Genomic DNA, 49,349 nt, shown 5'->3' with positions numbered 1-49,349 from the left:
CTTTTTTTGAAGAAAATCACGAAAATTTCAAATTATTCAATTAGAAACAGCTTATTCAGTGTATATATACAATGTTATCCACAATCCTGTTATTTCACTCCCATTTTAGCGTCATTTATGTCGCCTTTAGTGACCTTGGGAATGCCATACTGGAGCCGATAACCTCTCCCGAGTGGTCCATGGTAGCGCCAATCAGGAAAGCTGGTTACCATGGAGGTGAATATAGTGTTGCACCTTTTTTGCTTTCATTTACAAAAGGTCTTTTAAGATGAATTTATCCAAGTTTCCCGTATATATGCAGGCCGCAATCCTTGCTCTGGTATTGGCAGTGGTTGGCTACCTGGTTGCCCAGGCCCTGCAGTTCTCTTTGAAAGCGGAAGTGATTTTTGCAGCAGGTCTGGCCATCGGCGGTTTCGTGGTACCGCTGTTCCTGAAGCGAACCCCGGCTAATGTCGCCGAGTCGATCGCCAATCAGGAGACTTGCACCTTATATGTAGGCAACCTGCCATATCGCGCCAATGAGATCGCAGTGCGCGAATTGTTTGCCGAACAGGGCCAGGTCATTTCCGTACGGTTGATGAAAGACAAGGCAACCGGCAAGCGCAGAGGTTTCGGTTTCGTGGAGATGCCCGCCGCCGATGCCGCCAAAGCGATTGCCGCTTTGAATGATAAAGAGTACCAGCAGCGCACCCTCAAGGTGCGTGAAGCGAATGACAAACGTGATAAAGAGGAAAGAGAAGGTAGCGAAACTGACGCCTAACCGCTCGTCAGTACTTCACCTCTTCCAGTGATGACAGCCCCCATGCTTGCAAGGGGGCTGTCAGTTTTTGAGCCTCCCCATCCAGCCGGGTACAGTAAGCCCTGGCAATTACCTCTTCTATATGTACAGGCTGCACGATGGCATGCCTGCCATTGTTCAGCAACCAGGCCACCCGTTTGGCAACGGCACTGCCCGAGTCAATAAGCTGACATTGCGGCATCAGTTGCCCAATCTCTTCATTGAGTAGCGGGAAGTGGGTGCAACCAAGCACCAGCGTATCCGGCTTCTCTTCCCCTTCCAGCCAGTCGGCCAATACCTCGTGCAGCAGCGCCATATTGACCGGCAGGCCCGCCAGCTTGTGTTCGGCTTCTATGACCAGCTCGGTGGTGCCCTTGAGCAGCACACGCTTGCCGGGAGCAAACTGGGCGATCAGTTCGTGGGTATAGTCGCGGCTGACGGTGCCTGGAGTGGCCAGCAGACCGATACAACCGTTGCGAGTCTGTGCAGCGGCGGGCTTGATGGCTGGCACCACCCCCACCACGGGAATATCCAGTGCCTCGCGCAGGGCCGGCAGCGCTATGGTGCTGGCCGTGTTGCAGGCAATCACCACCAGATCGATATGATGACGGGCCACCATGGTGGTCACCAAGCGGGTGCAGGCAGCAATCAGGGCGGGCTCGCTCAATTCACCATAGGGGAAGTTGGCGTTGTCGAAGCAGTAGAAATAGTTGTGTGCCGGCAGAACGCGGCGGATCTCCCGGTAGATGGTCAGGCCACCCATACCGGAATCAAACACGAGAATATTGGCCACTTGATCTCCCCTTTGGTGCAAGGCGGCGATCATACTCCCGCCTGCCGCCAATAGAAAAGGCCCTGCCAATGGCAGGGCCCGGGTTTTTCAAAGATGAACTGAATAAAGCATCAGAAACGGTAGTCGGCTGTTACTTTGAACTCGGTACCCGGTGATGCATAGCCTTTGGCGACTTCGTAATTGCGATCAAACAAATTATCGATGCGACCGCCCAATGTCAGCTGATTAGTAGCTGCGTAGGTCGTACCCAAGTTCACAAGGGTATACGGGCTCAATTCAACATTGCCAACATCAAGTCTTTCACCAACATATAGCACCTCTGTACTCCAAGTCATTTGACCTGTCGTAAAACTGGTCAGCCAGGCACCTTTGTGTTTCGCTCGACGCAAAAGTTGCTGATCATTCTCATTTTTGTCCTTGGCGCGAGTGTAGTCATAGCTGAAGTCATGATGTACAAGCCAAGTATCCAAACCAAGTGCCAACTCGATACCTTCGATATCGGCATCAGTATTATCTTTGGTGCAGGTGATATAACCTTTTTGGCACTTAATCAGATTTTGGATTTGGTTACGATAGAAGTTTGCTGACCAGTCCCAACCGGTATAACGACCGGAGAAATCCAGCTCCAGATTCTTGCTCTCTTCTGGTTTCAGCGCCGGATTCTCATAACCCGGAGAGTAAAGATCCATAAAGGTTGGCGCTTTGAAGCCAGTACCGTAACTCAGCCGGACATGATGGTTCTCATCGATATCCAGCCCGCTGGCGGCAGACCATGTGTTGTGACGACCATATTGCTGGTTGTCATCGGTACGACCTGACAGCTCCCAGAGCAGCGCCTGCCAACGGTAGCTCCCCACGGCAAACAGACCGGTATTGTCACGATCTGGAGCCTTAAAACCGGTTGGTACAGGAACACCGGTACTCCAATCTTCTCCACGAGAGTCAGACTTCATCTGTTCACGCTGCCAGTCAGCTCCACCGGTCAGGTTAAGCCCCTTAATACCACTCCAGTTGTTAATCCAGGAGATGCGGGTTAAACCAGTATGAATAGGCTTACCACTACCCTCCCCTTGAGTCTCCAGCCAAGTCTTCAGCTTGTTCTCGCCATAACTGGCCTCTAATCGGCTGGTCAACGTCTCGCTTTGGAATTTGAGACCACCATCATATTGGAAAGCCTGTACCCGGCTCTGATCCGCTGACAGATAGGGGTCGTCCGTTTCTGTCAGATTGTCATAACCCTGAGCATTGAAATCCGCGCTCCATGCATCATTAAAAGCGTGGTTCAAACCGATTTGACCATTGCGGCCGGAGAAACCATCCCGGTCAGGCTGCTGGGCATTGGCTACGACATCAAAACCATCGGTACGCTCGTAGCCGATCAGCATGTTCATATCGGTTTTTTGACCCAATGACTGAACCGTTCTGAGCTCGCCTTGGCCATAACCATTGCTGCCAGCACCGCCCTTCAGGTGTGTCTCACTGCCATTCTTGGCGGATGTTTTAGTGATGAGGTTGATAACGCCGCCAATGGCATCGGAACCATACACCGCCGCGCGTGGGCCACGGATATACTCGATGCGCTCGATATTGCCGAGCGGGATTTGGCTGAGATCAGGCGTACCCGCCACCATGGCGGCAATCGGACGACCATTCATCAAAACAAGCGAGTGGTTGGAGTTGGTTCCACGGATAAACAGGCTGCTGATGTGACCCCGGCCTCCCAGTGTCGCCATCTGCACGCCGGGCAGGGTTTTCAGCAGATCGGGCAAACTCTGAACCTGACGAGATTCGATCTCGGCACGATCGATCACCACAACGGGCGCCAGCACCGAGCTGACCGGTTGTTCCACGCGGTTGGCCGTAATGACCAGAGTTGGATTGATGGGGATGGTGGTTTGGGCAAACGCCGCCGTCGGCAACAGGGCAGCCGCCAGAAATTTCTTCGACATGAGAGATCCTTAAGTTCGCGTAAGTATCTACTTCGTGGCCGGTTTCTCTCGGCCCGAAATACGAACTCTGGCAGGTCTTCGGGCTCGGGGGCTGATAGCCTATGGCGACGGCTTCCCGCCTGACGGCAGTGCCCTGATGTCGCTTCGTTCCCCCTTACCGCTGCGCGCCAGCTCCGGATTCTCACCGGATTCCCTATTAAGCATGATGCGCCAAAGCGGGAGGATTATAGGCAGAGCCAAGCTGGATGTATAGCCATCCAGATTTCTATTTATTGCCAGCCAGCGCTGCCAGCCGCTGCTGGGCCCCCTCCATTACCGCCTGCACCCCGGGATGGGAGAGATGGCGCCCTGCCGAGACCAGATAGTAAGAGAGTGTGACGTCAGTGAGGGTTGCAATCCGTTCCACCCCGTAGAGACGGCCAATCTCGTCAGCCATCGCCAGCGGTGCCGGGAAAATGCCCATCCCCGCCTTGCCAAACGACTTCATTAGAGTGGAGTCATCAAACTGCCCCACCAGATGGGGATGAATGCCCTGCTGGCGATACCACTCCAGCAACCGATCGTGGGTGGCCGATTTCTCTCCGGGGATCAGCAACGGCAACCCCTCCAACGAGGCGGGAAAGCCATCCCGCGCCCGCGCCGCCAGCTCGGGGCTGGCAAACAACGCCAGCGGGCTGCGCCCCAGCTCGTGGTTGTAGCCGCGCACGCCGCTGTCGGGAGGGAGCGGGCGATCGATCAGCACCATATCCAGTTTGTGGCGGGCCAGCTCGCTGAACAGCTGCTCGGCCCGCTCCTCGTGACACACCAGCCGCAGCGGGGTCGCCAGCGCCATGGCGGGGGCCAGCAGATCGAACGCCAGGGTTCGGGGTACCGAATCGGCGATCCCCACCTGCATGGTCAGCTCCTGACTGGCGTGGCGCAGGGTGTGCTCCAGCTCGGCGCCGAGCGAGAAAATCGCCCCCGCCTGCTCCTGCGCCTGCCGTCCGGCTGCGGTCAGAACCAAACGCCGTCCAACCCGGTTGAACAGCGCCACCCCGAGTGACAGCTCCAGCTCGGCGACCTGACCGCTGATGGTCTGCGGCGTTAAGTGCAGCTGTTCGGCGGCCTGCGTCACGCTGCCGCAGCGCGCCACATGCCAGAAGTAGTAGAGCTGTTTGTAGTTGAGCATGCCGTTCCCTATCAGTTTTTACCGAACAACCATCAGCGAGAATCTGATTTTATCGAAACATTGCGCGCTCTAGCATGCAACCATTATCTGAACTGCCCTGCGAACCATCATGCTGGACGTTGTTGTACTCTTCTTTCTGTTTGGTCTGCTGGCCGGTCTGGTGCGCTCCGAGCTCAAACTGCCTCCTGCCCTCTACGACACCCTCTCTCTCTTTCTGCTGCTGGCCATCGGCCTCAAGGGCGGTGTGGGTCTGGCCCAACAATCCCTGCAACCTCTGCTGCCACAACTGGCGCTGGTGATCCTGCTCGGCGTGGTGCAGACCCTGCTCGGCTTTGCCGTGCTGCGACTCAAGATGAACCGGGTGGATGCCGCCGCCACCGCCGCCCACTACGGCTCGGTCAGCGTCGCTACCTTCGCGGTCGGAGTGAACTGGCTCACCGAACGGGGCATCAGCTTTGAATCCCAGCTCTCCATCTTCCTCGCGGTGATGGAGATCCCCGCCATTCTGGCGGGCATAGTGCTGGCCCGCGGCATCAGCCGCGAGACCCGCTGGCGCATGCTGGCCCACGAGACCTTCCTCGGCAAAGGGGTAACTCTGCTGCTCGGCGGCATGGCTATCGGCTATCTGGCCGGACCGGATGGGATTGCCCCGCTCAAACCGCTGTTTGTCGACCTGTTCAAGGGAGCGCTGGCGCTGTTCCTGCTGGAGATGGGCCTCATCGTCGCCCGTCAGTGTCAGGATCTGCGCCGCCACGGCCTGTTCCTGCTCGGCTTCGCCCTGTTGATGCCGCTCGCTTCAGCGGGACTGGGGCTGGCGGCTGGCCAGCTGATGGACCTCTCCCTCGGCGGCCTGACCCTGCTGGCCACCCTGGCAGCGAGCGCCTCCTATATTGCCGTGCCGGCCACCATGCGCATCGCCGTGCCTCAGGCCAACCCGGGGCTGTCCCTCAGCGCCGTTCTGGGGGTCACCTTCCCGTTCAACATCATGCTGGGGATCCCGCTCTACCACAGCTGGGCCCGCCACTTCACGGAGTAGCCACATGCAGACCGAGACCCGCACCCTGCTGACCGTCATTACGGAAGCCAATCTGGAGCCGACCCTGCTGCGCACCCTAACCCGCGAGGGGCTGCGCGGCTACACCATCACAGATGCCCGCGGCAGGGGGGATCATGGCGAGCGCAACGCCAGCTGGAGCGAGAGCGGCAATATCCGGCTGGAGGCGATCTGCAACCGGGAGCAGGCGGAGCGGCTGCTGGCCCATCTGCAGAGTCGTTACTACCCCGATTACGCCATGATCGCCTTTCTGCAACCGGTCGAAATCGTGCGACCCGAGAAATTCTGAGCCGGCTTGCCGGCTCTTTTTGTTCACCAAAAGCAAACGTTTAACAGCAAGGATTCAGAGAAAATGAACACTCCTCCCATGATCGGCCTGGTAATGGGCTCCGACTCCGACTGGCCCGTGCTGCAGGCTGCCGCCCGCATCCTCAAGGAGCACAGCGTGCCCTACGAGGCGCAGGTGGTCTCGGCCCATCGCACCCCGGATCTGCTGTTCGAGTATGCCGCCACTGCCCGCGCGCGCGGCCTGCGTGCCATCATCGCCGGAGCCGGTGGCGCCGCCCACCTGCCGGGCATGGTCGCCGCCAAGACCACATTGCCGGTGCTGGGAGTGCCCATCCCCTCGCGCCATCTCAAGGGGATGGACTCCCTGCTCTCCATCGTGCAGATGCCCAAGGGAGTACCCGTCGCCACCTTCGCCATCGGCGAGGCGGGGGCCGCCAACGCCGCCCTGTTTGCGGTCTCTCTGCTCTCCGTTGCACAAGACGGCAACGCCCCCCGCTACCGGCAGCAGCTCGACGACTTCCGCACCCGCGAGCGTGACCGGGTGCTGGCACTAACGCTGGAGGAGCCGACATGATCCTGCCACCCGCCACCCTCGGCATGCTGGGGGGCGGCCAGCTTGGCCGCTACTTCGTGATGGCCGCCCACCGCCTCGGCTACAAGGTGGTGGTGCTGGATCCCGACCCGGCCAGCATCGCCGGTGCCGCCGCCGATCACCATATTGTCGCCCCCTATGACGACCCGACCGCCCTGCACGAGCTGGCCAGCCGCTGCGAGGCCATCAGCTGCGAGTTCGAGAACGTGCCCGCCGCCACCCTCGCGCTGCTCGAAAATCAAAAGCCGGTGCGCCCAGCCGCCAGCGCGGTGCGCATATGTCAGGATCGCCGCGAGGAGAAAGCCTTTCTGTGCGGAGCTGACATCCCGGTCGCCCCCTATCTGGCGCTACTGCCGGAAGAGCCTATCCCCGCACAGGCCAGCGAACTCTTACCCGCCATTCTCAAGACGGCCCGCGAAGGGTACGACGGCAAGGGGCAGTGGCAAGTGAGCGACCTGGATGAGCTGGCGAGCGCGCTGGCAGCCAGTGGCGTGCCCTGCGTGCTGGAAAAACGGCTGGCGCTGGAGGGGGAGTTTGCCCTGACCCTGGCCCGCAGTCCGAGCGGCGCCATCAGCGCCCTGCCGCTGGTACAGAACTGGCACAGCGGCGGCATCCTCGATCAGACTCGCTCCCCGGCCAAGGTGCCGGCGCTGGAGCGCGAAGCCAAAGCAATAGCCGAGCGGCTGATCGCGACCCTCGATTACGTCGGGGTGCTGACGGTGGAGTTCTTCCTGGTGGAGGGGAGGCTATTGGTCAACGAGCTGGCGCCCCGTCCCCACAACTCGGGTCACCCCAGCCTCGACAACGCTGCATGCAGCCAGTTCGAGTTGCAGGTGCGCGCCCTATGCGATCTGCCGCTGCCGGAGCAGATTGCCGTGCGCCCAGCCCTGTTAATCAACCTGCTGGGGGATCTCTGGCAAAACGGCACGCCCGACTGGGCCGCTCTGCTGGCGCTGCCCGGCCTGCATCTGCACCTCTACGGCAAGGGCGAACCCCGCCCCGGCCGCAAGATGGGCCACATCACGGTAACCGGTGATGAGTGGTCAACGGTGGAAGAGAGCTGCCGTCAGGCCCGCCAGCTGCTGGGGCTAGCGCCGCGCTGATCGACCATCGGAAATGCAAAGACCCGGGCATGGCCCGGGTCTCTGTTTTTGCTTGCTGTGGCAGGGAGGCTTGTCAGGCCCGCTCCACCGCGACCGGTGCCGGCAGGCGGATGGTGAGGGAGAGCACCAGCGCCACCACCAGCAACACCAGGATCAGGTGGAAGGTCGCCATAAAGCCACCAAACAGGGAAGCCACGATGGAGCCGATGATGCTGCCCAGACCAAAGCCCAGATAGATGACGCCGTAGTTCTTGGTCAGGTTGTTGAGACCGAAGAAGTCGCTCACCAGCGAGGGGTAAACAGTGATGGTGCCGCCGAAGCTGAATGCCACACAGGCCACCGCCACGAAGAAGAGGTTGGCGTTGAGCGGTACAAACAGCAGCAGCGCCATGCCCGCCAGGGTAATCAGCTGGGCAATGGTGATGACCCGGATGCGGGACATCTTGTCGGAGAGGATACCCAGCACTAGCCGGCCGCCCAGGTTGGCCATGGCGATGATGGCGACGGCATTGGCGGCAACCACGGCAGGCAGACCCACCATCTTCTCGCCGATATCCTTGGCCACGCCGATGACGTAGAGGCCGCTCATGCAGGCGGTGAGGAACATCAGCGCCAGCATCCAGTACTGCGGCTTGCGCATCGCCTCGGCCAGGGTGAAGTCACGGCTCTCGCTCTGCTGAACGGAAGCGGCCTGCTTGGGCGCATCCTTCATCAGCATGCCGCCCACCAGCACCATGGACATGGCGATCAGCCCCCACAGCTGGAAGGTGGTCTCAAGGCCGGAGCTGGAGAGCAGCAGCAGGTTGATGTATTTGAAACCGAGACTGCCGAGGCCGTAGGCACCGATGGAGCAGGCGGAGATCAGACCCTTGCGCTCCGGGAACCACTTCACGCAGTTGGAGAGGGTCATCAGGTAGCCGGTACCGTCGGCAAAACCGACCAGAATGCCCGCGCAGAGGTAGAGCATCGCCAGATTGCTGGCATGGGCGGTGAGGAAGAAACCGATGCCGAGCAGCACACCAGCGCCCAGGGTCACGTTGCGCACCCCGAACCGCTCCTGCAGTTTGCCCGCCATGGAGGAGGCGACTGCCAGCGACAGGCTGAGCAGACCGAAGGCGAAAGCGACCTGACTCACCGGCTCGTCCAGCTTGTCGGAGAGCTGAGCGTTGAACAGGCTCCAGGTATAGACAGAACCCAGTGCAAACTGGGTGATGATGGTACCGATCAGTGTCAGGTACCGGGTGCGGTTCAGATCGATGGTCATGATGCGTCTCGGTCGATGGCCTTAAGGAAATTGAGGCCACTATAGGCAAGACGCAGTTCGCGCCGATCGATTAAGGCATGAAATGCAGATCGGCGGGAATGAATGACAATCAGAGCCGCATCAGCTGACGGAACGCCTTGATGTTGCTGCGACTGACCGGCACCTCGAACGGCAGGTCATGGAGCCGGATGAGATAGGTACTGTTAAACCAGGGGACGATTTCGCGGATCTTGTTGATGTTGACGCAGTAGGAGCGGTGGCAGCGAAAGAACCCCTCGGCAGGCAGGCGGCTGACAAACTCGCTGATGGTCATGGTCATCACGTAGCGATCGTCGCGGGTGTAGACATAGGTGAGCTTCTCGTCGGCTTCCGCGTAGTAGATCTGCTCGCAGGGGGTGACGATGATGCGCTCCCCCTTCACCAGATTGACGGTGCGATTGTGCGGGCTGCTCCCCTCGCCGCTCGCCTCCCCCGTGGAGGCTGGCTGCGACTTGCCCGCATGCTCGAGCTTTTGCAGCAGATTGATGATGCGGGGCTCGTTGTAAGGCTTGAGGATGTAGTCGAACGCCTCCAGCTCGAACGCCTCCACCGCAAACTCCTTGTAGGCGGTAACGAAGACAATGTGGGGCGGATGGCTCGACTTGTGCAGGTTCTTGGCCAGCAGCAGGCCATCGATGGAGGGGATCTGGATATCCAGAAACACCACATCAACCTCGTGATCCTGCAGGTATTTGAACGCCTCCAGCCCGTCCTCGAAGCTCGCCACTATCTCGATCTGGCTGTGCTGACTCACCAGATAGATCAACTCCTCGCGGGCCAGATACTCATCTTCGACAATAATGGCTTTCAGCATGACAACACCTCTCGCGGCACACACTTATCCTCAACCATGATGGCACTCAGCATGGCATCGACTCCTGATCCGGCAGATAGAAACTCACCTCGGTACCCGGTTCCAGCCGCTTGAGATGCAGGCCGTCGCCATAGAGCAACTTGACCCGCTGATGCACGTTCATCAGGCCGATGCTGCGACTCTCCACCCGACCGGCGGCCACCCCGTCGATCACCGCCTGACTGATGCCGTAACCTGTGTCCCGCACCGATACCCGGATGCCACCCGCCAGCTGTTTCACCTCGATGGTGACCCGACCCGGCGCGCTGCGGGGCTGGATGCCGTGCAGGATGGCGTTTTCCACCAGCGGCTGCAACAGCAGGCTCGGCACCTGAATGTGCACGTCGTCCACCTCGAACACCACCTCCAGCTTGTCGCCGAAGCGGGCCTGCTCGATGGCCACGTAGTCGCGCACCTGCTGCAGCTCCTCCTGAATGTCGATGAGCTCATCCCCCTTGTTGAGGTTGTAGCGCAGATAATCCGCCAGATTGGCAATGAGCTGGCGCGCCTGCTGGGGCCGGATGCGGATCAGCGACGAGATGGCGTTGAGGGCATTGAACAGGAAGTGCGGGTTGATCTTGCTCTGCAGCGCGGTGAACTCCGCCTTGCGGGTCATCTCTTTCAACTGCTCGATGCGCGACACCTCCATCTGGGTGGAGATGAGCTGGGAGAGGCCGACCGCCATCTCCCGCAGCGAACTGGTGATGCTGTGGGTGCGGCGGTAGTAGATCTTGAGGGTGCCGCTCACCGAGCCGTTCTCCCGCAGCGGAATAATGATGACCGAGTGGAAATCGGAGAGGTGATACTGGCGCAGATCGTTGTTGATGATGATCTGGTCGAGCAGCACCGCCTGCTGGGTCATGCCGCTGATGGCGTGGTGCTCGTCCAGCTCGTAATAGTCCTTGCCCACCCCGACATAAGCCAGCACGTCATGGGTATCTGTGATGGCCACCGCATCGGCGCTGATGTCGCGCCGGATCACATCGCACACCTGACTGAGGGAGTGGCGATCGATGTTCTGGAAGAAAGGCAGCGTCTTGTTGGCAATATCGAGCGCCAGCTTGGCCTGCTTGGCAGCAATCAGCTCCTTCTCGTCATCCAGATCCTGCACCAACTTGATGATAAGGCCGATGCAGAGCGCCCCGGCGATCATCGGATAGGCGATATGGTTGACGATCTCCACCCCGACTTCGTGGGGCTCAGTCAGCAGCCAGATGAGCAGCATGGTCAGCCCTTCGCACAGCATCCCCGCCAGAATACCGTAGAGCCAGAGCCGCGACTTGCGGCAGCGCAGGTGCAGCCAGGTGGCGAGCAGACCGGCGATGATGCTGGCAATCAGGCAAGGGATGGAGGTGTGGCCATCCATGTCGATGAGGTAGCGGTGCAGGCCTGAGATAACCCCGGCCGGAATGCCGACCCAGGGGCCGAACAGGATGCCGCCGGAGATGATGGCGATGATCCGCACGTTGATCAGCGCCCCCTCCACCGGAATGCCGGTGTAGGTGCTGAACACCGCAAACAGGCCGAAGATGGAGGCTACCAGCACCAGCTCGGCCGGGGTGTGATCCCGCTTCTGGAACAGCCGCTGGAACGGCCGGGTGCGGGTCAGGAAGAAGAGGGTCATCAGCATCAGCGCTGCCCGCTCGAACACCGCCAACAACATCATCTGATTCTCAAGCATCTGCGCCCCCTTGCGGCAACCCGACCGATCACCCTAACCCTGACCAATAAATCGGGGCCGGATAAACCAGCCCCTGTGACATCAACAGTACTGACCGGCCACCCAACCGGAGGACCAGGCCCACTGGAAGTTGTAACCGCCGAGCCAGCCGGTCACATCCACCACTTCGCCGATGAAGTAGAGGCCCGGTACCTTGCGCGCTTCCATGGTCTTGGAGGAGAGCTCGTTGGTATCGACGCCCCCCAGGGTCACTTCGGCGGTGCGATATCCCTCGGTGCCGTTGGGCAGGATCTGCCAGTCACCCAGCAGGTTGGCGATCGCCTCAAGTTCCCGCTCGTTGTACTGACGCATCGGCTTGCTGACCAGCTGACCCAGCTCCACCAGCTTGTCGACGAAGCGCTTTGGCAGCTCGCGCCCCAGCACGGTTTTCAGCTCCTGCGCCGGGTGCGCCTGCGCCCATTCACGCAGGGCAGCCGGAATATCCAGCTCCGGCAGCAGGTTGATGTGGATCTTCTCGCCGGCATGCCAGTAGGAGGAGATCTGCAGGATGACGGGGCCGGAGAGGCCGCGGTGGGTGAACAGCATCGCCTCCTTGAAGCGGGTGCCATCCTCGGCGGTCACCGCCACCGGCAGGCTGATGCCCGCCAGATCGGCGAACGCCTCTTTCTCCGCCTGATGGAGGGTAAAGGGCACCAGACCGGCGCGGGTCGGCAGCACGTTGAGGCCGAACTGCTCCGCCAGCTTGAAGCCATAAGGGGTCGCCCCCAGCTTGGGCATGGAGAGACCGCCGGTCGCCACCACCAGCGAATGACAGCCGATCTCACCCTTGCTGGTCGTCAACACAAACCCTTCGTCCTGTTTGCTGACGGTGAGAATTTCGGTCTGGAACTGCAGGGTCACCCCGGCCCAGTCGCACTCGGTGAGCAGCACATCGACGATATCCTTGGCACTCTCGAGACAGAACAGCTGACCCAAAGTGCGCTCGTGATAGTTGACCCCGTGGCGATCCACCAGATCGATGAAATCCTGCTGGGTGTAGCGGGCCAGCGCCGACTTGCTGAAGTGGGGATTCTCCGACAGGTAGGCGTGAGCGCCAGCCTGATGGTTGGTGAAGTTGCAGCGACCGCCGCCACTGATGAGGATCTTGCGGCCCGGTTTCTTGGCATTGTCGAGCACCAGCACGGAGCGGCCACGGTAGCCCGCCTGCGCCGCACACATCAATCCGGCCGCACCGGCCCCGATCACCACCACATCGACCTGCTTCATCATCACTCACTTATCAAAATAGAAACGGCACCTGGCCAGAACCGAGATTGCCTCTGGCGGAACAGAACCATAGTGGCTGCCCACCAGAATAAACAACGGCCCTTAAAAGGGCCGTTATTGTACTGGCTGAACACTAAGTGTCCACGACTATCAGGCGTTGCTGTCCATGATGCTGGCAGGGGCGCCTTTGGCCAGTTCGGCCAGCTCCTTGTCGATGAAGTAGAGGCCTTTGCCATCTTCACCCACCAGACCCAGACGGTCGACGATGCTCTTGAACAGCTTCTCCTCTTCATGCTGCTCGGCCACATACCACTGCAGGAAATTGAAGGTGGAGTAGTCCTGGGTGGTGAAGGCTACGTGGGCCAAACCATTGATGCACTTGGTGATGTGATACTCGTGCTCCAGAGTGGTACGGAACACATCGCCCAGCGACTTGAACTCGTGGGGAGGGGCATCAATGGCACCCAGCTTGGGCATGGCGCCGGTCTCGCTCACATAGGTGAACAGACGCTCCATGTGCTGGCGCTCCTCGACCGCGTGCTGGCGCAGGAAGGTCGCCGCCCCTTCAAAGCCCTTGTCTTCGCACCAGGCGCTCATCTGCAGATAGAGATTGGAGGAGTAGAACTCCAGGTTAATCTGCTCGTTCAACTTCTCGATCATGGCTTGGGCCAGCATCTTGTTTCTCCTCAGTGATTTGGTATCGATTGTCGCCACACTCCCGCCGCGAATCAACCCGCCAACGAGAGGGAGATCCCGTTTCTTTCAGCTCAGGGGGTCAGCTCCCCAAGGGAGGCGACATCCACTGGCGCAGCATAATCGACGCCCGGCAGCTCGAAGCCGTTGAGCTGCATGAAATCCTGCCGCAGCCCTGCAAAGTCCCCCAGCGCGTGGAAATTCTCCGGCGTCACCTTGGGCCAGAGCGCCGAAACGGCGGCCTGAATAGCCGGGTCGAGCTCGTGGTCATCCATCCGGATCAGCCGGTTGCCATCGGCCACCACCCCATTGGCCCCATACATCTTGGCGGCAAACAGTCGCTGCATCTGCTCGATGCAGCCCTCATGGACACCGCGCTCCTTCATCACCCCCATCAGCAAGCCGAGATAAACCGGCAGCACCGGAATATAGGCGCTCGCCTTGGTCACCAGCGCCTTGCAGACTGACACCCAGGCGTGGCCACCAATCTCGGCCAGTTGCAGGTTGATGGTCTCGGCGGTGGCGTGCAGATGCTCCTTGGCATAACCGATGGTGCCATCTCGATAGAGGGGATAGGTGGATTCCGGGCCGATGTAGGAGTAGGCGACGGTCTGCGCGCCGGGCGCGAGACAATCGGCCTGCTGCAACGCCTGCATCCAGAGCTGCCAATCCTCGCCCCCCATCACGGTGACGGTATCGCGGATCTCCTCCGGCGTGGCAGGCGCCAGCGACTGCTGCACCAGGGTATCGCGCTCCAGATCCAGCCCCCAACCACTGAATGGCTGGCCGGTGGTCTTGAGCACCGAGCGCACTTGCGTGCCGTCGGGCAGCACCCGGATGCCGCTCGCGAGCGAATAGATCACCAGATCCACCTGCCCAAGCTGCTGGCGGATGGTGTCGATGGCCTGCTGGCGCATGCCGTCGGAGAAGGCATCACCGATCAGGTTGATGGCGATACGCCCCTCCTGCTCCGCCTCCTTGCGAAACCAGATGTTGTTGTACCAACCGGCGCTGCCCAATCCTTTGTCGGAAGGGCCCCGCTCAAACGAGATGCCGATGGTGTCGGCACCGGCACCAAAGGCGAGCGCAATGCGCGACGCCAGTCCAAACCCGGAGGAGGCCCCCAGCACCAGCACCCGCTTGGGGCCGTTGAACGGGCCAGCAGCCTTGATCCGTTCGATCTGCTGCTGCACGGCGGCGCGACAGCCGATAGGGTGACAGTTGCGGGCAACACAACCTTGAATCTGGGGATGAATGATCATGGGAAGGCCTCCAAAGAAACTGGCTACAGCATAACCAAATCGAAGGAGATTAACTTGATGCCGGATCGCTATCAGTCAGAAAAGCAGAGGGAAATGAGGCGGATAAACAAAAGGGAGCACGTGACTCCCCAAAGCGGTATTCAGATGCTTTTTGTTGTTTTGTGTTCATTGCGAAGCACGGGCCCATCCTATGCCTCTCCCCCCAGATCGGCAAGCCGAGGGGTGTGACCGGCGTCAAACTCTTGTTTAATTTATAGGCAAATAGTGGTTAATAACTGAGTGGCTGACCCTGTGTCACACGTCATTAAACTCATTTAAATCCCAAAACTGTGCCTGAGGCACCATTTTAGTTTCAGCAGAGATTGGTATAGTGGGCTGAAGGATCGGTAAGGAGAACCCCCATGAGTGGAACAACCTATTACAAGCATATTCTGGCCGCGATCGACCTCTCTGAAGACAACCGCAAGGTGATCGACAAGGCGGTGGACAGAGCCCGCTCCAACGGCGCCAAGCTGTCGGTTATCCATGTCGATGTGGACCTCAAGGATCTCTACACCGAGATGATCGATATCGACATCGACAACGTGCAGGATCAGGTGATCGCCGAAGCGAAAGAGAAGCTGGAGGCATTTCTGGCCTCGGTGGACTATCCCATCGAGAAGAAGCTGGTGATCTGCGGCGATCTGAGCGAGCGGGTCAATCAGGCAGTCAAGGAGTACGAGATCGACCTGCTGGTGTGCGGCCATCGCCAGAGCTTCTGGAGCCTGCTCACCTCCAGCGCCCGTCAGCTGATGAATACAGTGCCCTGCGATCTGCTGGTCGTCCCCTTGCAGAAGTAATGAAACCGGCGTAGTTTGATTTGCTATGAACATGACCTCATTCAATCACAACTACTGGTGGTGCTGCTCCTAAACAGGCGGCACCGCGTTTCTATTGTAAATTTCCCAAAGAAAACACCGTGACCGCCGAGAGGCGGTCAGCTGTTTTTATCCCTTTGTCGCCTCCCGGCTCACCCAACTGGAGAGAGTGACATGCACAACCCCGTAATCCTGACTGGCGATCGTCCCACCGGCAAACTGCACATCGGCCACTATGTCGGCTCCCTGCGCCAGCGCGTCGAAGCCCAGCACCACTACCGTCAATTCGTGATGATCGCCGACCTGCAGGCGTTGACCGACAACGGCCACAATCCGGCCAAGGTGACCGACAACGTACTGGAGGTGATGGCTGACTATCTGGCGGTCGGCCTCGACCCGGCCAAGACCACCTTCTGCCTGCAGAGCGCCCTGCCCGCTCTCGCCGAGCTCACCTGCTACTACCTCAATCTGGTCAGCGTCGCCCGGCTGGAGCGCAATCCCACCGTCAAGGCGGAGATCCAGCAGAAAGGGTTCGAACGCACGCTGCCAGCCGGTTTTCTGGTCTATCCGGTGAGTCAGGCCGCCGACATCACCGCCTTTCGCGCCAGCCATGTGCCGGTCGGGGAAGATCAGCTGCCGATGCTGGAGCAGACCAACGAGATCGTCCGCCGCTTCAACTCGCTGGTAGGCAAAGAGGTGCTGACCGAATGCCAACCGATCCTGAGCGACACCGGCCGCCTGCCCGGCATCGACGGCAAGGCCAAGATGTCCAAATCCCTCGGCAACACCATAGAACTGGGCATGTCGGCGGAAGAGGTCAAACAGGCGGTGTTCGCCATGTATACCGACCCCAACCACCTCAAGGTGAGCGATCCGGGTCAGGTGGAGGGAAATACGGTGTTCGCCTATCTCGATGCCTTCCACCCCGACAAGGAGCTGGTCGCCGAGATGAAGGCCCACTACCGGCGCGGCGGACTGGGGGACATGCGCTGCAAGCAGGTGCTCAATGACTGCCTGCAGACCCTGCTCGCTCCGATGCGGGAGCGCCGGGCCGCGGCCATCGCCGACAAGAAGATGCTGCTGGAACTGCTCTATCAGGGCACCGAGCAGGCTCGCATCATCACCGATGAGGTATTGGCGGAGGTGAAAAGCGCCATGGGGCTCGACTACTTCGCCAGCATCCGCTGAGCGGGAGTCCCGAGTGCATCGTCGCCGTAGAGGTCGAACACCAGCTGGTGCAGCAGGCTCTTGAACCAGCCGATCGCCTCGTCGTGGGCGGTGAGCGGGTGCCCCGCCATCAGGTAGACGATGGGGATGGCGGGGTCGAGCTGGTGCATCCGCAGCGGGTAGTAGCGGCAGAAGTGGCGCCCGATCATCTCGGGCACCACCACCAGATAGCGACCGGTCGCCATCAACGGCGGCACCGCCATAAAGCTCGGCAACCGCACGCCCAACTCCCGCTCCACCCCGAAGCGGGCCAGCCAGAGCTCTACCATCGCCTGACTGTGACCCCAGCTGGAGGTGTGGATGTGGGGACGGCTCACCAGCTCGACCGGAGTCAGCACATCGGGCAATTCGCTGCCGAGCGGCGACAGGCAGACCAGCGGGTTGTTGAACCACTCCTCCCGCCACAAGCGGGGTGAGAGGTGATTCGCCCCGGCGAAACCGATCACCAGATCCAGCTCACCCTTTTCCAACTCCCGCTCGTAGTCGCTGTCCGCCAGCTCGCACACCTCAAGCCGACAGTGAGGGGCCTGCCGATGGAGCCTGTCCACCAGCACCGGCACCAGCCCGTGCTCTACCGAGCCCGGAGTGGCGATACGGAAAATCCGCCGCGCAGTGGCGGGATCAAACCCCTTGGCCTGCCGCAATCCCTGCTCCAGCATCGCCAGCGCCTGGCGCACCGGACCGGCCAGTGCCTTGGCTCGCTCGGTCGGCATCATCTCGCGCCGACTCATCACGAACAGCGGGTCATCCAGCGCCACCCGCAGCCGCCCCAAGGCGTGACTGACGGTGGATTGGGAGAGATGCAGCCGTTCGGCGGCACGGGTGACGTTGCGCTCCTGCATCAGCATGTCGAATACGGCGAGCAGGTTGAGGTCGAGACGGGCGAGCGAGCTATCCATCGATATTTGCCATAGTTAAATGCCAACAATTCATTTTTACCATAGTAACAGATTGCCTAGAATGCGCTGGCTTAATACATCGGAGATTCAAATGCGTAGCTATCTGTTATTGCTGGCCATTGGCCTGCTGTGGGGTTCCCAATTCATTTTCATGCACCAGGCCGTTGCCGAGTTGCCCCCCATTCTGGTGGCTGCCGGTCGTGCCCTGTGCGGCAGCCTGACCCTGGGTCTGCTCTGCCTGTTCATGCGACTCAAGAGTGAGCACACCCCGTGGCGCACCTATATGCTGATCGCCCTGCTGGATGCCACCATCCCCTTCATCATGGTCGCCTGGGGCCAACAGTATGTGGATAGCGCCATCGCCGCCGTGGTCATGGGTTGTATCCCGTTTGTGACTATTCTGGCTGCACCGCTGTTTATTTCTGGTGAAAGAATCACCAAAACCGGTCTGCTTTCCGTGATCATCGGCTTTGCCGGTGTGCTCACCCTGTTCTGGCCGAAACTCTCCCAGGGCATGAACGCCGGTCTGCTCGGTGCCATGGCCATCCTGCTGGGTGCCAGCTGCTTCGCCATCGGCCTGCTGATGATCAAGCGCTTCGCCAAGGACCATCCGGTCGTGGTCGCCCGCAATATCCTGATCTCCTCGGCAATCCAGTTGCTGCTGGTCGCCCCCTTCATGGTTGATCTCGGCAGCCTGACCCTGCCGAGCACCCAGGCCCTGAGCGCGATCACCGTGCTGGGTACCCTCTGTACCGGTCTGGTCTACTTCCTCTACATGGCGCTGATCCAGAAGGCCGGCCCGACGTTCGCCTCCTTCAGCAACTATCTGGTGCCGCTGTTCGGCGTGATGCTGGGTGCCCTGTTCCTCGGCGAGCAGATCCATCCCACCACAGGAGTTGCTCTGGCCCTGATCCTCGGCTCGGTCGCCATGAACCAGTGGGCGCAGCAGCGTCGCATGCAGCGCGAGGTCTCCCTATGTCAGGCATCCTGACCACACTGTGCGGTGGTCTGGTACTGATTGCCGGCTGGCAGTATCGCCAGCGGCTGGCCGGGATCTTGGGCCTGCTGATGGTACTGCTGCCCTGGTTCTTCGATAGCAAGCTGCAAGCCATGCTGAGCTATGCCCTGAATGCCTGAAGTCCATCTCTGAATGTGTGACGAGAGTCTATCTCTCCTGTTTTTGGGACTGTTTTAAAAAACCTCCGATTTGTCCCCCGCTACCGGCGCTCTGCGCCGGTTTTTTTATGCCTGCCAGCCGGCGTCAGATCAGATAGCGATAGCTGAGTCGCTCGTTCTTGCGCGGCCCGGTGATCTGCCAGCTCAGCAGAAAACCGCCGTCGCTCTCGGTCAACTCGGCGCTGTAGTGATCCGCCCCGCATAGATGGGGTTCGGCGGTCAGCCAGCGGCCATCCCCCTGCGGCAGCAGCTCGAACAGTTCGACCGGCGCCTCATAACGCAGATGGGAGAGACGGATCCCCCGTTCACTGCGCTGCCACCAGAAGCGGTTATGCATGGCGAGTTCCCTGCCATGAGGCGTGATGTAACAGCCCTGCTCGTTAAATAGCCAGCCCCCCTGATGATCGGTCACAGCCACAACCCCCTCGCCGCGACCATTCCAGTCGGTCGCCGACCCCTCGCCATTGCTGGCGGTGAAGCCAAATGCTCCGACCTGTGGCAATCGTGCCCATAAACGCTGGATTGCAGCTTCCATCTCGGCCATCATAGCCCCCTTAAAATTGACAACTGACGATAAATCAAACACATGAACTACTTGATAGGGGTCACCCTGCTCTGGTCATTCTCCTTCAGCCTGATCGGGGTCTACCTCGCTGGCCAGGTGGATGCCTACTTCTCGGTGCTGACCCGCATCGCCCTCGCCAGTCTGGTGTTTCTCCCCTTCCTGCGCCGCCGCTGGCTGCGCCCCGATCTGGCGGCCAAGCTGATGGCGCTGGGCGCCATCCAGCTCGGCATCATGTATCTCTTCTACTACCACTCCTTTCTGCTGCTGACGGTGCCGGAAGTGCTGGTCTTTACCATCTTCACTCCCATCTACGTCACCCTGCTGCACGACCTGCTGGAAGGGCGCTTCAAGCCCACCTATCTGTGGGGCGCCCTGCTGGCAGTGATCGGGGCTGCCGTCATCCGTTTCGATGGCCTGACCGAAAGCTATGTGCTGGGATTTCTGGTGGTGCAGGGGGCCAACCTCTGTTTCGCCCTGGGTCAGGTGGGCTACAAGGTACTGCTGGCGCGGGAGGCGGAGCAACCGCCACAACTGGCGGTCTTCGGCTGCTTCTATCTGGGAGCGCTGGTGATCGCATTGCCCGCCTGGTGGCTGCTGGGCAAGCCGCAATATCCGACGTCAGGGTTGCAGTGGGGCATTCTGCTCTGGCTGGGGGTGGGTGCCTCCGGCCTCGGCTACTTCCTCTGGAACAAGGGGGCAACGCTGGTCACCAGTGGGGTGCTGGCCATCATGAACAATGCTCTCATTCCGGCCGGCTTGCTGGTCAATCTGCTGCTCTGGGGCAAGGATACCGACCTGACCCGACTGACCATCGGCGGCCTGCTGATGCTGGCCTCGCTCTGGGTCTGCCAGCGTGATAAACGCGGCCAACCCTGACCGCACTCAGCCGACGACGGTGTTGTGCTCCCGTCTGGCCTGACTGTGACAGCTGGCCAGCCGGGCCAGCAGATGATCGAGCTGCTCGCCAGCCTGACTCTGCACCAACCCGATGCTGACGGTGACCGGCCGCTGTGACAGCAGGCTGGCATCGGCAATCTCGAGGCGCAGCCGCTCGGCGATCTCCAGCGCACTCATCCGCTCGGTCTGGGAGAGCATCAGGATAAAACCGTCCTCATCCCAGCGGGCGAAGGGATCTTCCCGCCGCAGTTCGTGGCGTACGATACGCGCCAGCTTGGCCAGCATGGCGTCGCAAGCCGCTTCGCCAAACAGTTGCTGGATTTTGGCCATGTGATCGACCGAAAACTGCAGCAGACTGAAAGTGCCACTCTCGGTCGCCAGCCGCTCCTCCAGCAGTTGCTCGAAGCGGCCACGGCTCTCCAAACCGGTCAGCGGATCGGTGCCATGTCGCTCCTCCACCAGCACGGCAGCGGGATCGAGGTGACGGACAACCCCCAGCAGATAGCCCCGCTCATCGCGACGCATCCGCTCTTCCAGCCGGATGTAGTGACCGTGATGATGCAGAATGCGGTATTCGAGGCGCAGACCGCTGCTGCGGCCGCTCTGGCAGGCGAGCAGGGCATCTTCCAGCCGGGCAACATCGTCGGGATGAACCCGATCCAGCCAGCCGAGATCATCCGGCCAACACTCTCCCAATCCCAACAGGCGCAGGCAGGAGGGATCACGCTGCAGTCCATGTTGGGCTGACCAGCTCCAGATCCCCGCCTCCAGCAGCGCCATGGCATCAGACAGCAGACCCGGATCAAGCCGGGCAGTCACATCGACCAAAGGTGTCTTGAGCATTTCCATGGGGCGCCTCGAAACAGGATCTGAATACCTGCTCAATAAGTAACATTGGCGTTCACGCCGAGCAACAGGGTCAGAGTGCTTTTCCCTGATACCCGTTCATCAAGGTCTGCCAGTTCTCCGGTACGAAGTGGAAACTGGTATGCAGTTGAGACTCTTTATTGAATGAACGGAGCAAGCGTTCCAGATTGGCCTTCTGCCATTCGCCGGGGGAGCGGATCGCACCCTTGTCAAAATCGATCACCCACACCTTGCCCTCTTTATCGAGCAGCAGGTTGTGGCTGTTGAGATCGGCGTGATAGACCCCGGCATCGTGCAGCTGGCGCACCGTCTGGCCTATCTTGTGCCACACCTCGGTCGCCACCGGCCCCTGCTTGAGCAGCGCCACCATATCCTTGGCACCGCGAATTCGCTCAATCAGGATATCGGCACGATAGAATGGGCCCTGTTTGACCATGCGGGCACCAAACGGACGCGGCACCGGCAACCCCAGCTCACACAGCTTGGCCAGCAGGGTGTATTCGGCCATGGCACGGCTCGACTCGACCCCTTCGAACCAGAAGCGATCCCGCACCACCTTGCCCACCATACCGCCGCGATAGTAGTGGCGCAGCACCAGATGGCGGGACTCATCCTTGACGAACCAGGTCACTCCCCGTCCGATGGAGGTCCCCACCACCTGACGGTTGTTCTGCCACCAGGCAGGATCGAATAACTGGGGAGAGGGGTCGCGAAAGGCCCCTTCGGCATACCAGCAGATCTGGTTGTGTTCGGTCTGTACTCGCATCGTGGAGATCCCGCTCGGTGGGTCATGGATCGCAATTTTTCAATTGGCGATGAGGCTGCCGCTCTGGCATGCCCGCAATAGTGGCCTTTAATCAACGACGTGCAGAAACAGGTCATGGCGCAGGGCCCGGCCTATCCCGGCTGACGATTGTGCGCAATTTTACAATCCAGAGGGGAGTTTGCATAATGCCATCCACCCTTTTTGCCAGCCGTGCGCCACAACATGCCGCTATTTCAAACGCCCCCCTCCTCCATCTGCATCCTGCGGCTCTCCGCCATCGGGGATTGCTGCCACGCACTGGCGCTGGTGCGCGTCATCCAGCGGGAGTGGCCACAGACCCGCATCACCTGGATCACCGGCAAAATCGAGGCAACCCTGTTTGCCGATCTTCCCGGCGTCGAGGTGATCCCCTTCGACAAGAGCAAGGGGTGGCGCGGCTATCGCGATCTCTGGCAGACCCTCAAGGGGCGCAAATTCGATGCCCTGCTCCACCTGCAGGCGGCGATGCGGGCCAGCATCGCCACCCTCGGCATCAGCGCCAAGGTCAAACTCGGGTTTGATCGGGAACGGGCCAACGACGGCCAGTGGCTGTTCACCAACCACAAGGTGCCTTCGCCTGCCTCCCCCCATGTGCTGGACGGTTTCCTCGCTTTCGCCAAAGAGCTCGGCATCAAGGATCTGACCCCGGACTGGCAACTGCCCATCAGCGCCGAACATCAGGCGTGGGCAAGGGAGAAGATTGGCGGCAAACCGACCCTGCTGATCTGCGCCGCAGCCAGCAAGGCCTTCAAAAACTGGACGGCCGCAGGCTATGCCGCGCTGGCGGATCACGCCGCCAACAAGGGCTTTCAGGTCTATCTCTGTGGCGGGCCTGCCAAACTGGAGCGGGATCTGGCTGCCGACATCCAGCGCTTAAGCCAGAGCAAGCCGGTCGATCTGGTGGGGCAGACCAACCTCAAGCAGCTGCTGGCGCTGATTAGCGAGGCGAGTCTGGTACTGGCCCCCGATACCGGCCCCACCCATATGGCCACCATAGTGGGCACGCCGGTGATCGGTCTCTATGCCCACCACAATCCGGCCCGCACCGGCCCATATCTCTGCCGCGACTACGTGGTCAGCGTCTATCAGGAGCTGGTCGAGCAGGAGACCGGCAAGCCGCTGGCCGAATTGAGCTGGCGCACCCGTCTCAAAGACCCGGAGGCCATGCGAAAAATCACCAGCGAGCAGGTGATCGCCGCCTTCGACCGCCTCTGTGCAGATCGTCAGCTGCCGTAGTGACAGAGCACCTCGGGAATTCCGAGCCATCAGGCAGGGATAACCTGATAGCCTCTGCCCTCAGCCAAAGGCACAATGCAGGCTGATGTGGGTTACGCTCCCGCAGCAAGCTACGAATACTTTGATCGGCTGGAATATGATTCCGGCCGTTTTTTTATTCGCCGCACTCTGGTAAAATTCGCCGCCTTTACATCCTCCTGACTCAAGAATTTTCCGCGTTTTGCGTTTGGCTGTCTCCCTTTCGGGCACAAGACGGCGGTCTCTGCTACAACCAAAACAGCGGTTTCGATTAAAGGTAATAATATGGCGCAACAAGGCACTCTCTATATCATCTCTTCTCCGAGCGGCGCTGGTAAATCCAGTCTGCTCAATGCCTTGCTGACCAACCATAATCAAGCTGGCAAGATGCAGCTATCGGTTTCCCACACCACTCGCGCCACCCGCCCGGGCGAAGAGCACGGCGTGCACTACCACTTCGTTCAGGTGGAAGAGTTCAAGGCGCTGATCGAACGCGGTGATTTTCTGGAGTGGGCCGAAGTGTTCGGCAACTACTACGGCACCTCACGCGCCGCCATCGAAGCCTGTCTGGCCAAGGGGATCGACGTATTCCTCGACATCGACTGGCAGGGTGCCCGCCAGATCCGCGAGCAGATGCCGACCAAATCCATTTTCATCCTGCCCCCCAGCCGCGAAGAGCTGGAACGCCGCCTGATTGGGCGCGGTCAGGACAGCGCCGAAGTGATTGCCGGCCGGATGGCGAAAGCCATTGCCGAAATGGTGCACTACGACGAGTATGACTATGTCATTATCAATGAAGACTTCGAGCAGGCGCTGTTCCAGCTCAGGTCCATTATTGAGTGCCAACGGCTGGAGATGCGTCACCAGCAACAGGCTCAAAAAAACTTGCTGCAACAGCTACTGGCAGAGTAAGCCAAAAACAAGTAAACTTTTGCGTCATTTTTAAACACTGCTTTTCTAAATACAGAAAGCCCAAACACTGGAGTCCTGCATGGCACGCGTTACTGTAGAAGATGCTGTAAAACAGGTAGGTAACCGTTTTGACCTGGTGCTGGTCGCCGCGCGCCGCGCTCGTCAAATCGCGGTACAAGGCAAAGATCCCCTGGTCGACGAAGAGAACGACAAGCCGACTGTGATCGCCCTGCGTGAGATCGAGCTGGGTCTGGTGAACAATCAAGTGATGGACACCCAGGACCGCTACGAACAGCAAGAGCAGGAAGCCGCCGAGCTGGCTGCCGTTGCTGCCATCGCCGAAGGCCGCGGTTAAGTTATTCTTCCGGTTGGCACCCGCCCGGGTGCCGACTGTTCATCCCCATTTACAACCGCTCGAAAACCTCGCAAACTCAGGGCTATACCCTCAATTCCACGAATTGCCGTTTCACCGCTGCGGGGACTGTCTTGTATTTATTTGAAAACCTTAAAGAAATAGCCAGTTCCTACCTGCCGCCAGAGCAGGTTGAGAAGCTCAAGCAAGCCTATGTGGTGGCCCGTGATGCCCACCAGGGTCAGATGCGTTCCAGTGGCGAACCCTACATAACCCACCCTGTTGCCGTTGCCCGGATCCTGGGTGACATGCGCCTCGATCATGAAACCCTGATGGCCGCCGTGCTGCACGACGTCATCGAAGATACCTCGGTCACCAAGGCCGATCTGGCCGAACAGTTTGGCAATGCGGTTGCAGAACTGGTGGCCGGGGTCTCCAAGCTCGACAAGCTGAAGTTTCGCGATCGCAAAGAGGCGCAGGCCGAGAACTTCCGCAAGATGGTGATGGCGATGACCCAGGATATCCGGGTCATTCTGATCAAGCTGGCCGACCGCACCCACAATATGCGCACCCTGGGCTCGCTGCGCCCTGACAAGCGCCGCCGCATCGCACGGGAAACCCTCGAAATCTTCGCCCCCATCGCCAACCGCCTCGGTATTCACACCATGAAGAACGAGCTGGAAGAGCTGGGCTTCGAGGCGCTCTATCCGATGCGATCCCGCGTGTTGCGCGAATCGGTGCGCCGCGCCCGTGGCAATCGTCGCGAGATCATCGACTCCATCCAGAGCGAAATCAGCGGTCGCCTGAAAGAGGCGGGGATCGAGCATCAGGTCAGTGGCCGCGAGAAGAACCTCTTCTCCATCTACAACAAGATGGAGAAAAAAGAGCTGCAATTTCATGAGGTAATGGATATCTACGCCTTTCGGGTCAAGGTGAAGGACATAGATACCTGTTACCGGGTACTGGGGCAGATGCACAGCCTCTACAAACCGCGCCCCGGCCGCTTTAAGGATTACATCGCCATCCCCAAGACCAACGGCTACCAGTCGCTGCACACCTCTCTGGTGGGGCCGCACGGGGTACCGGTGGAGGTGCAAATTCGCACCGAGTTCATGGATCAGATGGCCGACAAAGGGGTTGCCGCCCACTGGGCCTACAAGCAGGATGGCGACAGTTCGGGCACCACTGCCCAGATCCGCGCCCAGCGCTGGATGCAGAGCCTGCTGGAATTGCAACAGAGCGCCGGCAGCTCGTTTGAATTTATCGAAGGGGTCAAAACCGACCTCTTCCCCGACGAAATCTACGTCTTTACCCCCGAAGGGCGCATCATGGAGCTGCCCGCTGGCGCAACGCCGGTGGACTTTGCCTACACGGTGCACACCGATATCGGCCACGCCTGCGTCGGTTCTCGGGTCGACCGCCACCCCTACCCGCTCAGCAGTCCGCTGCACTCGGGCCAGACGGTGGAGATCATCACTGCGCCGGGCGCCCGCCCCAACGCGGCCTGGCTCAACTTCGTGGTGACCACCAAGGCGCGCTCCAAGATCCGTCAGTTCCTCAAAAACCTGCGCACCGAAGAGTCGGTGGTGCTGGGTCGCCGCCTGCTCAACCATGCGCTGGGCGCCAAGAATATCGAAGACATCCCCGAGCCGCGCATCAAACAGGTGCTGGCCGATACCAAGCATGAGAACCTGCAGGGGCTGCTGGCCGATGTGGGCCTCGGCAACGCCATGAGCGTCATGGTGGCGCGCCGTATGCTGGGGGATGAACTGCCGCCGGAAGAACAGCCCAAAACCAGCAGCAAGAAGATGCCGATCAAGGGTGCCGACGGCATGCTGGTCACCTTCGCCAACTGCTGCCGTCCGATCCCGGGGGATGCCATCATCGCCCACATCAGCCCGGGCAAGGGTCTGGTGATCCACCAGGAAGCCTGCCGCAACATCAAGGGCTACAGCAAGGAGCCGGACAAGTACCTGCCGGTGCAGTGGGAAGTGGACAAGGAGCAGGAACAGGAGTTCCGCACCGGTATCAGCATCGAGATCGTCAACCATCAGGGTGCGCTGGCCGAGCTGGCCAACGTGATTGCCGCCACCGGCGCCAATATTCACGCCATCAGCACCGAAGAGAAGGATGGCCGGGTCTATCAGGTCAGCCTGCTCATCACCACCAAGAGCCGCATCCACCTGGCCAACATCATGCGCAAGATCCGCGTCATGCCCAACGTGCTCAAGGTGAGCCGACAGAAGAACTGAACACAGGCGGCGCAAGCCGCCTGCTGCTTTTATTGAGACAAGCCATGACCCCCGAACGCTTCAAGCGCATCACCGACATGCTGGCCCAGCGTCAGCTCGATTTGACCGTCTGTATGGAAGAGGTACACAAACCTCACAATCTGGCCGCCATCGTGCGTACCGCCGATGCCATCGGCATCCACCGGGTACACGCCGTCTGGCCCAAAACCTGGATCCACAAGCGCAAGGGCACCGCCCGCGGCAGCCAGAACTGGGTGGATGTAAAACTGCACCCGGATATCGGCACAGCCGTTGCCGAGCTGAAAGCTTCAGGCATGCAGATCCTGGCAACCCACCTCTCCGACAGCTCCGTCGATTTTCGCGCTATCGACTACACCAAACCGACCGCCATTCTGGTGGGTCAGGAGAAGCATGGCATCGGTGAGGAGGCGCTGGCACTGGCCGATCACCATATCGTCATCCCCATGGTGGGCATGGTGCAGTCCCTCAACGTCTCGGTGGCTGCTGCCGCCATCCTCTACGAAGCGCAGCGTCAGCGCGAGCTGGCCGGTTGCTATCAGCGCGGCTGCCCGCTCACTCCGGAGGAGCAGAACAGCATCCTGTTCGAGGGTGGATATCCCATCTATGCCCAGCTCTGCAAAGAGAAAGAGATGCCCTACCCCCAGCTCGGCCCGGCCGGTGAAATTCTGGCGGACGAAGAGTGGTGGCAACGGATGCAGCTGACCCGCAAAGGGTGGGCGCAGCAGAGCGAGCAGGACGATCCGCAGGAGGAGTGATGGAGAACCCTTTTGGCAGCTGGCTGGAATCGCAAATCATCCGGGATCACCTGACCAACCCGAACATAGAGGCCGGCGACTACAGCTACTACTCCGGCTACTACCACGGCAAGCCGTTCGAGGATCACTGCGTCCGTTACCTGCTCGGCGATGGCTCGACCCGCGACACCTGGGAGAGCGGCCTCTGGGGCGAGGTGGATCGGCTGATCATCGGCAAGTTCTGCTCCATCGGCTCGGGCGCCACCTTCGTGCTGGCGGGCAATCAGGGCCACCGGCTGGATTGGGTTTCCACCTTCCCGTTCAATCCCGACACCTTTGGCGAAGGGGCCCGCAGCGGCTTTCTGCGCAAGGGAGACACCCGGATTGGCAACGATGTCTGGATCGGCTCGGAAGCGATGATCATGCCCGGCATCACCATAGGTGATGGCGCCGTCATCGCCACCCGCGCCGTGGTAACCAGGGATGTGGCCCCTTACACCATAGTCGGCGGCAACCCGGCTCAGCCGATCCGCCGTCGTTTCAGCGATGAGCAGATCCTCATGCTGCAAGAGATGCAGTGGTGGGACTGGCCCCTGCCTCGCTTGCAAGCCTGCATGGCGCTGCTCTGCTCGGAGGATATCGCTGCCCTTTATCACCATTGGCAACAGGAGTGTGCCTGATGAAACCCCTCTCTCTTTCCCTGTTGGCCCTGACCCTGTTTTCTGCCGGAGCCCTTGCCGTGACCAATACCTATCAGCTCACCAGCGAAGCCGATGTACCCAGCCTCTACCAGCAAATCCTACCCGACTTCTGGCGCCAACATGCGGTTGAAGGGGAGTTCAAGGGCAAGGACGGGGTGACCATCCGCTATGCCGCGCTGCGGCAGGAGAAGGTTGATCGCGCCATCCTCATCGTCAATGGCCGGGTCGAAAGCTACCTCAAGTATCAGGAGCTGACGTGGGATCTCTGGCGTCAGGGCTACAGCCTCTATCTCATCGACCATCGCGGTCAGGGAATGTCTGGCCGGATGCTGAATGACCCGCAGAAGGGATATGTCGACCAATTCGACGATTATGTGCTCGATCTCAAGCAGTTTCACGACCAGATAATCATGGCGGACCAACCTGCCAAGCTGTTCCTGCTGGCCCACTCCATGGGCGGTGCCATCTCGGCCCGCTATCTGGAGCGCTGGCCCGATGATATCAAGGCGGCCGTGCTCTCCTCCCCCATGCTGGGCATCAATCTCGGCGGTCTGCCCAAGTGGCTGGCCAAGGGATTGGCGAGCACCATAGGCACGGTCGGCGGTTGGATTGGTGAGCCTCCCTACGGCCCCGGTCAGGGAGCCTATCAGGATCACGGTTTTACCGATAACGAACTGACTCACAGCCAGCCCCGCTATCAAGCCTTCCGCCAAATCTACGAACAGCACCCGCAGATCAAGCTGGGTGGCGCGACCGCCCACTGGATTTATCAGGGGATCACCGGTGCCGATGCCGCCATCGCCGATGCGGGCGCCATCAAAACCCCGCTGCTGGTGCTGCAGGCTGGCAACGACAGCGTGGTGGACAATGCCGCACAGGATCGCTTCTGCACCATTGCCAAGTGCGAAGGGGGCAAACCACTGCGCATCGAGGGTGCCTGGCACGAGCTGTTTATCGAATCCGATGACAAGCGCCAGCCCGCCCTGACCGCGATGGTCGACTTTTTCGCCCGCTTCTGAGCTGGCTATTTTTTGTAACCCTAAATAAATGGGGTGACAGTGTGGGCTAAGGTAAACTGCCCCTGTTTTCAATCGATGCCGAGGTAATGATGTTCAAGGTAGTTGTATCCGATCTCGATGGCACTCTGCTCAACAAGCAGCACCAGATCTCTCCCCGTACCCGGGATACCCTGCACCGCCTGGTAGAACAAGGTGTGAAATTCGTGGTCGCCACCGGCCGTCATCACGTTGACGTACGCAGCTTCCGCGATGCGCTGGGGATGGACATCTACCTCATTACTTCCAATGGCGCCGTGGTCCATGACAAACAGGACCAGCTGATTTTCAACCAGCCGCTGCCGACCGAGATCGCCGCCGAACTGATTGCGCTGGAGCGCGACTCCTCTATCCACCTCAATGTCTATCAGGGTGATGACTGGGTGGTGGAAGAGGAGCTGCCCTGGCTGCTGCAGTTCCACGACGAGTCAGGGTTCACCTACCGTCTGGTCGATGACCTGAAACAGGAACCGAAAGAGCAGATCAACAAGGTGTTCTACATCGGCGACCACGAGAAGCTGCTGAAGATCGAGGCACACCTCAACCAGCGCTATGGCGACCAGCTCAACGTCACCTTCTCATTGCCGGACTGCCTCGAAGTGATGCACGCCGGGGTGCATAAGGGCAATGCGGTGCGTGCCGTGCTGGAGCAGAACGGGTTCGATATGTCGGAGGCGATCGCCTTCGGCGATGGCATGAACGACTTCGAGATGTTGACCATGGTGGGACGCGGCATCGTGATGGGCAACGCCCATGACCGCCTGAAAATGGCGCTGCCGGAGTATGAGCAGACCCTCACCTCTGACGAAGATGGCGTCGCCGTCTATCTGGAGAAGCTGTTCGAGCTGGAGAGCGTCAGCGCAGCCTGATCCTCTTCATCCCGACATTCGATTCAACAAAGCCTCACCATGTGAGGCTTTGTTTTTTCAGTGTTTCCAGCCAGGGATTGGGCCGCTGCCAGCTGAAGCTCTGGTTCGCCCCGCCGTAGCATTCAGCCAGCCGCAGCGGCGTGCCGGGGGTATGACGTCGCCCGGCCACATCGAGGCAGCGGGAGACCTTGCTATTGAACAGCCTGTCTTTCTGCCACTCCCACTGCGCCTGACCGTCACAGGGTGCCAGCATCACTTCGCTGTCGTTTTTGGCTTGCAAACAGAGATCCTGCAGGCGCAACTCACCCAGATCCCATTCGAACAGTTGATCGTCTTTTCCGCTGCAAGGTTGTGCCAACACCTTCTGCTGGGACACCGCAACGCAAAAATCACCGCTGGTCAGCAAGGGGGAGAGAGAACGCTCCTCCTGCGGTTGTGATGCAATGGAGCCCATCATCACATCGGTGGATGGCGGCTTGATGGTACAGCCCCCTAGCAGCAAGGCAGCCAGCATGGCGGGGGAGTAAGCAAAGGAAATTTTGTTATTCATGGAAAAATGCCTGAAATGGGCCGATGACATCCGGTTGTCAGTGACTCGAGGCTGAAGCATAACCGAAAGGCAGGGCGCGCTGCCCAAATAGAGTGTAAACAGACGTAACAGGGAGAGAGTACTGGCCCAGCGGAGGCCAGAAAGCAAAAAACCCCGCCTAAGCGAGGTTTTTCTAAATGTGGTCGGTGATAAAGGATTCGAACCTTTGACCCTCTGGTCCCAAACCAGATGCGCTACCGGACTGCGCTAATCACCGAGGCTATTTCTTTCAAAATAGTTTACTTCAAAAAAAGAAAGACGACCTGATGGTCATCCTCGTCATACAGCAAGTATGGTGCGAAGAGAGGGACTCGAACCCTCACACCCGGGGGGCACTAACACCTGAAGCTAGCGCGTCTACCAATTCCGCCACCTTCGCGTACCTGACAAGCTGTAAAATGGGGTGGCTGATGGGGCTCGAACCCACGACAACCGGAATCACAATCCGGGACTCTACCAACTGAGCTACAGCCACCACAGCTGTTTTCGTTCCACAACAACGCCCGTTTAACCGACGCACTTTTGATGGTGCGCCCGACAGGATTCGAACCTGTGACCTCTGCCTCCGGAGGGCAGCGCTCTATCCAGCTGAGCTACGGGCGCTACGCTGTCGAACGGGGCGCATTATTAATGATGGTTGCTGGTTTGTCTACACTTTTCTGTCACCGAAACACTGTTCGTTGTTTTTTCAAGCACATTGCGCACTTTTCTTCCACTATTCCCCTGCAGCCAGCCGAAAAGGGGCAGATCGCAGTCGCAAATCGCCTTGCTGCCTTGACTTGATTTGATGCCCATCTAGAATGAATGAACGTTCATTCAATCGAAAGTCACACTGATGATTCTGGATAAAAAAGAGAGCATCTTCAACGCGGCCCATGAGGTGCTGGGTGAACGGGGTTTTCATGGTCTGTCGATTGCGGAAGTCGCCAAGAAGGCCAATGTTGCCACCGGCACCATTTATCGCTACTTCGGCGACAAGGATGATCTGATCCGGCAACTGCACCAGCACACTATCTTGCAGTGTGTGCCCATGGTCATGGCCGATGTAGCAATCGATAAAGTTTCATTTCAACAATTTCGCCAATTATGGCTCAATATTCATGCCATTTTTGTTAACGAACCCAACGCTATCCGGTGCAAATTGCAGTACGAGAGCTCTCCGCTAGGGGCAGAATTGGAGACCAATCCTGTCATTCTGGCAGCCTGGGAGCCTCTGGACCGATTTTTTGAACAGGGCGTTGAACAAGGATTGTTTATTGATTTACCGATACGGGCACTCCAGGTGTTGAGTCTGGACAGTGTCATGCATCTGGCCCTGCAGTGCAGGGTGCACAACATCACGCTGACCGAATCGCAGTTGGAAACCGCGATCCGGGCCAGCTGGAATGCCATTTTATCCCCCAATCTTTCCACCTCAGGAGCCTGTTCATGAAAAAGTGGATGGCCATTATGTTGCTGATAGCGATCGCCTTGTTTGGCAGCGTCATCGGCTTCAATTTGTTCAAACAGAAGATGATTGCCCAGTACATGGCCAACCGGCCGGAACCCGAGTTCCCCGTCACCGCCATGGTGACCAAGGCACAGGATTGGGTACCGACCATCGAAGCGATCGGCTTCATCGAGCCGAATCAGGGGGTGACCCTCTCCACCGAACTGGCAGGCACTATTGATGCCATCACCTTCGAGTCGGGCAAACCGGTCAAGGCTGACCAGCTGCTGCTGAGCCTGGACTCCACCGTGGAGCGGGCCAATCTGCGCGCCTCCCAGGCCAAGCTGCCGGCGGCAAAAGCCAAGTTCGATCGTTTCCAGAACCTCTACAAGACCAGCTCCATCTCCAAAGAGCAGCTGGATGAAGCCGAAGCGGCCTATCGCTCGCTGGAAGCAGATATCGAGAGTCTGAAGGCGACCATTGCCCGTCGTGAAGTCCGTGCGCCCTTTAGCGGCGTGGTCGGCCTGCGCAATGTGTTCCTCGGTCAGTATCTGCAGCCGGGCACAGATATCGTGCGCCTGGAAGATACCAGCGTGATGCGCCTGCGCTTCACCGTGCCCCAGACCGATATCTCCAAAATCAAGCTGGGCCAGACCATCAAGATCAATGTGGATGCCTATCCGCAAACCCAGTTTGATGGTCACATCACCGCCATCGAACCTGCGGTCAACTTCCAGAGCGGCCTGATCCAGGTACAGGCAGACATTCCGAACAACGACGGTCAGCTCCGTTCCGGTATGTTCGCCCGCGCCAGCATCATTCTGCCGACGGTGAAAGATCAGATCGTGATCCCGCAAACCGCTATCTCCTTCACCCTTTACGGTCAGAACGTCTACGTGCTCAAAGAGGGCGAAGAGACCGACAAAGAGGGTAACAAGGTGAAAGTGCTGCGAGCCAAGCAGGTTGTGGTCAAGGCCGGTGAGCGCCGTGGCAACGATGTGCATGTGCTCTCCGGCATCCAGGCCGGTGACCAGATCGTACTGTCGGGTCAGGTTCGCCTGAGCAACGACACCAAGGTGCATGTGGTCGAGAACGACGCCCTGGCCGTTCCGGCACAAACCCCGATGCTGTAAGCGCGGAGATCTGCGATGCGATTTACTGACATATTTATAAAACGGCCTGTGCTGGCGATCTCGCTCAGCTTCCTGATCGCCTTGCTGGGCTTTCAGGCCATCTTCAAGATGCAGGTACGGGAATACCCCGAGGTGACCAACACGGTGATCACCGTCAGCACTGGCTACTATGGCGCCAGTTCTGATCTGATCCAGGGGTTCATCACCCAGCCGCTGGAACAGGCGGTCGCGCAAGCCGACAACATCGACTTCATGACCTCCTCCAGCCAGCTGGGCAGCTCCACCATCACTGCGTACATGAAGCTCAACACCGACCCCAACGCCGCGCTGTCCGACATCCTGGCGAAGGTGAACTCGGTGCGATCCCAGTTGCCGAAAGAGGCGGAAGACCCGTCGGTCACCTCCTCCACCGGTTCAACCACGGCGGTGCTCTACCTCGGCTTTACCAGCCCGGAGCTCAACTCCAGCCAGATCACCGACTATCTGGAGCGGGTTATCAAGCCGCAGCTCTTTACCGTGGGCGGGGTCTCCAAGGTTGACCTCTACGGCGGTGTCGAGTTTGCCCTGCGGGTATGGCTGGATCCGGCCAAGATGGCGGCCTTCAACCTGACTGCCAGTGACGTGATGACGGTGCTCAACAGCAACAACTATCAGTCCGCGACAGGTCAGGCGACCGGTTACTTTACCCTGTTCAACGGCAACGCCGAGACCCAGGTCAAGGATGTCGACGAACTGAAGCGTCTGGTCGTTGCTACCCGTGACGGCAAGGTGATCCGCCTTTCCGACATTGCCAAGGTGACCCTCGAGAAGAGCCACGATATCTATCGCGCCAGCGCCAACGGACGCGAAGCCGTGGTCATGGCGGTCAACGCCGCGCCGACAGCCAACCCCATCAACATCGCCCACGATGTGCTGGCGTTGCTGCCGAGCCTTGAGCGCAACATGCCGAGCACCATGCGTCTCAACGTGATGTATGACTCCACCGTGGCGATCAACGAATCCATCCACGAGGTTATCAAGACCATCCTGGAGGCAGCCGCCATCGTTCTGGTGGTCATCACCCTGTTCCTCGGTTCGTTCCGCGCGGTCATCATCCCGATCATCACCATTCCGCTCAGTCTTATCGGCGTAGTGATGATGATGGATATGTTCGGCTTCTCGATAAACCTGATGACCCTGCTGGCGATGGTGCTGGCGATCGGTCTGGTGGTGGATGACGCCATCGTGGTGCTGGAGAACGTCGACCGTCATATCAAGGAGGGGGAAGAACCGTTCCGGGCTGCCATTATCGGTACCCGTGAAATTGCGGTGCCGGTTATCGCCATGACGGTCACCCTGGCGGCGGTATACGCGCCTATCGCCCTGATGGGGGGCATCACCGGCTCTCTGTTCAAAGAGTTTGCCCTGACGCTGGCCGGTGCCGTGTTCGTCTCGGGCATCATCGCCCTGACTCTGTCACCGATGATGTGTTCCAAGATGCTCAAGGCCAACGAGCAACCGGGCAAGTTCGAGAGCACAGTCCACCACCTGCTGGAGCGGATGACCGATCGCTACGACAGCATGCTGCACGCCGTGATGAAAAAGCGCCCCGTCATCGTGGTGTTCGCCGTCATCGTCTTCGCCAGCCTGCCGCTGCTGTTCAAGTTCATCCCGAGCGAACTGGCACCGTCAGAGGACAAGGGGGTCATGGCCGTGCTGGGTACCGCACCGTCCAACGCCAACCTGGACTACATCGAAAACACCATGGCGGATGTGAACAAGATCCTGGACGACCAGCCCGAGATCGCCTTCTCCCAGGTCTTCTCCGGGGTGTTCAACGCCAACCAGGCGTTCGGTATCGCCTCCATGGTGCCCTGGAGCCAGCGTGAAGCGAGCCAGAAAGAGGTGCTGGATCGGGTCGCCAATCTGGTGAAAGACATCCCGGGTATGGCCATCACCACCTTCCAATTCCCGGAACTGCCGGGTGCATCGAGTGGTCTGCCGATCCAGTTCGTCATCACCACCCCGAACAGCTTCGAAAGCCTGTTCCTGGTGGCCGGGGAAATTCTGGCAGCGGCGCAGAGTAACGGTCAGTTCGTCTATTCGGATCTCGATCTGAACTACGACTCCGCCACCATGAAGATCCGCATCGACAAGGACAAGGCGGGTGCCTACGGCATCACCATGCAGGATATCGGTATCACCATGGGCACCATGATGGCGGACGGTTACGTCAACCGTATCGACCTGGATGGCCGCTCCTACGAGGTGATCCCGCAGGTCGAGCGCAAATACCGTCTCAATCCGGAGTCCATCAAGGGCTACTACGTGCGGGCCGCAGATGGCAAGTCGATCCCGCTCGGCAGCCTGATCACCATTGAAGTGGTTGGCGAGCCCCGTGCCCTGCCCCACTTCAACCAGCTGAACTCCGCCACCATAGGCGCTGTTCCGGCTCCGGGCGTGGCCATGGGTGATGCGATCAACTGGTTCCAGACCACCGCTGACGAGAAGCTGCCGCAAGGCTATCGTTACGACTTCATGGGTGAAGCCCGTCAGTTCGTCACCGAAGGCAATGCGCTCTATGCCACCTTCGCGCTGGCACTTGCCATCATCTTCCTGGTGCTGGCAATCCAGTTCGAGTCGGTGCGTGACCCGCTGGTCATCATGGTCTCTGTACCGCTCGCCATCAGCGGGGCCTTGATTGCCTTGGCTTGGGGACTGGCGACCATGAACATCTACTCCCAGGTGGGCCTCATCACCCTGGTGGGTCTGATTACCAAGCACGGCATCCTGATCTGTGAAGTAGCGAAGGAAGAGCAGCTGCTGCGCGGCATGAACCGGATGGAAGCCGTGATGCAAGCCGCCAAGGTGCGTCTGCGTCCGATCCTGATGACCACCGCCGCCATGATTGCCGGTCTGATCCCGCTGCTCTACGCCGCAGGCGCCGGTGCAGCACAACGGTTCAGCATCGGTATCGTCATCGTGGCAGGCCTTGCCATCGGTACCCTGTTCACCCTGTTCGTACTGCCGGTGATCTACACCTATCTGGCTTCCGAGCACAAACCCTTGCCGGTATTCGATGAAACCATTCCGCCCAAGGCAAACGGCGGACACTGATCATCAATCACTTGCCAAGGCCCCGATACGGGGCCTTTTTTATGGTTCGCAGGAAAGACGACATAAGTCCATGAAGCAGTTAAACTAAAAAACACAACATCCAGACCGCAAGGACGCCATGTCAGGACTCATCTCCAAGACCGCCGAGGCCGTAGGCCGCAACGGACTCTCATACCGCCTGCTCTCCTATATTCTGGTGTGTAGTACCGTATTGGCGATGATCATTACGGTGCTGCAACTCGCCTGGGATTACCGCAAGGATGTTGCCGTCATCGAAGACAGCATCGGCCAGATCGAAGCCTCCTTTTTGCAACCTATTGCCGCCAGCTTGTGGAACCTCGATGAGGAGCAGGTCAAAGTGCAGATCGAAGGGATCATGAACCTGCCCAACATGCAGTTTGTGATGGTCAAGGAGATGCTCGGCAACTCCGAAGTGCCACTGTTGACCCAGGGAGTGGAACGGGAAAGCTATGATATCTCCCAGGAGTTCAATCTCACCTATCAGGGGGAAATTGTCGGCAAGCTGTTTGTCGCCGCGTCGCTGGAGCAGATTTACCAGCGTCTGATTGAGAAGTCAGTGCTGATCATGGTCAGCCAGACCATCAAGACCCTGGTGGTCTCATTTTGTATCCTGATCATCATTTACTATCTGGTGGTCAGGCACATCAACCGCATCGCCAACTACGCCCAGAAGTTCAACCTCGATCGGCTCGACATGGCGCTGGAGCTGGAAGGCCGCCCGCAGCCGCGCAAGAAACCCGACGAACTGGATACCCTGGTATCCACCCTCAACCAGATGCGCACCCGGCTACGTGACGAGCTGGTCGCTCGTCATCAGGCGGTGGAACAGCTGCAACAGGAGCGGGATTTCTCCGCCACCCTGATCAACTCCGCCAACATGGTCATCTGCTGCATGGAACCAGACTTGACCATCGCCAGCATCAACCCGGCAGCCATACTGCTGACCGGCTACCACCAGCAGGAGCTGTTGCAACACAACTGGCTGGATCTCTTTGTCAGCCCGGCGCAACGGGAAGAGCTGAACGATATTCTGGCGGCGGAAGGTTCACTGGCGGACAAAGAGGTCATCATGCATGACCAGCAGGCCCACGAGCTGGTGCTGCAGTGGACCTTCGTACCCTTCTATGAAGGGCCGAACCTCAAGTACCAGATCGGCTTCGGCTACGACATCACCCAGCTGAAAAAGGTCGAGCGGGAGATAATCCAGCTCAACGAGCAGCTGGAAGGCAAGGTGGTGGAGCGTACCCGCAGCCTGAGCGAAGCTAACAACCAGCTGGGCAAGGCGTACGACGACCTGAAACAAGCCCAGCAGACCCTTGTGGAGTCGGAGAAGATGGCCTCCCTCGGCTCGCTGGTGGCCGGGGTGGCACATGAGATCAATACCCCCATCGGCATCAGTGTGACCGCCTCTTCCTACCTGCAGGAACGGGTCGCCGATTTCAAATCTCATATAGAGTCAAAACAGCTGTCTCGCTCCTATCTCAACGAGTTTACCGTCAACCTCGACGAGTCGATGCAGCTGCTGCAGAGCAACCTGCGGCGCGCCTCCGAGCTGATCGCCAGCTTCAAACAGGTGGCTGTCGACCAGTCATCGGAAGCACGCTACAACTTCAGCCTCGCCGACAACCTCCATCAGGTAGTGGTCTCGCTTGGCCACAAACTGAAGAAGAGCCAGTGCGAAGTGGATATCCAGTGCGATCCCAAGCTGTCTATCTTCTCCTTCCCGGGCAGTTTTACCCAGATCTACTCGAACCTGATCCTCAACTCCATCAACCACGGGTTCGACAACTGGGACAAACCGAAGAAGATCACCATCAAGGTGGAACAGCAGGGAGAGGAGCTGTTTATCGACTATTCGGACAACGGTCGCGGCATCCCGCCAGAAATCTTGCCGCGCATCTTCGATCCCTTCGTCACCTCCAAGCGGGGTCAGGGTGGCAGCGGTCTGGGCACTCACATCATCTACAATCTGGTGGTGCAACTGCTGAAAGGCCGTATCAGCTGTGCCAGCGAACCGGGCCAGGGCGCCCAGTTCCATATTCGCCTGCCGATCCAACATAACTGAGCGCTGGCTCTTGTGAGCCAGCCGCTTTATCCCCATCATGCTGTGATTGCATTCTTAATGAGCGGAGAACCTCGCAATGGCACAGCATTTTGACTATATCGCCATCGGCGGCGGCAGCGGCGGCATCGCCTCGGCCAACCGGGCTGCCATGTACGGTAAGAAAGTTGCCCTGATTGAAGCCAAAGAGTTGGGTGGAACCTGCGTCAACGTAGGCTGCGTACCGAAGAAGGCTATGTGGTATGCAGGCCAGATCGCCGATGCCCTGAAATATGGCGCAGACTACGGCTTTGACACCACCCTCAACCACTTCAACTGGGCCAAGCTGGTCGAGTCCCGCCAGGCCTACATAGGCCGCATTCACCAGTCCTATCAGAACGTGCTGGGCAAGAACCAGATCACCGTCATCAAGGGCTTCGCCCGCTTCGTCAGCAGCAACACCATCGAGGTTAATGGCGAGCACTACACGGCCGATCATATCCTGATCGCTACCGGTGGCCGCCCGGAAATTCCGGCCATCCCGGGTGCCGAGCTGGGTATCGACTCCGACGGTTTCTTTGACCTGCAAAGCCAGCCCAAGCGGGTTGCCGTGGTTGGAGCTGGCTACATCGCAGTCGAGATCGCCGGGGTGATGCAGGCACTCGGCTCAGAGACCCATCTGGTGGTGCGCAAGCACGCACCGCTGCGCAACTTCGACCCCATGATCCACGAGACACTGGTCGAAATCATGGCGCAGGAAGGGCCCAAGCTGCACACCCACGCCATTCCCAAAGCCGTGCTCAAGAACGCTGACAACAGCCTGACCCTGCAACTGGAAGATGGCCGCCATCTCACCGTCGACTGCCTGATCTGGGCCATCGGCCGGGTACCGGCTACCGACAACCTCAATCTGGCTGCCGCTGGCATCACGCTGGACGAGAAGGGCTTTATCCCGACCGACAAGTTCCAGAACACCGCCGTCGCCAACATCTATGCAGTGGGTGACAACACGGGTCGCATCCAGCTCACCCCGGTGGCCGTCGCTGCGGGCCGTCGCCTCTCCGAACGGCTGTTCAACAACAAGCCGAACGAGCACCTCAACTACGATCTGGTACCGACCGTGGTGTTCAGCCACCCGCCCATCGGCACCATCGGCATGACCGAACCTGAAGCTATCGCCGAATACGGCGAGGACCAGGTGAAGGTCTACCGCAGCCAGTTCACCGCCATGTACTCGGCACTGACCCAGCATCGCCAGCCCACCCGGATGAAGCTGGTCTGTGTCGGCCCGGAAGAGAAGGTGGTCGGTCTGCATGGTATCGGCTTTGCCATGGACGAGATCCTGCAAGGCTTTGGCGTCGCCATGAAGATGGGGGCCACCAAGGCGGACTTCGACAACTGCGTTGCTATCCATCCGACCAGCGCGGAAGAGTTCGTCACTATGCGCTAAGGGCAGATGAAGTTGGCCTGTCACGAGCAGCCGGCGTCTACAGCCATGTAACCCCTTCACCCAAACCCGGCTCAGGCCGGGTTTTTTGATCCCTCCTCGCCATTTCTCTCGCAAATCCGTCGTTCTTTACGCCGATTTTACGCCTGCCACATGGCGCTTTATGGCGCCTTTACGCCTGTTTTACATACCCTTTTCAGCGTCAATGACACCAACAGAGTCGATATGATCTTACATCGGCTCTCGCAGCTAATTATCTCAATGGAGTCGATATGAATTGGCTATATCTGCTGCTCGTCCTCGCCTTGATGGCCTATCTGATGCGCGCACTCACGCGCAGTCACGAGTGAGGGACTACCTATATGCAGCAAGAAATTATCTATCCGGTGGCCTTCGTGCTGCTGGTTCTGCTGCCGGCACCGCTGCTGGGCAACTACATCTACCGGGTATTTGAAGGCAAAATCCGCTGGCTGGCACCGGTCGAGCGCGCCACGCTGGCTTGCTGTGGCACCGATGGACGGGAGCAGGACTGGAAGTCCTACGCCCTCAGCCTGCTGGCCTTCAACGGCGCCGGTTTCGGTCTGCTGTTCCTGATCCTGATGGCGCAGGGGTTGCTGCCCCTCAACCCGCAACAACTGCCGGGTCTGAGCTGGCAACTCGCCTTCAACACCGCAGTCAGCTTTATGACCAACACCAACTGGCAAGCCTATTCCGGTGAGGCCAGCCTCTCCTACTTCAGCCAGATGGTGGGCCTGACCACCCAGAACTTCGTCTCCGCAGGGACGGGCGCAGCCGTCGCCATTGCCCTGTTCCGCGGTATCGCCCGTCAGCAGACCATCAACCTTGGCAACTTCTGGCAGGATCTGGTGCGCTTCTGCCTCTATGTGCTGCTGCCCATCGCGCTGATCATGGCGCTGGTGCTGGTATGGCAAGGGGTGCCGCAAAGCCTCTCCGCATATCTGCCGTTCCACGGTGTGGAAGGTCAGGAGCAGTTGCTGCCCCTCGGCCCGGCGGCCTCTCAGATCGCCATCAAGCAGCTGGGCTCCAACGGCGGCGGCTTCTTCGGCATCAACTCGGCACATCCGTTCGAGAACCCGACCGCCCTCTCCAACTGGCTGGAGATGGTCGCCCTGCTTACCATCGCCGCCGCCATGGTCTTTACTCTAGGCCGCTATGTGAAAGACATGGCCCACAGCCGCGCCATTCTCGGCGCCATGACCCTCATGCTGGTGCTGGGGCTCTTCGTCTCCCTCTCCCAGGAGCTGAAACCGGATCACGCCCTCGCCCAGCTCACCACTGACGCCAGCAACATGACTGGCAACTGGGAAGGCAAGGAGAGCCGCTTCGGCCCTGTGCTCTCCAGCATCTGGGAAGTGGCGACTACTGCCGCCTCCAACGGTGCCGTCAATGCCATGCACGACAGCTTTACTCCGCTCGGTGGCATGGTGGGCATGATCAATATGCTGCTGGGCGAGGTTATCTTCGGCGGCGTCGGCTCCGGTATTTACGGCATGATGCTGTTCGTGTTGCTGACCGTGTTCCTGTGCGGCCTGATGGTGGGACGTACCCCGACCTATCTGGGCAAACGGCTCGGTATCACCGAGATGAAGTGGGTGGTCGCCAGCATGCTGGTAATGCCGGTCGGTGTTTTGGTGATCGGTGGTATCACCCTGCTGATGCCGGATGCCAGCACCATCATCGGCCATGATGGCCCGCACGGTCTGTCACGCCTCATCTATGCCTACGCCTCGGCTGCCGGCAACAACGGCTCCGCCTTCGCCGGTTTTGCCGCCGGTGACAACTGGCAGTGCATCGCCATCGGTCTGGCCATGCTGCTCGGTCGCTTCGGCTACATCATTCCGGTACTGGCCATTGCCGGTCAGCTGGCCCGCGCGCCCCGTCAGGAGACGAGCGAAGGGGACTTCCCCATCAGCGGCCCGCTGTTCGTTACCCTGCTGATCATCACCGTCCTGCTGATAGGTGGCCTATCCTTCCTGCCGGTACTGGCACTGGGCCCAGTGGCCGAACATCTGAGTCTGATCGGAGGTGCATTCTGATGAACCTGACCCTGTCGATCACCATCCGGATGCCAATGGCCAACTATCTGATGCTGGGAGCTTTCCAATGAGCAAGTCCACTGCAATGAGCACCGACACCATGTTGGTGAAGGGCAAAAAACAGAAATCACAAATCATCCAGGCAATGGTTGAGGCCCTCTATCGCTTCAATCCCAAGGCGCTGTTTGGCAGCCCTATCCTGTTTACCCTCTGGCTGGCCGCAGTCATGGCGACCGTGGAGTCCCTGCTGGGGCAGCCTTTCTCCGGCGTCGCCCCCTCGCTGGCCTGGCAGCTGACCGCCTGGCTCTGGCTTACTCTCTGGTTTGCCAACTTCGCGGAAACCCTGGCCGAGGGGCGCGGCAAGGCTCGCGCCGACAGCCTGAAAGCGGGCATGAGCCAGCTCAAGGCCCGTCGTGTGGCGAATGCCAAAGATGGTCAGGGCGAGTGGGTACCCGCCACCAGCCTGATGAAGGGGGATCTGGTGCTGGTACGCAGCGGCGAGATGATCCCGGCCGACGGCGAGGTGATCGCCGGCATCGCCTCGGTCAACGAGGCCGCCATCACAGGCGAATCCGCCCCCGTCATTCGCGAGTCGGGTACCGATCGCAGCGGTGTAACCGGCAATACCACCGTCGTTTCAGACGAGATCTGGGTGCGCGTCAGCAACAATCCGGGCGAAAGCACGCTGGATCGGATGATCGCACTGGTGGAAGGGGCCAAGCGCCAGAAGACCCCCAACGAGATGGCGCTCGACGCCCTGCTGGTGGGCCTGACCCTGATCTTCCTGTTGGTGGTCGCCACCCTGCCCTGGTTCCTCGACTACAACGGCACCCAGGTCCCGCGCCTCTACCTGATTGCCCTCTTTATCACCCTGATCCCGACCACCATTGGTGGCCTGCTCTCCGCCATCGGTATTGCCGGTATGGATCGATTGGTGAAACTGAACGTCATAGCCAAGTCTGGCCGTGCCGTCGAAGCGGCCGGTGACGTGCGCACCCTGCTGCTGGACAAGACCGGCACCATCACCTTCGGCAACCGGATGGCGGATGAGCTGATCCCGGCACCGGGCGTCGACCCCGCCCTGCTGGCACAAGCCGCCATGCTGGCCTCGCTGGGTGACAATACCCCGGAGGGCAAATCCATCCTGACTCTGGCCAGCAAGAGCATGGCCAAGCCGAGCCAGCTGGAGAGCGACAAGGTGATCCCCTTCAGCGCCGAAACCCGGCTGAGCGGGCTGGATCGCAACGGTCATCAATATCGCAAGGGTGCGGTGGATGCCGTGTTGAACTACCTCAGCCTCGACCGCAAGGCGGTACCTGAGCTGGTGCTCAAGTCAGTCGACAGCATCGCCCGTCAGGGTGGTACTCCGCTGCTGGTCTGCGCTCAGGAGAAACTGCTGGGGGTGGTCTACCTCAAGGACATCATCAAGCCCGGTATCAAGGCTCGCTTCCAGATCCTGCGCCACATGGGGATCCGTACCGTGATGATCACCGGCGACAACCCGAAAACCGCCGCCGCTATCGCCGCCGAAGCCGGGGTGGATGACTTCATCGCCGAAGCGACGCCGGAGAAAAAGCTCGCCTATATCCGTCAGGAGCAGGCCGATGGCCGTCTGGTCGCCATGTGCGGTGACGGCGCCAACGATGCGCCCGCACTGGCGCAGGCTGACGTGGGTCTGGCCATGAACGAGGGCACCCAGGCCGCCAAGGAGGCGGGCAATCTGGTGGATCTCGACTCCAATCCCACCAAGCTGCTGGATGTGGTGCTGGTCGGCAAACAGCTGCTGGTGACCCGTGGCGCCCTGACCACCTTCTCCATCGCCAACGACGTGGCCAAGTACTTCGCCATCCTGCCAGCCCTGTTCATCGCCGCCTACCCGCAACTGGGGGCACTGAACCTGATGCAGCTGGGCAGCCCGCAGAGCGCCATCCTGTCGGCCATCATCTTCAACGCCCTGATCATTGTGGCGCTGGTGCCGCTGGCGCTGCGTGGTGTCGACCTGAAAGGCTCGGCCGCCAGCCTGCTGCGCCGCAACCTGCTGATCTACGGTGTCGGCGGCCTGCTGGTGCCGTTTATCGGCATCAAGCTGATCGATCTGGTCATTACCGGCCTGGGTCTGGTGTAACGACATAACCGGGATGCGGGGCAGACCCGCATCCCCTGCCATCCATTTGGAGCAAGAGAATCATGATAGCAATCAGAACCCTGTTGACCCTCACCCTGCTGCTGGGGGTCGCCTACCCGCTGGCGGTCACCGGACTGGCACAGCTGCTGTTCCCCTGGCAGGCCAACGGCAGCCAGCTGACCGACAGTAAACAGCAACTCATCGGTAGCGCCCTGCTGGGGCAGAAATTCGAGCGGGCTGACTATTTCCATCCCCGTCCCTCCGCCAGCGATTTCAACACCATAGGCGGCAGCGCCAGCAATCTGGGGATGAGCTCACCGCTGCGGGCAGAGTTTGCCGAACAGGCAGCCAAAGCACAGCCGGGAACCAGCTCCCCCGCCATGCTGACCCGCTCCGCCTCCGGCCTCGATCCCCACCTGCCGCTGGATGCGGTGCTGGCTCAGGTCGACCGCGTCGCCAAAGAACGTGGACTGGCTCCCGCCCAACTGACGGAGCAGGTCAAGTCGGCTACACAAGCTGGTATCCTTGGCCCGCAGGTGGTCAACATTCTCCAGCTGAATCTGCAACTGGATCATAAAAAGGGCGCCTGATGGCGCCCATTCCGGTTTGGTGATGACCTCGATTTTCGAAACGGGCGGTTGGCTCGATAGGGATAACAATGGCTGATGTAGCAAGCGCCGACGCCCTGCTGGCGAGTCTGATGCAGGAGCATGGGGATGCGTGATGAGGTAAGGGCCGACGCCCTGCTGGCGAGCCTGGAACAGGAGCACAAGGGCAAGCTGAAGGTGTTTCTCGGCGCCGCTCCCGGCGTGGGCAAGACCTACGCCATGCTGCAGGCGGTGCGGGAGCAGGCCAAAGAGGGGGTCGACATCCTGATCGGCGTGGTGGAAACCCACGGCCGTCAGGAGACCCTGGCTCTGCTCGACAAGCTCGCCATCATGCCGCGCAAGATCCACATGCACCGCCAGCAGCGACTGGAGGAGATGGACCTCGACGGCCTGCTCGCCCGCAAACCGGCCATCGCCGTGGTGGACGAGCTGGCCCACAGCAACGCCCCCGGCAGCCGCCACGAGAAGCGCTGGCAGGATGTGGAGGAGCTGCTCAACGCAGGTATCGACGTCTACAGCACCCTCAACGTCCAGCATCTGGAGAGCCTCAACGATCTGGTGTGGCAGCTCACCGGGGTCAGGGTGAAAGAGACTCTGCCAGATCAGGTGCTGCTGGAAGCCGACAGTCTGGTGCTGATCGACCTGCCCCCCAAGGAGCTGCTCGGCCGCCTCAAGGAGGGCAAGGTCTATGTGCCCCATCAGGCCAAGGCTGCGCTGCAATCCTTCTTCTCCCTCAACAACCTCACCGCATTGCGGGAACTGGCGATGCAGACCGCCGCCAGCCATGTGGAGGGCGATCTGCAACTGCAGTGGCAGGCAGCAGGCAAGAGCACCTTGCCGCTGCGGGGCAAGCTGATGGTTTGCCTCGGTGACCTGCACGGCTCGGCACTGGTGCGCTACGGCCACCGCTTTGCCCAGCGCCGTCAGCTCCCGTGGCTGGTGGTGCATGTCGACAGCAATGGCCGCCGCTCTGCCGATGTGGAGCAGGCGCTGGCGCTCGCCTCCCACCTCGGTGCCAAGGTGCTGACGCTATCCAGCCCGGCGGTCGCCAACACCCTGCTGGAGACCGCCGAACAGCAGCAGGTCTCCCAGCTGCTGCTCGGCAAACCTCACAAGGCGCCGTGGCGCCGCTCGCTGGTGCAACACCTGCTCAAACAGGCGCAGGGGCTCGAAATCACGCTGGTCGATACCGAGAAGCAGAAGCCCGAAGTGGGGATGCGCGTCCCGACCCCGAAAGATATTCACCACAGCCTGCTGGCGGTGACCATCATGGGGATCACCTCGGCCGCCGCCTGGGGGCTATCCTACTGGCTGCCGCCCGCGGCGTTACCGCTCATCTTTGTACTGGGGGTGCTGGCGACTGCCCTCACCACCAGTCTGGTGCCCGCCACACTGGCGGCAGTGCTGGGCTTTATCGCCCACAACCTGCTGTTCACCGCCCCCTACTTCTCCCTGAGCGTCGCCAACCACAGCGACCTGCTCACCCTGTTTGTGCTGCTTATCGTCGGTATGACGGCGGGACGGCTCGCCTCCCGCCAGCGGCAACAGCTGATCGGTCTGCGCGAGACCCAGCAGTTGGGCAATGCCCTGCTCTCCCTCAGTCAGGGGTTGGCCACTGCCAGCAGCCCGGAGGAGGTGCTCAGACAAGGGGCACAAGCGATCTCGCTGGCACTGGGCCAGCCGACCGTGGTGATCGACAAGGAGTTCAACGATCGGCTCGGCAACGAGAAGCACAGGCCCGGCCAGACCGACAAGGCGGCCATCGACTGGTGTCTGGCCCAGAAGCAGAGCGCCGGGGCCCACACTGCGACCCTCAATGCCGCCGAGGCCCAGTATCACCACCTCAGCGATGATCTGGTGATCGGCATAACGCTGGCCAATCCGCTCTCCTCCTCCGCCGAGCATCAGCTGCAGGCGCTGCTCACCGACATTCGCGCCGCGCTGGCGCGGATCGACCTCAACGAGCGGCTGGCCGACAGCCAGCTGCAGGCGGAGACCGACCGGATGCGCGCAGCCTTGCTTTCCTCGGTCTCCCACGATTTGAAGACCCCCTTGGCGACCATCATGGGGGCTGGCAGCACCCTGCTGGAATATGGTGACCGGATCCCCGCCGAAGACCGTGACGAACTGCTCCACTCGGTGCAGGAGGAGGCGCGCCGCCTGCACAGCTATGTGCAGAATCTGCTGGATATGACCCGCATCGGCTCCCCCGACTTCCAGCTGAAACGGGACTGGGTCGATCTGGCGGATCTGGTGGAGAGCGCCCGCAAGCGGCTCGACTCCTCCTGGCGCCAGCACAAGCTGCTGGTCCATTTCGATCAGCATGTGCCCCAGCTCTATGTCCATGGCGCCCTGATCGAGCAGGTGCTGGTCAACATCCTCGACAACGCCTCCCGCTACTCGCCGGCAGGCACCCCCATCGAGTTCAAGGTGATGGTGGCCGAACCCGACCTCATCATCGACATCATCGATATCGGGGTCGGTATCGCCGAATCGGATCGGGAGAAGATCTTCAACCTCTTCTACACCCAGCCGGTGGGTGATTGCGGCAGCCGTGGCACTGGGCTTGGCCTCGCCATTTCCCGCGCTATGATAGAGGCCCACGGCGGCAAGATTTGGGCCTTCTCCGGCCCCAATGGCAACGGAACCTGCATGCGCATCTCCCTGCCGCTCGCGCTCAATTCACCGGAGGTCTGATGGCGCACATTCTGGTCATAGATGATGAAGCGGCGATCCGTCGCTTTCTGCGGATCAGCCTGATTGCCGAGGGGCATCAGGTGAGTGAGGCGGTGGGGGTCAATGAAGGGCTGGAGCAGTATCGCCACCTCAACCCCGATCTGGTGATCCTCGATCTCGGCCTGCCTGACGGCGATGGCATTCAGGTACTGCAGGCCATTCGCGAACACCACCCCAATCCTGTGCTGGTGCTGTCGGCCCGCGATTCGGAGCAGGAGAAGGTGCGGCTGCTCGATGCCGGCGCCAACGACTACATGAGCAAGCCGTTCGGCATCGGCGAGATGATGGCCCGCATCCGTGTGCTCTTGCGCCAGCGGGCTGGCGTCAGCAGCGGCGAGCGGCGCCACTTCCCCCAATGCGGCCTGACGCTGGATATCAGCAGCCACAAGGTGACCATGAAGGAGGAGGAGATCCCCCTCTCCCGCAAAGAGTTCGCCCTGCTGCAAGCACTGGTGTGCCACCCCGGCAAGCTGGTGATGCAGACCCAGCTGCTCAACGACATCTGGGGGCCGAGCCACAAGGAGGATACCCACTACCTGCGCATCGTCATCGCCAGTCTGCGCAAAAAGCTGGGGGATAACCCCCAGCAACCGACGCTTATCGAGACCGAATCTGGTATCGGCTACCGCTTTATCGGCAACTGACGTTTCACGTGGAACGACGCCCACTGCAAATCAGCGCCAATAGACCGCAGCCACTCAGCAACAGGCCGAGATCCTGCAATCCGGCCGCTACCGCCAACCCCAGACTGAGCAGCAGGTAGTAGCCAAGCCCGAACAGGGCACCAGCACTGCCCGCTACTTCGCGATAGGCCAGCAGCGCCTGACTCAGCACATTGGGGATAGCCAGCCCGAAGGCCACCACCACACCCATCATGGGCAACAGGAACCAGAGGCTGTACTGAGTCGCCCATACCAGCAGCCCGACAACCAGCGCCAGAGCGCAAGCCAATCTGACCAGAGATGACGGCAGCCACCCCCTCCCCAGCAGATGCTTGTTGAGCAGGCTGCCGAGCAGAGTCGCCAGCGCCAGCAAGATCCCCGAGTAACCAAACTCGCCGGTGCTCAATCCCAATCCGGCAAACAGGAACGGCGCCAGACTGTAGTAACCAAACAGCATGGTGTTGAACAGGGCGACCAGCATGGCACTGCGCCAAAGCCCGCCATCCTTCATCATCCGACATGCCAGCGGCCAGAGTGCGACTCGCTGGGTAGTAACCGGACGGGTTTCCGGCAGTTGCCAGCAGGTCACCAGCAGCAAACCTACCGCCAGTACCAACAGACCGCTGAACACCCCGAGATAACCGAACCCGCTCGCCAGCTGGCCGCCACTTAGCAGCCCCAGCACCGGGCTCAAGGAAAGCGCTATGCCCATCACCGAGAAGACCCGTGCCAGATCGCTGCCCTGATAGCTGTCGCGCAGCATGGTCTGGGTCACCACGGATCCCACGGCTGCGCCAAAGGCCGAGATGACCCGGGCCAGCAGCAGGGTTTCAAACTGGTTGGCCAGCAGCGCCAGCAAGGTGCCGACGCCATAGGTGAGCAGACCCGCCAGCATGGCGGGGCGCCGCCCAATCAGATCGCAGAGCCGTCCCCAGCAGACCACGCCCACCGCAAACGCCAGAAAATAGACCGACAAGGTCTGGGATGCCTGCCCTTCGCTCACCCGAAACTGGCTAGCGATATGGGTCAGGACCGGGCTGTAGATGGTCTCCACAATTTGGGGAAACATCATCAATCCCACCACCAGCCAGAGCGGTGGCAACTTGTTGTTCATGACAAACCTCCTTCACAAGAGGTCGCCATTCTAGAGAGATGCCGATTGTCTGATTACAATAAGCA

At 60.0% G+C, this 49,349-nt stretch carries 43 protein-coding genes, 4 tRNA genes and 1 riboswitch; of the genes, 28 read left to right on the top strand and 19 right to left on the bottom strand.

Annotated features, from left to right (window positions below; all coding sequences use genetic code 11):
- Positions 1–268 precede the first annotated feature (268 nt).
- Positions 269–760, top strand: a complete 492-nt coding sequence (locus tag LRL22_RS16465; protein ID WP_005339200.1) for an RNA recognition motif domain-containing protein — start codon at positions 269–271, stop codon at positions 758–760.
- 7 nt (positions 761–767) lie between these two features.
- Here the strand turns inward: LRL22_RS16465 and murI are convergent, their stop codons facing one another.
- From murI to LRL22_RS16450, 3 genes are all read right to left on the bottom strand, one after another.
- Positions 768–1,571 (bottom strand): glutamate racemase, encoded by an 804-nt coding sequence (gene murI / locus LRL22_RS16460; protein WP_270905888.1) that lies wholly within the window; start codon positions 1,569–1,571, stop codon positions 768–770.
- 110 nt (positions 1,572–1,681) lie between these two features.
- The gene (locus LRL22_RS16455) at positions 1,682–3,520 is read right to left on the bottom strand and encodes a TonB-dependent receptor domain-containing protein (protein WP_270905887.1); all 1,839 of its coding nucleotides are present in this window, start codon (positions 3,518–3,520) and stop codon (positions 1,682–1,684) included.
- Between the two features lie 52 nt (positions 3,521–3,572).
- Positions 3,573–3,750, bottom strand: a riboswitch (cobalamin riboswitch).
- 35 nt (positions 3,751–3,785) lie between these two features.
- The gene (locus LRL22_RS16450; RefSeq protein WP_270905886.1) at positions 3,786–4,688 is read right to left on the bottom strand and encodes a LysR family transcriptional regulator; all 903 of its coding nucleotides are present in this window, start codon (positions 4,686–4,688) and stop codon (positions 3,786–3,788) included.
- A gap of 109 nt (positions 4,689–4,797) precedes the next feature.
- Between LRL22_RS16450 and LRL22_RS16445 the strand changes: the two genes are divergently transcribed.
- The 4 genes from LRL22_RS16445 (at position 4,798) to LRL22_RS16430 (ending at position 7,725) form a co-directional block, all read left to right on the top strand.
- Entirely contained in the window at positions 4,798–5,724 is a 927-nt protein-coding gene (locus LRL22_RS16445) for a sodium-dependent bicarbonate transport family permease (protein ID WP_270905885.1), read from the top strand.
- A gap of 4 nt (positions 5,725–5,728) precedes the next feature.
- Positions 5,729–6,031, top strand: coding sequence for a P-II family nitrogen regulator (locus LRL22_RS16440; RefSeq protein ID WP_108542252.1), 303 nt, complete (start codon positions 5,729–5,731; stop codon positions 6,029–6,031).
- A gap of 63 nt (positions 6,032–6,094) precedes the next feature.
- Positions 6,095–6,604 carry a 5-(carboxyamino)imidazole ribonucleotide mutase gene (purE, locus tag LRL22_RS16435; protein ID WP_263718259.1) on the top strand — a complete coding sequence of 170 codons (510 nt, stop codon included), beginning with the start codon at positions 6,095–6,097 and terminating at the stop codon, positions 6,602–6,604.
- On the top strand, positions 6,601–7,725 hold the full coding sequence (locus LRL22_RS16430; protein ID WP_270905884.1) for a 5-(carboxyamino)imidazole ribonucleotide synthase: 1,125 nt from the start codon (positions 6,601–6,603) through the stop codon (positions 7,723–7,725). The genes purE and LRL22_RS16430 overlap by 4 nt, the downstream gene beginning before the upstream one ends.
- A gap of 73 nt (positions 7,726–7,798) precedes the next feature.
- Here the strand turns inward: LRL22_RS16430 and LRL22_RS16425 are convergent, their stop codons facing one another.
- The 6 genes from LRL22_RS16425 to fabV form a co-directional block, all read right to left on the bottom strand.
- The gene (locus LRL22_RS16425; RefSeq protein WP_005339218.1) at positions 7,799–8,989 is read right to left on the bottom strand and encodes an L-lactate MFS transporter; all 1,191 of its coding nucleotides are present in this window, start codon (positions 8,987–8,989) and stop codon (positions 7,799–7,801) included.
- A gap of 109 nt (positions 8,990–9,098) precedes the next feature.
- Positions 9,099–9,842, bottom strand: a complete 744-nt coding sequence (locus tag LRL22_RS16420; RefSeq protein WP_270905883.1) for a LytR/AlgR family response regulator transcription factor — start codon at positions 9,840–9,842, stop codon at positions 9,099–9,101.
- A 46-nt stretch (positions 9,843–9,888) separates the two neighbouring features.
- On the bottom strand, positions 9,889–11,562 hold the full coding sequence (locus tag LRL22_RS16415; protein WP_005339222.1) for a sensor histidine kinase: 1,674 nt from the start codon (positions 11,560–11,562) through the stop codon (positions 9,889–9,891).
- Between the two features lie 81 nt (positions 11,563–11,643).
- On the bottom strand, positions 11,644–12,828 hold the full coding sequence (locus tag LRL22_RS16410; RefSeq protein ID WP_019446258.1) for an NAD(P)/FAD-dependent oxidoreductase: 1,185 nt from the start codon (positions 12,826–12,828) through the stop codon (positions 11,644–11,646).
- A 150-nt stretch (positions 12,829–12,978) separates the two neighbouring features.
- Complete coding sequence (ftnA, locus tag LRL22_RS16405; protein WP_005339225.1) at positions 12,979–13,503, bottom strand: non-heme ferritin; 525 nt, start codon at positions 13,501–13,503, stop codon at positions 12,979–12,981.
- A gap of 92 nt (positions 13,504–13,595) precedes the next feature.
- Complete coding sequence (gene fabV / locus LRL22_RS16400; protein ID WP_111900890.1) at positions 13,596–14,783, bottom strand: enoyl-ACP reductase FabV; 1,188 nt, start codon at positions 14,781–14,783, stop codon at positions 13,596–13,598.
- A 401-nt stretch (positions 14,784–15,184) separates the two neighbouring features.
- Between fabV and LRL22_RS16395 the strand changes: the two genes are divergently transcribed.
- Positions 15,185–15,622 carry a universal stress protein gene (locus LRL22_RS16395; protein WP_005339229.1) on the top strand — a complete coding sequence of 146 codons (438 nt, stop codon included), beginning with the start codon at positions 15,185–15,187 and terminating at the stop codon, positions 15,620–15,622.
- A 192-nt stretch (positions 15,623–15,814) separates the two neighbouring features.
- The gene (gene trpS / locus LRL22_RS16390; RefSeq protein ID WP_019446260.1) at positions 15,815–16,828 is read left to right on the top strand and encodes a tryptophan--tRNA ligase; all 1,014 of its coding nucleotides are present in this window, start codon (positions 15,815–15,817) and stop codon (positions 16,826–16,828) included.
- On the opposite strand, the gene LRL22_RS16385 is transcribed toward trpS, so the two are convergent.
- Complete coding sequence (locus LRL22_RS16385; RefSeq protein WP_058056572.1) at positions 16,807–17,766, bottom strand: LysR family transcriptional regulator; 960 nt, start codon at positions 17,764–17,766, stop codon at positions 16,807–16,809. The two genes, trpS and LRL22_RS16385, sit on opposite strands and share 22 nt — an antisense overlap.
- 91 nt (positions 17,767–17,857) lie before the next feature.
- Between LRL22_RS16385 and LRL22_RS16380 the strand changes: the two genes are divergently transcribed.
- Positions 17,858–18,757 carry a DMT family transporter gene (locus LRL22_RS16380; RefSeq protein WP_005357113.1) on the top strand — a complete coding sequence of 300 codons (900 nt, stop codon included), beginning with the start codon at positions 17,858–17,860 and terminating at the stop codon, positions 18,755–18,757.
- The gene (locus LRL22_RS16375) at positions 18,742–18,903 is read left to right on the top strand and encodes a hypothetical protein (RefSeq protein WP_005339236.1); all 162 of its coding nucleotides are present in this window, start codon (positions 18,742–18,744) and stop codon (positions 18,901–18,903) included. The genes LRL22_RS16380 and LRL22_RS16375 overlap by 16 nt, the downstream gene beginning before the upstream one ends.
- Before the next feature lie 124 nt (positions 18,904–19,027).
- Here LRL22_RS16375 and LRL22_RS16370 read toward each other — a convergent pair whose 3' ends face one another.
- Complete coding sequence (locus LRL22_RS16370) at positions 19,028–19,486, bottom strand: DUF6314 family protein (RefSeq protein ID WP_235655458.1); 459 nt, start codon at positions 19,484–19,486, stop codon at positions 19,028–19,030.
- Positions 19,487–19,528: 42 nt separating this feature from the next.
- Here LRL22_RS16370 and LRL22_RS16365 point away from each other — a divergent pair, with 42 nt between their 5' ends.
- Complete coding sequence (locus LRL22_RS16365) at positions 19,529–20,383, top strand: carboxylate/amino acid/amine transporter (RefSeq protein WP_103252031.1); 855 nt, start codon at positions 19,529–19,531, stop codon at positions 20,381–20,383.
- Between the two features lie 6 nt (positions 20,384–20,389).
- On the opposite strand, the gene LRL22_RS16360 is transcribed toward LRL22_RS16365, so the two are convergent.
- Complete coding sequence (locus tag LRL22_RS16360) at positions 20,390–21,253, bottom strand: GGDEF domain-containing protein (RefSeq protein ID WP_040069586.1); 864 nt, start codon at positions 21,251–21,253, stop codon at positions 20,390–20,392.
- A gap of 70 nt (positions 21,254–21,323) precedes the next feature.
- Positions 21,324–22,037, bottom strand: coding sequence for a 3-deoxy-D-manno-octulosonic acid kinase (locus tag LRL22_RS16355; protein WP_005339249.1), 714 nt, complete (start codon positions 22,035–22,037; stop codon positions 21,324–21,326).
- 222 nt (positions 22,038–22,259) lie between these two features.
- On the opposite strand from LRL22_RS16355, the gene LRL22_RS16350 reads away from it, so the two are divergent.
- The 8 genes from LRL22_RS16350 (at position 22,260) to LRL22_RS16315 (ending at position 30,226) form a co-directional block, all read left to right on the top strand.
- Positions 22,260–23,312, top strand: coding sequence for a glycosyltransferase family 9 protein (locus tag LRL22_RS16350; protein ID WP_270905882.1), 1,053 nt, complete (start codon positions 22,260–22,262; stop codon positions 23,310–23,312).
- Positions 23,313–23,615: 303 nt separating this feature from the next.
- The gene (gmk, locus tag LRL22_RS16345) at positions 23,616–24,242 is read left to right on the top strand and encodes a guanylate kinase (protein WP_005339253.1); all 627 of its coding nucleotides are present in this window, start codon (positions 23,616–23,618) and stop codon (positions 24,240–24,242) included.
- 79 nt (positions 24,243–24,321) lie between these two features.
- A complete protein-coding gene (gene rpoZ / locus LRL22_RS16340) occupies positions 24,322–24,597 on the top strand; it encodes a DNA-directed RNA polymerase subunit omega (protein ID WP_005307060.1) in 276 nt (91 codons plus the stop codon).
- A 131-nt stretch (positions 24,598–24,728) separates the two neighbouring features.
- Positions 24,729–26,846, top strand: coding sequence for a bifunctional GTP diphosphokinase/guanosine-3',5'-bis pyrophosphate 3'-pyrophosphohydrolase (spoT, locus tag LRL22_RS16335; protein ID WP_005339255.1), 2,118 nt, complete (start codon positions 24,729–24,731; stop codon positions 26,844–26,846).
- Positions 26,847–26,890: 44 nt separating this feature from the next.
- Positions 26,891–27,622 (top strand): tRNA (guanosine(18)-2'-O)-methyltransferase TrmH, encoded by a 732-nt coding sequence (gene trmH, locus LRL22_RS16330; RefSeq protein ID WP_159162642.1) that lies wholly within the window; start codon positions 26,891–26,893, stop codon positions 27,620–27,622.
- Positions 27,622–28,281: a CatB-related O-acetyltransferase gene (locus LRL22_RS16325; protein WP_266135177.1), complete on the top strand. Its 660-nt coding sequence runs from the start codon at positions 27,622–27,624 to the stop codon at positions 28,279–28,281. The genes trmH and LRL22_RS16325 overlap by 1 nt, the downstream gene beginning before the upstream one ends.
- The gene (locus tag LRL22_RS16320; protein WP_270905881.1) at positions 28,281–29,321 is read left to right on the top strand and encodes an alpha/beta fold hydrolase; all 1,041 of its coding nucleotides are present in this window, start codon (positions 28,281–28,283) and stop codon (positions 29,319–29,321) included. The genes LRL22_RS16325 and LRL22_RS16320 overlap by 1 nt, the downstream gene beginning before the upstream one ends.
- Positions 29,322–29,410: 89 nt before the next feature.
- Positions 29,411–30,226 carry a Cof-type HAD-IIB family hydrolase gene (locus LRL22_RS16315; RefSeq protein ID WP_181223383.1) on the top strand — a complete coding sequence of 272 codons (816 nt, stop codon included), beginning with the start codon at positions 29,411–29,413 and terminating at the stop codon, positions 30,224–30,226.
- 34 nt (positions 30,227–30,260) lie between these two features.
- On the opposite strand, the gene LRL22_RS16310 is transcribed toward LRL22_RS16315, so the two are convergent.
- The 5 genes from LRL22_RS16310 to LRL22_RS16290 form a co-directional block, all read right to left on the bottom strand.
- Positions 30,261–30,776 (bottom strand): ricin-type beta-trefoil lectin domain protein, encoded by a 516-nt coding sequence (locus LRL22_RS16310; protein ID WP_042054371.1) that lies wholly within the window; start codon positions 30,774–30,776, stop codon positions 30,261–30,263.
- Between the two features lie 179 nt (positions 30,777–30,955).
- Positions 30,956–31,032 (bottom strand) — tRNA-Pro (locus LRL22_RS16305).
- A gap of 76 nt (positions 31,033–31,108) precedes the next feature.
- Positions 31,109–31,194, bottom strand: a tRNA-Leu gene (locus LRL22_RS16300).
- A gap of 20 nt (positions 31,195–31,214) precedes the next feature.
- Positions 31,215–31,290 (bottom strand) — tRNA-His (locus tag LRL22_RS16295).
- Between the two features lie 51 nt (positions 31,291–31,341).
- A tRNA-Arg gene (locus LRL22_RS16290) sits at positions 31,342–31,418 on the bottom strand.
- Between the two features lie 232 nt (positions 31,419–31,650).
- Here LRL22_RS16290 and LRL22_RS16285 point away from each other — a divergent pair.
- From LRL22_RS16285 to LRL22_RS16240, 10 genes are all read left to right on the top strand, one after another.
- Positions 31,651–32,247: a TetR/AcrR family transcriptional regulator gene (locus LRL22_RS16285; RefSeq protein ID WP_005339267.1), complete on the top strand. Its 597-nt coding sequence runs from the start codon at positions 31,651–31,653 to the stop codon at positions 32,245–32,247.
- Complete coding sequence (locus LRL22_RS16280) at positions 32,244–33,377, top strand: efflux RND transporter periplasmic adaptor subunit (protein ID WP_005355753.1); 1,134 nt, start codon at positions 32,244–32,246, stop codon at positions 33,375–33,377. The genes LRL22_RS16285 and LRL22_RS16280 overlap by 4 nt, the downstream gene beginning before the upstream one ends.
- Positions 33,378–33,392: 15 nt before the next feature.
- Positions 33,393–36,473 carry a multidrug efflux RND transporter permease subunit gene (locus LRL22_RS16275; protein WP_042054370.1) on the top strand — a complete coding sequence of 1,027 codons (3,081 nt, stop codon included), beginning with the start codon at positions 33,393–33,395 and terminating at the stop codon, positions 36,471–36,473.
- Between the two features lie 118 nt (positions 36,474–36,591).
- On the top strand, positions 36,592–38,559 hold the full coding sequence (locus LRL22_RS16270; RefSeq protein WP_245148451.1) for an ATP-binding protein: 1,968 nt from the start codon (positions 36,592–36,594) through the stop codon (positions 38,557–38,559).
- A gap of 76 nt (positions 38,560–38,635) precedes the next feature.
- On the top strand, positions 38,636–39,985 hold the full coding sequence (gene gorA / locus LRL22_RS16265; protein ID WP_100652171.1) for a glutathione-disulfide reductase: 1,350 nt from the start codon (positions 38,636–38,638) through the stop codon (positions 39,983–39,985).
- Positions 39,986–40,344: 359 nt separating this feature from the next.
- Complete coding sequence (kdpA, locus tag LRL22_RS16260; protein ID WP_270905880.1) at positions 40,345–42,039, top strand: potassium-transporting ATPase subunit KdpA; 1,695 nt, start codon at positions 40,345–40,347, stop codon at positions 42,037–42,039.
- 67 nt (positions 42,040–42,106) lie between these two features.
- Positions 42,107–44,164 (top strand): potassium-transporting ATPase subunit KdpB, encoded by a 2,058-nt coding sequence (kdpB, locus tag LRL22_RS16255; protein WP_270905879.1) that lies wholly within the window; start codon positions 42,107–42,109, stop codon positions 44,162–44,164.
- A gap of 62 nt (positions 44,165–44,226) precedes the next feature.
- Positions 44,227–44,754: a potassium-transporting ATPase subunit C gene (locus tag LRL22_RS16250; protein ID WP_204482033.1), complete on the top strand. Its 528-nt coding sequence runs from the start codon at positions 44,227–44,229 to the stop codon at positions 44,752–44,754.
- A gap of 126 nt (positions 44,755–44,880) precedes the next feature.
- On the top strand, positions 44,881–47,469 hold the full coding sequence (locus LRL22_RS16245) for a sensor histidine kinase (RefSeq protein ID WP_270905878.1): 2,589 nt from the start codon (positions 44,881–44,883) through the stop codon (positions 47,467–47,469).
- Positions 47,469–48,152: a response regulator gene (locus tag LRL22_RS16240; RefSeq protein WP_005355774.1), complete on the top strand. Its 684-nt coding sequence runs from the start codon at positions 47,469–47,471 to the stop codon at positions 48,150–48,152. Before LRL22_RS16245 ends, LRL22_RS16240 begins: the two co-directional genes overlap by 1 nt.
- Positions 48,153–48,156: 4 nt before the next feature.
- Here the strand turns inward: LRL22_RS16240 and LRL22_RS16235 are convergent, their stop codons facing one another.
- Complete coding sequence (locus tag LRL22_RS16235) at positions 48,157–49,284, bottom strand: multidrug effflux MFS transporter (RefSeq protein ID WP_270905877.1); 1,128 nt, start codon at positions 49,282–49,284, stop codon at positions 48,157–48,159.
- Between the last annotated feature and the right edge of the window lie 65 nt (positions 49,285–49,349).

Origin of the sequence: Aeromonas sp. PI_26 (assembly GCF_027854445.1) — a bacterium.
GTDB classification, from domain to species: Bacteria; Pseudomonadota; Gammaproteobacteria; order Enterobacterales; family Aeromonadaceae; genus Aeromonas; species Aeromonas veronii.
Note: the sequence above shows the minus strand (reverse complement) of the source record. Positions and strands in the feature narration are given on the sequence as shown.

Bases quoted from the DNA above. Each gene is read 5' to 3' on its own strand.
- LRL22_RS16285 (WP_005339267.1), top strand. From the start codon at position 31,651: ATGATTCTGGATAAAAAAGAGAGCATCTTCAACGCGGCCCATGAGGTG.
- ftnA (WP_005339225.1), bottom strand. From the start codon at position 13,503: ATGCTGGCCCAAGCCATGATCGAGAAGTTGAACGAGCAGATTAACCTG.
- LRL22_RS16280 (WP_005355753.1), top strand. From the start codon at position 32,244: ATGAAAAAGTGGATGGCCATTATGTTGCTGATAGCGATCGCCTTGTTT.
- trmH (WP_159162642.1), top strand. From the start codon at position 26,891: ATGACCCCCGAACGCTTCAAGCGCATCACCGACATGCTGGCCCAGCGT.
- LRL22_RS16240 (WP_005355774.1), top strand. From the start codon at position 47,469: ATGGCGCACATTCTGGTCATAGATGATGAAGCGGCGATCCGTCGCTTT.
- LRL22_RS16315 (WP_181223383.1), top strand. From the start codon at position 29,411: ATGTTCAAGGTAGTTGTATCCGATCTCGATGGCACTCTGCTCAACAAG.
- LRL22_RS16325 (WP_266135177.1), top strand. From the start codon at position 27,622: ATGGAGAACCCTTTTGGCAGCTGGCTGGAATCGCAAATCATCCGGGAT.
- LRL22_RS16385 (WP_058056572.1), bottom strand. From the start codon at position 17,766: ATGGATAGCTCGCTCGCCCGTCTCGACCTCAACCTGCTCGCCGTATTC.
- gorA (WP_100652171.1), top strand. From the start codon at position 38,636: ATGGCACAGCATTTTGACTATATCGCCATCGGCGGCGGCAGCGGCGGC.
- gmk (WP_005339253.1), top strand. From the start codon at position 23,616: ATGGCGCAACAAGGCACTCTCTATATCATCTCTTCTCCGAGCGGCGCT.
- LRL22_RS16415 (WP_005339222.1), bottom strand. From the start codon at position 11,562: ATGCTTGAGAATCAGATGATGTTGTTGGCGGTGTTCGAGCGGGCAGCG.
- LRL22_RS16410 (WP_019446258.1), bottom strand. From the start codon at position 12,828: ATGAAGCAGGTCGATGTGGTGGTGATCGGGGCCGGTGCGGCCGGATTG.
- kdpB (WP_270905879.1), top strand. From the start codon at position 42,107: ATGAGCAAGTCCACTGCAATGAGCACCGACACCATGTTGGTGAAGGGC.
- LRL22_RS16375 (WP_005339236.1), top strand. From the start codon at position 18,742: ATGTCAGGCATCCTGACCACACTGTGCGGTGGTCTGGTACTGATTGCC.
- LRL22_RS16355 (WP_005339249.1), bottom strand. From the start codon at position 22,037: ATGCGAGTACAGACCGAACACAACCAGATCTGCTGGTATGCCGAAGGG.
- fabV (WP_111900890.1), bottom strand. From the start codon at position 14,783: ATGATCATTCATCCCCAGATTCAAGGTTGTGTTGCCCGCAACTGTCAC.
- LRL22_RS16370 (WP_235655458.1), bottom strand. From the start codon at position 19,486: ATGGCCGAGATGGAAGCTGCAATCCAGCGTTTATGGGCACGATTGCCA.
- LRL22_RS16440 (WP_108542252.1), top strand. From the start codon at position 5,729: ATGCAGACCGAGACCCGCACCCTGCTGACCGTCATTACGGAAGCCAAT.
- LRL22_RS16360 (WP_040069586.1), bottom strand. From the start codon at position 21,253: ATGGAAATGCTCAAGACACCTTTGGTCGATGTGACTGCCCGGCTTGAT.
- LRL22_RS16450 (WP_270905886.1), bottom strand. From the start codon at position 4,688: ATGCTCAACTACAAACAGCTCTACTACTTCTGGCATGTGGCGCGCTGC.
- LRL22_RS16275 (WP_042054370.1), top strand. From the start codon at position 33,393: ATGCGATTTACTGACATATTTATAAAACGGCCTGTGCTGGCGATCTCG.
- LRL22_RS16430 (WP_270905884.1), top strand. From the start codon at position 6,601: ATGATCCTGCCACCCGCCACCCTCGGCATGCTGGGGGGCGGCCAGCTT.
- LRL22_RS16270 (WP_245148451.1), top strand. From the start codon at position 36,592: ATGTCAGGACTCATCTCCAAGACCGCCGAGGCCGTAGGCCGCAACGGA.
- LRL22_RS16445 (WP_270905885.1), top strand. From the start codon at position 4,798: ATGCTGGACGTTGTTGTACTCTTCTTTCTGTTTGGTCTGCTGGCCGGT.
- LRL22_RS16395 (WP_005339229.1), top strand. From the start codon at position 15,185: ATGAGTGGAACAACCTATTACAAGCATATTCTGGCCGCGATCGACCTC.
- LRL22_RS16465 (WP_005339200.1), top strand. From the start codon at position 269: ATGAATTTATCCAAGTTTCCCGTATATATGCAGGCCGCAATCCTTGCT.
- LRL22_RS16365 (WP_103252031.1), top strand. From the start codon at position 19,529: ATGAACTACTTGATAGGGGTCACCCTGCTCTGGTCATTCTCCTTCAGC.
- LRL22_RS16350 (WP_270905882.1), top strand. From the start codon at position 22,260: ATGCCGCTATTTCAAACGCCCCCCTCCTCCATCTGCATCCTGCGGCTC.
- purE (WP_263718259.1), top strand. From the start codon at position 6,095: ATGAACACTCCTCCCATGATCGGCCTGGTAATGGGCTCCGACTCCGAC.
- LRL22_RS16425 (WP_005339218.1), bottom strand. From the start codon at position 8,989: ATGACCATCGATCTGAACCGCACCCGGTACCTGACACTGATCGGTACC.
- LRL22_RS16455 (WP_270905887.1), bottom strand. From the start codon at position 3,520: ATGTCGAAGAAATTTCTGGCGGCTGCCCTGTTGCCGACGGCGGCGTTT.
- LRL22_RS16245 (WP_270905878.1), top strand. From the start codon at position 44,881: ATGCGTGATGAGGTAAGGGCCGACGCCCTGCTGGCGAGCCTGGAACAG.
- LRL22_RS16310 (WP_042054371.1), bottom strand. From the start codon at position 30,776: ATGAATAACAAAATTTCCTTTGCTTACTCCCCCGCCATGCTGGCTGCC.
- LRL22_RS16235 (WP_270905877.1), bottom strand. From the start codon at position 49,284: ATGAACAACAAGTTGCCACCGCTCTGGCTGGTGGTGGGATTGATGATG.
- rpoZ (WP_005307060.1), top strand. From the start codon at position 24,322: ATGGCACGCGTTACTGTAGAAGATGCTGTAAAACAGGTAGGTAACCGT.
- LRL22_RS16320 (WP_270905881.1), top strand. From the start codon at position 28,281: ATGAAACCCCTCTCTCTTTCCCTGTTGGCCCTGACCCTGTTTTCTGCC.
- LRL22_RS16250 (WP_204482033.1), top strand. From the start codon at position 44,227: ATGATAGCAATCAGAACCCTGTTGACCCTCACCCTGCTGCTGGGGGTC.
- LRL22_RS16420 (WP_270905883.1), bottom strand. From the start codon at position 9,842: ATGCTGAAAGCCATTATTGTCGAAGATGAGTATCTGGCCCGCGAGGAG.
- trpS (WP_019446260.1), top strand. From the start codon at position 15,815: ATGCACAACCCCGTAATCCTGACTGGCGATCGTCCCACCGGCAAACTG.
- LRL22_RS16380 (WP_005357113.1), top strand. From the start codon at position 17,858: ATGCGTAGCTATCTGTTATTGCTGGCCATTGGCCTGCTGTGGGGTTCC.
- kdpA (WP_270905880.1), top strand. From the start codon at position 40,345: ATGCAGCAAGAAATTATCTATCCGGTGGCCTTCGTGCTGCTGGTTCTG.